This is a genomic window from Streptomyces sp. NBC_01176, from assembly GCF_045039825.1.
Classification (GTDB): domain Bacteria; phylum Actinomycetota; class Actinomycetes; order Streptomycetales; family Streptomycetaceae; genus Streptomyces.
The window spans coordinates 1,659,667-1,717,337 of sequence record NZ_CP108600.1 but is presented as its reverse complement, the minus strand read 5'-3'; the positions used below and the strand labels follow the sequence as shown (position 1 = coordinate 1,717,337).

The 57,671-nt window shown below is 71.5% G+C and carries 45 protein-coding genes (1 of these 45 running past the window's edge); 33 read left to right on the top strand and 12 right to left on the bottom strand.

All coding sequences use genetic code 11. The features are described 5' to 3' along the window. The 4 genes in view from OG199_RS07180 to OG199_RS07165 are tightly spaced (at most 31 nt apart) and all read left to right on the top strand, a layout consistent with a single transcriptional unit that may run on beyond the window. A protein-coding gene (locus OG199_RS07180; RefSeq protein WP_401808025.1) for a hypothetical protein crosses the window boundary here: on the top strand, positions 1-22 show its 3' end. 791 nt of this gene lie to the left of the window's left edge; only the last 22 of its 813 coding nucleotides appear in the window; its start codon lies off the left edge, out of view; it ends in the stop codon at positions 20-22. A 31-nt stretch (positions 23-53) separates the two neighbouring features. Further along, positions 54-686: a bifunctional 4-hydroxy-2-oxoglutarate aldolase/2-dehydro-3-deoxy-phosphogluconate aldolase gene (locus OG199_RS07175; protein WP_401808022.1), complete on the top strand. Its 633-nt coding sequence runs from the start codon at positions 54-56 to the stop codon at positions 684-686. Further along, positions 683-1,582, top strand: a complete 900-nt coding sequence (locus tag OG199_RS07170) for an SMP-30/gluconolactonase/LRE family protein (RefSeq protein ID WP_401808019.1) — start codon at positions 683-685, stop codon at positions 1,580-1,582. The genes OG199_RS07175 and OG199_RS07170 overlap by 4 nt, the downstream gene beginning before the upstream one ends. Beyond that, the gene (locus tag OG199_RS07165; protein WP_401808017.1) at positions 1,579-2,601 is read left to right on the top strand and encodes a sugar kinase; all 1,023 of its coding nucleotides are present in this window, start codon (positions 1,579-1,581) and stop codon (positions 2,599-2,601) included. The genes OG199_RS07170 and OG199_RS07165 overlap by 4 nt, the downstream gene beginning before the upstream one ends. 183 nt (positions 2,602-2,784) lie before the next feature. On the opposite strand, the gene OG199_RS07160 is transcribed toward OG199_RS07165, so the two are convergent. Next, positions 2,785-4,185, bottom strand: coding sequence for a pyridoxal phosphate-dependent decarboxylase family protein (locus tag OG199_RS07160; RefSeq protein ID WP_401808015.1), 1,401 nt, complete (start codon positions 4,183-4,185; stop codon positions 2,785-2,787). Positions 4,186-4,539: 354 nt separating this feature from the next. Between OG199_RS07160 and OG199_RS07155 the strand changes: the two genes are divergently transcribed. The 12 genes from OG199_RS07155 (at position 4,540) to OG199_RS07100 (ending at position 21,352) form a co-directional block, all read left to right on the top strand. Beyond that, entirely contained in the window at positions 4,540-5,244 is a 705-nt protein-coding gene (locus tag OG199_RS07155; RefSeq protein ID WP_405828635.1) for a DUF2470 domain-containing protein, read from the top strand. 209 nt (positions 5,245-5,453) lie between these two features. Beyond that, positions 5,454-6,719: an MFS transporter gene (locus OG199_RS07150; protein ID WP_356803671.1), complete on the top strand. Its 1,266-nt coding sequence runs from the start codon at positions 5,454-5,456 to the stop codon at positions 6,717-6,719. Between the two features lie 265 nt (positions 6,720-6,984). Then, positions 6,985-7,260: a hypothetical protein gene (locus tag OG199_RS07145; RefSeq protein ID WP_356803673.1), complete on the top strand. Its 276-nt coding sequence runs from the start codon at positions 6,985-6,987 to the stop codon at positions 7,258-7,260. Positions 7,261-7,611: 351 nt separating this feature from the next. Further along, positions 7,612-8,193 (top strand): TMEM165/GDT1 family protein, encoded by a 582-nt coding sequence (locus OG199_RS07140; RefSeq protein ID WP_356803674.1) that lies wholly within the window; start codon positions 7,612-7,614, stop codon positions 8,191-8,193. Positions 8,194-8,597: 404 nt separating this feature from the next. After that, on the top strand, positions 8,598-9,605 hold the full coding sequence (locus tag OG199_RS07135; RefSeq protein WP_356803676.1) for a LacI family DNA-binding transcriptional regulator: 1,008 nt from the start codon (positions 8,598-8,600) through the stop codon (positions 9,603-9,605). Between the two features lie 274 nt (positions 9,606-9,879). Beyond that, positions 9,880-11,214, top strand: a complete 1,335-nt coding sequence (locus tag OG199_RS07130; RefSeq protein ID WP_356803677.1) for an ABC transporter substrate-binding protein — start codon at positions 9,880-9,882, stop codon at positions 11,212-11,214. Positions 11,215-11,221: 7 nt separating this feature from the next. Further along, positions 11,222-12,169 (top strand): carbohydrate ABC transporter permease, encoded by a 948-nt coding sequence (locus OG199_RS07125; RefSeq protein WP_401808007.1) that lies wholly within the window; start codon positions 11,222-11,224, stop codon positions 12,167-12,169. Between the two features lie 47 nt (positions 12,170-12,216). Continuing rightward, positions 12,217-13,023, top strand: a complete 807-nt coding sequence (locus tag OG199_RS07120) for a carbohydrate ABC transporter permease (RefSeq protein ID WP_405834457.1) — start codon at positions 12,217-12,219, stop codon at positions 13,021-13,023. 60 nt (positions 13,024-13,083) lie between these two features. Further along, positions 13,084-15,822, top strand: coding sequence for an alpha-mannosidase (locus tag OG199_RS07115; protein WP_356808834.1), 2,739 nt, complete (start codon positions 13,084-13,086; stop codon positions 15,820-15,822). 110 nt (positions 15,823-15,932) lie between these two features. Beyond that, a complete protein-coding gene (locus OG199_RS07110) occupies positions 15,933-18,914 on the top strand; it encodes a glycoside hydrolase family 2 TIM barrel-domain containing protein (protein WP_405828631.1) in 2,982 nt (993 codons plus the stop codon). Positions 18,915-19,095: 181 nt separating this feature from the next. Next, entirely contained in the window at positions 19,096-19,794 is a 699-nt protein-coding gene (locus OG199_RS07105) for an SDR family NAD(P)-dependent oxidoreductase (RefSeq protein ID WP_405828629.1), read from the top strand. Positions 19,795-19,945: 151 nt separating this feature from the next. Further along, positions 19,946-21,352, top strand: coding sequence for an FG-GAP-like repeat-containing protein (locus tag OG199_RS07100; protein ID WP_401807998.1), 1,407 nt, complete (start codon positions 19,946-19,948; stop codon positions 21,350-21,352). 153 nt (positions 21,353-21,505) lie between these two features. Here OG199_RS07100 and OG199_RS07095 read toward each other — a convergent pair whose 3' ends face one another. Further along, positions 21,506-22,663: an alpha/beta hydrolase gene (locus OG199_RS07095; RefSeq protein WP_356805735.1), complete on the bottom strand. Its 1,158-nt coding sequence runs from the start codon at positions 22,661-22,663 to the stop codon at positions 21,506-21,508. 508 nt (positions 22,664-23,171) lie between these two features. Between OG199_RS07095 and OG199_RS07090 the strand changes: the two genes are divergently transcribed. From OG199_RS07090 to OG199_RS07070, 5 genes are all read left to right on the top strand, one after another. Continuing rightward, a complete protein-coding gene (locus OG199_RS07090) occupies positions 23,172-23,858 on the top strand; it encodes an FCD domain-containing protein (protein WP_356805733.1) in 687 nt (228 codons plus the stop codon). Further along, positions 23,855-25,237, top strand: a complete 1,383-nt coding sequence (locus tag OG199_RS07085; protein WP_405828626.1) for a hypothetical protein — start codon at positions 23,855-23,857, stop codon at positions 25,235-25,237. Before OG199_RS07090 ends, OG199_RS07085 begins: the two co-directional genes overlap by 4 nt. Then, positions 25,234-27,069 carry a GMC family oxidoreductase N-terminal domain-containing protein gene (locus tag OG199_RS07080; RefSeq protein ID WP_405828625.1) on the top strand — a complete coding sequence of 612 codons (1,836 nt, stop codon included), beginning with the start codon at positions 25,234-25,236 and terminating at the stop codon, positions 27,067-27,069. The genes OG199_RS07085 and OG199_RS07080 overlap by 4 nt, the downstream gene beginning before the upstream one ends. Before the next feature lie 204 nt (positions 27,070-27,273). Further along, positions 27,274-29,631: a GH92 family glycosyl hydrolase gene (locus OG199_RS07075; protein WP_405828623.1), complete on the top strand. Its 2,358-nt coding sequence runs from the start codon at positions 27,274-27,276 to the stop codon at positions 29,629-29,631. 324 nt (positions 29,632-29,955) lie between these two features. Beyond that, positions 29,956-31,587: a CehA/McbA family metallohydrolase gene (locus OG199_RS07070; protein WP_405828621.1), complete on the top strand. Its 1,632-nt coding sequence runs from the start codon at positions 29,956-29,958 to the stop codon at positions 31,585-31,587. Positions 31,588-31,771: 184 nt separating this feature from the next. Here OG199_RS07070 and OG199_RS07065 read toward each other — a convergent pair whose 3' ends face one another. Continuing rightward, entirely contained in the window at positions 31,772-32,944 is a 1,173-nt protein-coding gene (locus OG199_RS07065; protein ID WP_405828620.1) for a DUF3103 family protein, read from the bottom strand. Positions 32,945-33,499: 555 nt separating this feature from the next. On the opposite strand from OG199_RS07065, the gene OG199_RS07060 reads away from it, so the two are divergent. The 4 genes from OG199_RS07060 to OG199_RS07045 all read left to right on the top strand — a co-directional run bounded on the left by OG199_RS07060 (position 33,500) and on the right by OG199_RS07045 (position 38,312). Continuing rightward, positions 33,500-35,419 (top strand): glycoside hydrolase family 5 protein, encoded by a 1,920-nt coding sequence (locus OG199_RS07060; RefSeq protein WP_405828619.1) that lies wholly within the window; start codon positions 33,500-33,502, stop codon positions 35,417-35,419. Positions 35,420-35,582: 163 nt separating this feature from the next. Next, the gene (locus OG199_RS07055; RefSeq protein ID WP_356805721.1) at positions 35,583-36,134 is read left to right on the top strand and encodes a YciI family protein; all 552 of its coding nucleotides are present in this window, start codon (positions 35,583-35,585) and stop codon (positions 36,132-36,134) included. A 329-nt stretch (positions 36,135-36,463) separates the two neighbouring features. Then, a complete protein-coding gene (locus tag OG199_RS07050) occupies positions 36,464-37,039 on the top strand; it encodes a hypothetical protein (RefSeq protein ID WP_401807982.1) in 576 nt (191 codons plus the stop codon). A 460-nt stretch (positions 37,040-37,499) separates the two neighbouring features. After that, on the top strand, positions 37,500-38,312 hold the full coding sequence (locus OG199_RS07045) for a hypothetical protein (RefSeq protein ID WP_356808524.1): 813 nt from the start codon (positions 37,500-37,502) through the stop codon (positions 38,310-38,312). Between the two features lie 223 nt (positions 38,313-38,535). Here OG199_RS07045 and OG199_RS07040 read toward each other — a convergent pair whose 3' ends face one another. Continuing rightward, entirely contained in the window at positions 38,536-39,207 is a 672-nt protein-coding gene (locus OG199_RS07040; RefSeq protein WP_356808526.1) for a hypothetical protein, read from the bottom strand. 173 nt (positions 39,208-39,380) lie between these two features. On the opposite strand from OG199_RS07040, the gene OG199_RS07035 reads away from it, so the two are divergent. From OG199_RS07035 to OG199_RS07025, 3 genes are all read left to right on the top strand, one after another. Continuing rightward, on the top strand, positions 39,381-40,589 hold the full coding sequence (locus OG199_RS07035) for a HupE/UreJ family protein (RefSeq protein WP_405828616.1): 1,209 nt from the start codon (positions 39,381-39,383) through the stop codon (positions 40,587-40,589). A gap of 127 nt (positions 40,590-40,716) precedes the next feature. Continuing rightward, positions 40,717-42,696: a fibronectin type III domain-containing protein gene (locus OG199_RS07030; protein ID WP_405828615.1), complete on the top strand. Its 1,980-nt coding sequence runs from the start codon at positions 40,717-40,719 to the stop codon at positions 42,694-42,696. A 74-nt stretch (positions 42,697-42,770) separates the two neighbouring features. Next, positions 42,771-43,850 (top strand): WxL protein peptidoglycan domain-containing protein, encoded by a 1,080-nt coding sequence (locus OG199_RS07025; RefSeq protein WP_405828613.1) that lies wholly within the window; start codon positions 42,771-42,773, stop codon positions 43,848-43,850. A gap of 106 nt (positions 43,851-43,956) precedes the next feature. Here the strand turns inward: OG199_RS07025 and OG199_RS07020 are convergent, their stop codons facing one another. Further along, a complete protein-coding gene (locus OG199_RS07020) occupies positions 43,957-45,201 on the bottom strand; it encodes a glycoside hydrolase family 3 N-terminal domain-containing protein (RefSeq protein WP_405828612.1) in 1,245 nt (414 codons plus the stop codon). A 627-nt stretch (positions 45,202-45,828) separates the two neighbouring features. On the opposite strand from OG199_RS07020, the gene OG199_RS07015 reads away from it, so the two are divergent. Both OG199_RS07015 and OG199_RS07010 read left to right on the top strand, forming a co-directional pair. Beyond that, positions 45,829-46,320, top strand: coding sequence for a hypothetical protein (locus tag OG199_RS07015; protein ID WP_405828610.1), 492 nt, complete (start codon positions 45,829-45,831; stop codon positions 46,318-46,320). Between the two features lie 427 nt (positions 46,321-46,747). Continuing rightward, entirely contained in the window at positions 46,748-47,533 is a 786-nt protein-coding gene (locus tag OG199_RS07010; RefSeq protein ID WP_356809126.1) for a polysaccharide lyase family 7 protein, read from the top strand. Positions 47,534-47,718: 185 nt separating this feature from the next. On the opposite strand, the gene OG199_RS07005 is transcribed toward OG199_RS07010, so the two are convergent. Then, the gene (locus OG199_RS07005) at positions 47,719-48,288 is read right to left on the bottom strand and encodes a universal stress protein (protein ID WP_405828608.1); all 570 of its coding nucleotides are present in this window, start codon (positions 48,286-48,288) and stop codon (positions 47,719-47,721) included. Between the two features lie 326 nt (positions 48,289-48,614). Here OG199_RS07005 and OG199_RS07000 point away from each other — a divergent pair, with 326 nt between their 5' ends. Both OG199_RS07000 and lysA read left to right on the top strand, forming a co-directional pair. Then, positions 48,615-49,079 carry an SAV_915 family protein gene (locus tag OG199_RS07000; protein WP_401807963.1) on the top strand — a complete coding sequence of 155 codons (465 nt, stop codon included), beginning with the start codon at positions 48,615-48,617 and terminating at the stop codon, positions 49,077-49,079. 13 nt (positions 49,080-49,092) lie between these two features. Further along, complete coding sequence (gene lysA / locus OG199_RS06995) at positions 49,093-50,427, top strand: diaminopimelate decarboxylase (protein WP_356809129.1); 1,335 nt, start codon at positions 49,093-49,095, stop codon at positions 50,425-50,427. Positions 50,428-50,596: 169 nt separating this feature from the next. Here the strand turns inward: lysA and OG199_RS06990 are convergent, their stop codons facing one another. Both OG199_RS06990 and OG199_RS06985 read right to left on the bottom strand, forming a co-directional pair. After that, a complete protein-coding gene (locus OG199_RS06990; RefSeq protein WP_356809130.1) occupies positions 50,597-50,761 on the bottom strand; it encodes a hypothetical protein in 165 nt (54 codons plus the stop codon). 211 nt (positions 50,762-50,972) lie between these two features. Continuing rightward, positions 50,973-51,737, bottom strand: coding sequence for an SDR family NAD(P)-dependent oxidoreductase (locus tag OG199_RS06985; RefSeq protein ID WP_401807960.1), 765 nt, complete (start codon positions 51,735-51,737; stop codon positions 50,973-50,975). Between the two features lie 495 nt (positions 51,738-52,232). Here OG199_RS06985 and OG199_RS06980 point away from each other — a divergent pair, with 495 nt between their 5' ends. Further along, positions 52,233-53,423: an MFS transporter gene (locus tag OG199_RS06980; protein ID WP_405828605.1), complete on the top strand. Its 1,191-nt coding sequence runs from the start codon at positions 52,233-52,235 to the stop codon at positions 53,421-53,423. A gap of 182 nt (positions 53,424-53,605) precedes the next feature. Here OG199_RS06980 and OG199_RS06975 read toward each other — a convergent pair whose 3' ends face one another. From OG199_RS06975 to OG199_RS06960, 4 genes are all read right to left on the bottom strand, one after another. Then, positions 53,606-54,280: a response regulator gene (locus OG199_RS06975; RefSeq protein WP_401807955.1), complete on the bottom strand. Its 675-nt coding sequence runs from the start codon at positions 54,278-54,280 to the stop codon at positions 53,606-53,608. Then, positions 54,277-55,569: a sensor histidine kinase gene (locus tag OG199_RS06970; protein ID WP_405828604.1), complete on the bottom strand. Its 1,293-nt coding sequence runs from the start codon at positions 55,567-55,569 to the stop codon at positions 54,277-54,279. The genes OG199_RS06975 and OG199_RS06970 overlap by 4 nt, the downstream gene beginning before the upstream one ends. 90 nt (positions 55,570-55,659) lie before the next feature. Next, complete coding sequence (locus tag OG199_RS06965; protein WP_405828602.1) at positions 55,660-56,508, bottom strand: ABC transporter permease; 849 nt, start codon at positions 56,506-56,508, stop codon at positions 55,660-55,662. Next, on the bottom strand, positions 56,505-57,455 hold the full coding sequence (locus OG199_RS06960; RefSeq protein ID WP_401807948.1) for an ATP-binding cassette domain-containing protein: 951 nt from the start codon (positions 57,453-57,455) through the stop codon (positions 56,505-56,507). Before OG199_RS06960 ends, OG199_RS06965 begins: the two co-directional genes overlap by 4 nt. Between the last annotated feature and the right edge of the window lie 216 nt (positions 57,456-57,671).

Here is a 57,671-nt window from a genome sequence, read left to right as displayed (position 1 = left end):
CACCGCCTGCCGCTGCCCCTGAACACCGCCGTCGAGAACTGGAGTTCCCTGCCGTGGATCTGCAAGCCGCCCTGGCCGCCCGCCGATTGCTGGCCATCGTGCGCGGAGGCGACGCGGACGCCGCGCTGCGCACGGTGCTGGCCCTCGCCGAGGAGGGCGTCGACCTCATCGAGGTGTCCCTGAGCGGAACGGACGCCCTCACCGTCATCGAGCGGGCCCGGCACGCCCTCGGGCCCGACGCGCTCCTGGGCGCCGGGACGGTCCTGAGCGCCGACGACGCCCACGCCGCACACCGTGCGGGAGCCGCCTTCGTGGTGACACCCGGACTCGGCGACGGCGTCCGCGCGGCCCGCGACCTGGGCCTGCCGGTCCTCGCCGGGGTGCTGACCCCGACCGACGTCATCGCCGCCCGCGCGCTCGGAGCCGAGGCCCTGAAACTCTTCCCCGCCGGAGTGTTCGGCGGAGCGGACTACCTCAAGGCCCTGCGCGGCCCCTTCCCCGACGCGCCGTTCGTTCCCGTCGGCGGGATCGACGAGGCCGCCGCCCACGCCTGTCTGACAGCCGGCGCGACAGCGGTCGGTGTCGGCTCGCCCCTGGTCGGCGACGCCGCCGACGGAGGCAGCCTCGCCGCGCTCCGCGACCGGGCCCGCGCCTTCCGTGCCGTCGCGGAGGAGTCCGGACGATGAGCACCTCCGCGCGCGTCACCCGCCCCGACCGCCTCGAACTCGGCGAGGGCATCCGCTGGACGGGCGAGGAGGTGGTCCTCGTCGACCTCCTCGCGGGCCGCCTCCTCAAGGCGCCGGCGGACCCGGCGGCCCGCCTGGAACCGCTGGCCCGACTCCCCTTCCCGATCGGTGCGGTGGCCCCGGTGGCCGGGCGCCCCGGCACGTGGATCGCCGCCGCGGACACCGGCGTCTGCCTGCTGACGAGCGACGGCGCGACCACCTGGCTCGCCCGGCCCGAGGACGGCGCGGCGGTCCGTACGCGCATGAACGACGCGGTCGCCGACCCCTCCGGCCGCTTCTGGGCGGGCAGCATGGGCTACGACGCCGACGAGAACGCCGGTTCGCTGTACCGGGTCGACCACGACGGCACCGTGGCCCGGGTCCTGGACGGCATCACCGTCCCGAACGGACCCGCCTTCACCCCCGACGGCAAGGCCATGTACCTGGCCGACAGCGCCCGAGGAGTGATCCGGCGCCATCCGGTGGACCCGGACACCGGCGCCCTCGGCACGCCCGAGGTCTTCGCCACGGTGGACGACGGCAGCCCCGACGGCATGACCGTCGACGTCGAGGGCGCCCTGTGGGTCGCCGTGTGGGGGACCGGCACCGTACGCCGCTACCTCGCGGACGGCACCCCCGACCGCGTCCTGCCCCTGCCCGCGAGCCGGCCCGCCGGAGTGTGTCTGGAGCACGACGTCCTGCACATCACCACGGCCCGGGTGGGACTCGCCGATCCGCGTCCCGAGGACGGCGCCGTGTTCTCCGTCCGCGTGGACGTGCCCGGCCCGCCGACGCCCGCGTTCCGTCTCCAAGACGCCTTCCCCGTACCGCCGTTCCCGGCCGGGGGGTCCGCGTGACCGCGTCGTGGCGGCCCGCGCCCGGACCCGTCGTGTGCGTCGGGGAGACGATGGCGGCCCTGGCTCCCGACCCGGTCGGCCCGCTGGAGGAGGCCGAGCACCTGCGCCTGACGGTGGCCGGGGCCGAGTCCAACGTCGCGATGTACCTGGCCGATCACGGCATACCGGTGGCCTGGCTCTCGGCCGTCGGCGACGACGCGCCGGGCCGGCGCGTGCGGGCCGCCGTCGCCGCCGCGGGCGTCGATGTCACCCATGTCCGCACCGACCCCGACCGCCCCACCGGTCTGCTCCTCAAGTCCCCCCACCGGGACGGGACCCGCGTCCAGTACTACCGATCCGGGTCCGCCGCCTCCGCCCTCGGACCCCGCCTGCTGGACACCGGACCCGTACGCGCCGCCTCCCTTCTGCACGTCAGCGGGATCACCCCGGCGCTGTCCCCGTCCTGCCGGGAACTGGTGAGCCGGGCGCTCGGCACCGCGCGCGCCGACCGGCCGTACGCCGTCAGCTTCGACGTCAACCACCGTCCCGCCCTGTGGCACGACGACTCGGCGGCCACCGTCCTGCGGGACCTGGCCGACCGCGCGGACGTCGTCTTCGTCGGCCTGGACGAGGCGCAGAACCTGTGGGGCCGTGACCTCACGGCCGGCGGCGTACGGGAGTTGCTGCCGCACCCGCGGATCGTCGTCGTCAAGGACGGCGCCGACTCGGCCACCGCCGCCGTACGGGACGGGGACGTCGTCGTGGTCCCGGCGCTGCGCACTCTCGTGGTCGAACCCGTCGGCGCGGGCGACGCCTTCGCCGCGGGGTTCCTGGCCGGTCTGCTCCGCGGCGAGAGCCTGACACGCGCCCTGCGCCTCGGCCACATCACGGCCGTCTCCGCCCTCAAGGTGACGGGCGACCACGGGTCACTGCCCGAGCCAGGGACCGTACGACGGCTTCTCGCGCTGTCGGCCGAGGAGTGGACGCGGGTGGCACGGGTGGAGGACGCCCACCGAGAGGAGCGATCGCCGGGCCGGTGAGGCGAAGGGGGTAGATCCCGGCCGTGTGCGGCGGCGCGAGTGACGTGGTGTCAGACAGTCGGTGGGAGCGCACAGTTGGGCGAACTGTCAGCGAGCCGGCCGGAGACTCTTGAGCATGGCGCGGCAGGGCCCGTCGGAGTGGCCGGTGGCCGTGAGGACTCTCGCGCGGCTCCGGAACGTCGGCTATGAGACCGGTGCCGTCGCGTCGGTGATCGCCGCGAGGGCGCGTTCCATGTCCGGCTCCGTGGTGCGCCAGTTGCTGAACGCCGCGCGCAGGGCGGGCACGTGACCGTAGACGGTCGGGGTGACGAAGACTTCACCCGTGGCGGCGATGGCACGGGCGGCGGCCTGGACACGGTCGGGTGTGGCGTCGTCGGCGAGAGTGAAGCAGACGGTGTTGAGCCGCACGGGTGCCAGGAGCCGCAGGTGCGGGACGCCGACGACGGCATCGCCGAGACGCCGGGCGAGACCGGTGTTGCGGGCGACGATCTCGCGATGCCCGTCCCGGCCGTAGGCGACCAGGGAGAACCAGGCGGTCAGGGCGCGCAGCCGCCGGGAGTTCTCCGGAGTGAGGTGCAGGAAGTCGGGGTCGGGAAGGGAGGGTGTGCCGAGGTAGGGCGAGGAGTTGTGGAAGACCCGGACCTGGAGGTCCTGTCGCCGGGTGAACGCCACCGCGCTGTCGTAGGGGACGTTGAACCACTTGTGGAGGTCCAGGCAGACGGAGTCCGCGGCGTCCAGGCCGTCGGTCAGGTGGGAGTGCGAGGGGAGCAGCGCGGCGAAGGCCCCGAAGGCGCCGTCGACGTGCAGCCAGAAGCTGTGACGCTCCTTGAGTGCCGCGATGGCGCGCAGGTCGTCGAAGTCGACGGTGTCGACGGTTCCGGCGTTGGCGACGACGATGGCCGGACGGCCCTCCATCGTCTCCAGCGCGTCCGACAGCGCCGCCACGTCGACCGCCTCACGGTTCCCGGGCAGGAGCGGGACCCGCCGTACGCTCGCGCGGCCGAGGCCCAGGACGGACGCGGCCTTGCCGATACTGGAGTGCGGTGCCCCGGACAGCACCGTGACCGGGCCGAGCGCGGCCGCACCGTCCTGGGAGACGGACACGTTCCGCTGTTCCCCCAGCCACTCCCGCCCGATGGCCAGGCCCACCGTGTTCGACATGGTCGCGCCGGTGACGAACGCCCCGCTGTGGGCCTCGCTCAGCCCGAACAACTCGCGCAGCCAGGCCAACGTCTCCCGTTCGAGTGCGGCGGCGGACGACCCGGTGCTCCCGCTGACGTTCTGGTCGTACACGCTGGTGAGCCAGTCGGCGGTGAGGGCGGCGGGCGTCGCGCCACCGGTCACGAAACCGAGGTAGCGGGGCCCCGCGCTGCCGGAGAAGCCCGGTGACCACCGCTCGGCGAAACGGGCCAGCGCGCCATCGGTGCCCTCGCCCTCGGCGGGCAGGGGCTGCGGCTTCGGGGCGGCGCCGAGCCGCGCGGCGGGGCGGGCATCGACCGCCTCCAGCTCCCGACCCGCCAACTCGCTCACGGACCGGAGCAGTTCCGTGAGGCGCGCGCGGTCTTCGGCGAGTACGGGATGCATGACGGTCCTCCGGGGGTGTACGGCGCCTTGAGCCGGCCACCGCGTCGACTCCGCGCGCACCTCCGCCACCCGCATCGTCGGCACGACCGAGGGGACGGCTGCGCACGTCGGCTCGGGTGGCGCGATTCCCTGTTGGGGCACAGTAACCGCAAAGTGGCGGCGTGCCTCCGACCGCTGCTCGGTGGGGTGGGCCATGTGGAGGGGGCGGGCGTCCCCGGTACGGAGAGTGCGCGCGGGCGGTTCCCCTACTCTCCGACTCCGTCAGTCAATGAGGTTAGGCTAACCTAAGTTGCTGTCTGACCTCTTCAACCTCTTCAACCTCTTCAGCCGCTTCCATCGCCTTGGAGAACTCGCATGCGTCCCCACACCGCCCGCGTCACGCGACCGACCCCCGCCGAGCGCGTGCAGTCGATCCTGTACGCGGCCCAGTCCATGACCGTGGTGAGCGACGGGAGCCATGCCGAGGTCCACCGTCTCGACGGCACCAGTGCGACGGGCCGCATCCACCTTCACGCCCCGGCGGAGAGCGCCCCCGCCGGAGCCGGTCCGCGCGTTCCGGTCCGGCTCGAGTTCACCGACATCGCGCCCACGGCCGTCCGCGACAGGTTGCGTGCCCGCGTCACCCTTACCGGGCTGCTCGCGGCCCGGTACAGCAATGAGTCACCCCGAAGCGCCTGTATGGAGTTCGGGCAGGCGGTCATCGAGGACGGTGAGGGCCGTCGGTTCGTCACGTGGGACGAACTCCAGGCGGCCGGACCGGATCCGCTGGCCGTGAGCGAGGCGAGCATGCTGACCCACCTCCTGGACAGTCACGAGGAACTCGTCCCTCTCCTCGTACGCCTCGTGCGGCCACAGCCCCTGAGGGGAATGATCCGCGCGGTTCCCCTGGCCATGGACCGCTACGGCGTGACCCTGCGACTGGAGTACCCCACCGCACATCGCGACGTCCGGCTGCCGTTCGCCACGCCCGTCGGTGACATCGACCAGGCAGGCCCCCGGATCCGCGCCCTCCTGGCCACGGCCCGTCGCGCCTCCCACCGCGGCCGTCTGTTCGCCTGACGCCTCGAGCGTGACGCAGGTCATGGCGTGACCTGCCCGATCCTGGAATGTGCGGGTCCCCGCCGCTGTTCCCGCGTTGAGGGCCCTGCCCTGTTCCGAGGGGGTGACGGGCAAGGGTGCCCGCCAGGTGACGGGAGCTGGACACGATCCGGCCTTTCCTGCTGCTCCCTGGTTCCTGGATCGCTGTCTTCGAAGGGTTCTTCTGCGCCATGCCACTTGCCTTGCTGGCCCTGGCTGTCGTCGCGTTCGGTATCGGCACGACCGAGTTCGCCACGATGGGGCTGCTGCCCCAGATCGCCGACGGCGTCGGCGTGTCGGTGCCGCACGCCGGCAACCTCGTGTCGGCCTACGCGCTCGGTGTCGTCGTGGGTGCGCCCGTACTGACGGGCATCGGTGCGCGCGTCCCCCACAAGCGACTGCTCCTGCTTCTGTCCGGCCTGTTCGTGGTCGGCAATCTCGCCTCCGCGTTCGCTCCCGGCTTCGGTCTCCTGTTCGCCGCGCGCTTCCTGGCGGGTCTGCCGCACGGCGCACTGTTCGGCGTGGGTGCCGTCGTGGCCTCACGGCTGGTCGCGCCCGAACGGGCCGCGCGCGCGGTCTCCAAGATGTTCCTCGGCCTCACCGTCGCGAACATCGTCGGTGTCCCGGCCGGAACGATCCTCGGGCAGCAGTTGGGCTGGCGGTGGGCCTACGGTGCTGTCGCCGTCATCGGCCTCGTCGCGCTCGCTTCGCTGGCCCTGTTCGTGCCCCATCAGCCGCGCGGCCGGCAGGCGGGCATCGGACACGAGCTGCGGGCCATGGGGAACAGGCAGGTGGCGATCGGCCTGGCCACGGCGGTGGTCGGGTTCGGCGGATTCTTCGCCGTCTACAGCTATCTGGTGCCCATGCTGACGAATCTGACGGGCATCTCCGACTCCTCCACCACCTTGGTCCTCGCGCTCTACGGCGTCGGTATGACGCTGGGCACGCTGGTCGCGGGCCCCCTCACGGACCGGGCCCTGCGTCCGACGCTGTACGCGGGGCTCACTCTGCTCGCCGCGGCACTGGTGGCGTTCTACTTCACCGTCCACAGCACCGTGCCCGCCCTGCTGACGATCGCCTTCATCGGCGCGGTGGGAGCCCTCATCACCACACCCGTCCAGATGCTGCTCATGGCCAAGGCGAAGGATGCTCCCACCATGGCCGCGGCCTCCAACCACTCCGCCTTCAACCTGGCCAACGCGGGCGGCGCCTGGCTCGGCGGCCTGGCCATCTCCGCCGGCTGGGGGTGGGCCTCGCCCAGTCTGGTCGGTGCTGCTCTCGCGGTGGCGGGCCTCGGCCTGGCCTTCACCGGCGGACTCATGGACCGGGGCAGTTCTGGCTCCGTGGTGGTCACCTCGTCCGGCGGGGAGGAATCGAAGGCGGCCGGACAGGACGTGGCCCGGGGCGTGCCGTCTCTCTCGCCTCGGGCGGCGGAGGCTCCCCGGAACCTGGACTGAGGACCGTTCCGAGAACCTGGACCGAGGACCGTCCCGAGAACCTGGACCGAGGACCGTCCCGTATTCCCTGGTGGATCACCATTCCGCTTCCCCGGTGGATCACCATTCCGCGGTGGATCGGCGCGCCGCGTCGTGGACGCCCCGCCCACGGAGGCGGGCGGAGTCCGCAGTGTCCGCGGAGGCATCCGCTGACCGCGGTGACCGGAGCCCGTCGAGCACCTCGGGCGGCCCGGCGTTGTCAGTGGCGACTGGAATCCTGGGGCGTATGGACAGGGACGAGGAGTTGCTGCGCGGCCGGGTCTACGGCGTGGACCACGACGATCCCCGGCGGGGACCACAACCGGGACACGTCTACGGCCAGTTGGTCGGCGGTCCGCTGGACGGCCTGCTGCTGGACATCACCGGGTGGACACCGGAGGAGACCGGCACCGGCGTCGCCCTCGAAACGGAGCTGGGGCGGTTCGGTGCCGGCGGCCGGGCGATATACGACCCGCGCCCGGGCGACGGGGCCCGCTGGGACTGGTCGGGCGACACCCCCTGACGGCGGTCGCGCGGACTTCACCCGAGCCGCTCAGGTGGCCGGCCGGGTCGGCGGACTCCCTGGCGGCAGGCAAGCAGGCGCGCGGGACGGGCGCCGGAGACCGCCTGTTAGGCTGCATGGCAGCGAAGGGGAGTAGTCCCGAGAACCGCTGGTCGACACACTGGGCACCCGAGGGAGCCCCGGCCACCGGGCCACCGCACGCAGTGCGGGGCGGACGAGACCTTCGGCCAGGCATGACCAGGCTCACACTTCCGTGTGGGCCACTCCGTCGTGCCGGGCCGAGTGGTTCCTCCCGTCGCCCTGTGGGTGCCGCACGAGCCGACGGCCCGGCCCCCAGCAGAAAGCAAGGGAATGACCTTCGACCCCCTGGCGATCCTCACCGCCTTCGGGCTGATCTTCCTCGCGGAGCTCCCTGACAAGACCATGTTCGCCTCACTGGCCATGGGTACCAGGATGCGGCCGCTGTACGTGTGGTTCGGCACCTCCACCGCCTTCATCGTGCACGTCGCCATCGCCGTCGGCGCCGGCAGTCTGCTCGGCATGCTCCCGGGCATGGCCGTCAAGCTCGTCTCCGCGGCCCTGTTCGCGTTCGGCGCCTTCGTCCTGCTGCGCGGGGGAGACGATGACGACGAGGACGGCACCGCGAAGACGGTGACCGGCTTCTGGCCCGTCTACACCACGGCCTTCATGGCCGTCTTCATCAGCGAATGGGGCGACCTCACCCAGATCACCACGGCCAACCTGGCCGCCACCAACGGCTGGCTGCCCACCGCCATCGGCTCGGCCCTCGCCCTGATGTCGGTCTCCGCGCTCGCCCTGCTGGTGGGCCGTTTCATCGCCCAGCGCGTTCCCCTGAAGAACGTCCAGCGCATCGGCGCCCTGTGCATGGCCGGCCTCGCCGTCTGGACCCTGGTCGAAGCCTTCACCGCCTGAGGCTCCCGCCCCGCCGACGATGCCACGGGACACCGGCCGAGGATCAGGCGGCCGGTTGTTCTGAGCGGTTTTCCAGGAGGGGGGTGCTGTCGGGACCTTGTTGTCCGGGCCCCCCCGCCGGCGTCGCCGCAACGGATAGCCGATCAGTCGACGAGTCGATGAGTCGGTGAATCGACGTGCGGTGGTCAGCACGCGGTCCGTGCGCACGTGACCGGCCACGGTTCGGGCCCTCTCCGCCGCTTCGCCGTCCGGGACGTGACGAAGCGTGCTGAGCGGTGCCCGGACCCGGCGAGGCCTCGGTCGCCAGGCCGGGAGAAGACCTGACCTCGCGCGTTCCCGTCAGGCACAGGCATACTCGGGGCCCTGCGGGCGCATCGGCGTCCGCTGGCAGCAGGAGGTGGGCGATGGTGTCGTCGTCGGTGTCGGGGGAGCCCCGCAAAGTCACGATCCATGACGTCGCCCGGTCCGCCGGGGTGTCCCGGCAGACCGTGTCGAGGGCACTGAACGACAAGGACGAGATCGACGGCTCCACGAAACAGCGCGTCCTCGACGCCGCCCGCGCGCTCGGATACCGGCCGAGCCGGTTCGCCCGCGGTCTGGTCCGGCAGGACACCACCACCATCGGGCTGGTCATACCCGATCTCCTCAACCCCTTCTTCACCGAGGTCGCGGCGGCCGCGCTGGAGGCGGCCCGGGCGCGCGGCTGGCACGTGGTCGTGTACGACACGGCGGACAGGGCCGAAGAGGAACGCGGCACACTCCAGGTGATCAGCTCGCAGGTGGACGCGGTCGTCGGATACTTCAGCTGCCCCGAGGACGAACTCCAGCTGTTCACCCGTGGCATGCCGGTGGTGCTCATCGGCCGTGAGCACCACACCGCGCGCTTCAGCTCGATCCGGATCGACGGCGAGGAGGGCGTCCACGCCGCGGTCGCGCACCTGGTCGCGGCGGGGCACACCCGGATCGGCATGCTCGACCACCACGGTCGCGTCGACCCCAGCATCCGGCGCGAGTGGTTCACGGCGGCCGCCGTGTCGCACGGCATCGACGCCGATGTGGTGGTCGGCGCCGACCAGTCGGCCGACGGCGGCGGAGCGGCGCTCAGGGCCCTGCTCCACGCCCATCCCGACGTCACCGCGGTCTTCACCTTCAACGACATCATCGCGATCGGCGTCCTGCGCGAGGCGCGCCGGCTCGGCAGGAGCGTCCCGCAGGATCTGGCCGTGATCGGCTTCGACGGCCTGCAACTGGGCGCGCTCGTCGAGCCCCCGCTCGCCAGCGTCGCCCTGGACACGCGCAAGCTCGGCGCGCTCGCCATCGAGCAGGTCGCACGGCTGCTGACCGGCGCGAACCCGCTCACGGACGACGACCTCGTGGTCCGCGCCGAGCTGCGGCTGGGCGGGTCCGCTTAACCTGCCGGACTCGTGCACGACTCGAAAGTCTTGACACTCGAACACGCCGGAGCGCAGACTTCCGAACACTTCACCACGCTCCCGTGAGCGCTCCCGTGAACGTTCACGGGAACGCTCACGGGACGCGCTGGAAGGTTGCTGAGTTCCACCACGGCGCCCGGCGCTCGAGCCGACACCGTGATGTCCCGCCCATTCCAACCAGAAGGCTTCACGCCTGAGGTGTCAACGTCGACCCGCCTAGCGCCGTCGCTAGTCGTTCTCTGGAACGGAAGATATGAGCAACACAGTCACGCGCATCCGCCTCGCCGTCGTCGCTGCGGCAGCCGGTGTCGCCGTACTCGCCGGGTGCTCGTCGCCCGCTCCGTCGAGTGATGCATCCGCGGCCTCCTGCGAGCCCGCGAAGGGCAAGGTCACCCTCCAGTACTGGAACACCGTTCCGGGCATGGACAAGGTCGTCGCCCTCTGGAACAAGAAGAACCCGGACATCCAGGTTCAGATGAAGAACATCTCCAACGACCAGTACGGCACCATCGGCAACGCCCTCAAGGCGGGCAAGGCGCCGGAGCTCGCCCAGGTCGGTTACGACGAACTTCCCTTCCTGCGCACCCAGAACGCCTTCGTGGACGCTTCGGCCTGCTCGGCGGCCACCGCGGCCAAGTCGAAGTTCGTGCCCTGGACCTGGTCCCAGTCCAGCTTCGGCGGCACCGGCGTGTTCGCCTTCCCGCAGGACACCGGCCCGATGGCGCTCTACGTGCGCAGCGACCTCTTCAAGCAGCACGGTCTGGCGATCCCCAAGACGTGGGACGAGTACGCGGCGGACGCGCAGAAGCTGCACAAGGCGGACCCCGGACTCAGCATCACCTTCTTCGATCCGAACAACGCCGAGGCGTTCAACGGACTGCTCTGGCAGAACAGCGCCGAGATGTACAAGTACTCCGGCGACAAGTGGCACGTCTCGGTCGCGTCCGACCAGAGCAAGCAGGTCGCCGACTACTGGCAGAAGCTGATCGACGCCAAGCTCGTGCGCACCGACCTCGCCCACGGCTCGACCCAGATGTACACCGCGTACCAGAAGAACCAGATCGCCAGCTACGTCGGTGCCGCCTGGGGCTACAGCATGTTCCGCGACAACCTGCCCGACCAGGCCGGCAAGTGGTCCATCGTCCCGATGCCGACCTGGGGTTCGAGCGCCTCGTCCGGTGACTGGGGCGGTTCCACCGTCGCGTTCATGAAGGGCAACAAGCACCTGTACGAGTCGGTCAAGTTCAACTCCTGGCTGAACACCGACCCGGAGGCCCTCGCGCTGGAGAACAAGCTGGGCGGCCTCTACCCGGCGGCCACCGCCGGTTCGAAGCTTCCCGCGCTCTCGCAGGGCGTCCCGTACTACAACAACGAGAAGATCTTCGACGTCTTCGCCGACTCGTCCAAGAACATCGACACCGACTTCTCCTGGGGCCCCACCCAGAAGACGGTGAACCTGTCGCTTCAGGACGCCATGGCCAAGGCGACGGCGGGCAGCGGCACGCTCAGCGACGCGCTCTCGGCCGCGCAGGCGACCGCACTGAAGTCGATGAAGGATCAGGCGATCCCGGCGACCGCGGGCAAGTGACCAGGGAATGACTGACATCGCACCCCGCGCGACCCGCGTGGTGGCGTCTACGGGGGGCCGCCGCCGTCACCGCGGCGGCGGCCCCCGGGGCCGCACCATCGCCGCGTTCCTGACCCCCTTCTTCCTCCCGTTCGTGCTCTTCTACCTGGTCCCCGTCGGCTACGCGATCTGGCAGAGCTTCCTCGTCGTGCGCCGCACCGGCGGCCAGTACGGCACGTCGTACACCACCTTCGGCGGCTTCGAGCAGTACACGAAGGTGTTCCAGAACGACGAGTTCTGGTCCAGCATCGGACGCATCGGCCTGTTCGGCGTCGTACAGGTGCCGGTCATGCTGTTCGTCGCGCTGATCATGGCGCTGCTGCTCGACACCCCGTTGCTGAAGCTCAAGTCGTTCTTCCGCATCACGGCGTTCATGCCGTACGCCGTACCCGGTGTCATCGCCGCGATCATGTGGTCCTACCTGTACTCGCCGCAGATCAGCCCACTGGTCGACGGGCTGAAGAGCGTCGGGCTCCACCCCGACTTCCTCGGTCCGGGAGCCGTGCTGTGGTCGGCGGCGAACGTCTCCACCTGGCTCTGGACCGGCTACAACATGCTGATCATGTTCTCGGCACTGCAGTCGATCCCGCAGGAGCTCTACGAAGCCGCCAAGCTCGACGGCGCGAGCAACTGGACGATCGCCTGGCAGATCAAGGTCCCGATCATCGCCCCGTCGATCGTCCTCACCACGGTGTTCTCGATCATCGGCACCCTGCAGCTCTACGCCGAGCCGGCCGTCCTCCGGCAGATCTCCTCGAACATCTCCAGCACGTACACACCGAACATGCTCGCGTACGCGGTGGCCTCCGGAAACAACTACCAGCAGGCAGCAGCGATCTCCGTGGTCATCGCCGTCATCACCTTCGTCCTGAGCTTCGGTTTCATGCGACTGACCTCGAAGAAGGCCGGACTGTGAGCAACCCGAACACGATCCGCGAAAGCCGCGCCAGCCGCACCGCCGTCATGGCGCTGATGTTCCTGCTGGCGATCTACTTCCTGCTGCCGGTCTACTTCCTGATCGTCGCGGCGACGAAGCCGCAGAGCGACCTCGCCTCCACCAACGGTCTGGCGTTCTCGCACTTCGACCTGTTCAGCAACCTGAGCACCCTGTTCAGCCGCAGCGACGGCATCTTCGTCAAGTGGGCCCTGAACAGCGTGATCTACGCGGTGCTGGGCGCCGCCGTCGGCACCCTGATCTCCGCGCTGTGCGGCTACGCGCTCGCCAAGTTCACCTTCCGGGGCCGCGAGTTCCTGTTCTCGGTCATCCTCGGCGGCGTCCTCGTCCCCACCACCGCGCTCGCGCTCCCGCTCTTCCTGCTGTTCTCCGCGACCGGGATCGTCAACACCTACCTCGCGGTGTTCCTGCCCAGCATCGTCAGCCCGTTCGGCGTGTATCTCGCCCGCATCTTCGCCTCCGCGTCCGTCCCCGAGGAGATCCTCGAATCGGCGCGGCTGGACGGCGCCGGTGAGTTCCGCACCTTCTTCTCGGTGGCGATCAGGCTGATGGGGCCCTCCCTGGTGACCATCTTCCTGTTCCAGTTCGTCGCGATCTGGAACAACTTCTTCCTCCCGATGGTGATGCTGCAGAAGGAGTCGCTCTTCCCGATCACGCTCGGCCTCTTCGAGTGGAACGGTCAGACCGCCCGCGCCCCGCTCCTGCAGGAATCCGTGATCACCGGCTCACTGGTCTCGATCGTGCCCGTGATCATCCTCTTCCTGCTCCTCCAGCGGTTCTGGCGCACCGGACTCGCCTCCGGCGCCCTCAAGTAACCCCGCACCCCGTTCGCCTCCCCCCTCCGCGTCACCCGCAAAGAGAAGGTCGCTCGCGCTATGCAGAACTCCGCCGACTCTGCCGTTTTCGTGCCCCATTTCCACTGGGACCGGGAATGGTACGAGCCTTTCCAGGTGTTCCGGCACCGCCTCGTCACCGCTCTCGACACCGTGCTGGAGACAGCCGAGGCGAACCCGGACTTCCGGTTCACCGTCGACGGGCAGATGGCCGCGATCGAGGACTACCTGGAGATGCGCCCGGAGAACCGCGACCGCGTCGTGGCCCTGGTCGCCGGCGGTCAACTCGCCATCGGGCCCTGGCTCATCCTGCTCGACGAGTTCCTCTGCTCCGGCGAGACCATCGTGCGCAACCTGCGGATGGGCTGGGCGGCCGCGGCGGACCTCGGCGGCTCGATGCCCATCGGCTATCTGCCCGACATGTTCGGCCACGTCGCGCAGATGCCACAGATCCTGGCCCGCGCCGGGATCGAGCACGCGGCACTGTGGCGCGGTGTACCGGGCTCCGTCGACGGCCACGCCTTCCGCTGGCGCGCCCCCGACGGCTCCGAGGTGCGCACCGAGTTCCTCTTCGACGGCTACGACAACGGCCTCGACGTCCTGCTGGTGCCCGACCAGATCGGGCGCGCGCTCGGCGAGTACGCGGAGATGACGGCCGAGCGATGGGGCGGCGACCCGCTGCTCGCGATGGCCGGCACCGACCACAACGCGCCCGACCCGCAGCTCGCGACCTGGCTGCGGCGCGCGTCGAGCGAGGAGCGTGCCATCACCATCGCGACCCTCGACGAGTACATCCGCGAGCACGTACGCGACGAGGTCTCCGCCGTCGTCACCGGTGAGCTGCGCAGCCATGTGCGCGGCAACATCCTCCCGGGCGTGCTCTCCGTGCGCCTCGCGCTCAAGCAGCGGATGGCCGCCGCCGAGCGCACCGTCGACCACGCCGAGCGGATGAACGCCCTGTGGTCCGGACGGGACGACTCGCCCTTCCTCTCGCTCGCCTGGCACAAGATCATCGAGTCGTCCGCGCACGACTCGGTCGTCGGCTCCGGCACCGACGAGACCTCGGACCAGGTCGAGGCCCGTCTCGCCGAGGCCGCGCAGACCGCCCGCGCGGTCCGGGACGCCGCCCTCGCCGAGCCCGCCGCCCGGGTGCCGAGCGACGGCTACCTGGTCGCCAACCCCCTGCCCTTCGCGCGTACGGCCCTGGCCGAGGTGGACGTCGTCGCCCCGCCCGAGGGGACCGTCCTCGTCGCGACCGCCGACGACGGCTCGGCCCACCCCGTGCAACTCGTCTCCCAGGCCCCGACCGTGCTCGCCGACGAGCGCATGGACGCCTCGCAGCTCGAACGCGTGCTGCGCCGCATCCACCGCCGCGAGCTCTTCGGCCGGCTGATCGACCACTACGAACTCACCGCCGGGTCGCTCGTCTTCCACCTCGCCGAGGTGCCGAGCAGCGGACCCTTCGACCTGCTGATCCTGCGCCGCGAGGTCGCCGCCGCGGCCGCCGCGCATCCGGGGGAGTGGCGGGTGCTGACCCTGGAGGAGGCACGGGCGACCGCGCTGGTGCCCGTGGAGGTCCCCGCCGCCGGGCTCACGAGCTTCCGGGTCGCACCGAGCGACAGCACCCCCGCACACCCGACCGGGTTCGCACCCGCGACGGCGACGGACCGCACGCTGTCGAACGGACTGGTCGAGGTCACGATCACCGCCGACGGCACCCTGGACGTGACCGGCACCGACGGCACGGTGCTGCACGGGGTGGGCCGCCTCGTCGACGGCGGTGACCGCGGCGACAGCTACAACTACGCCCCTCCGGCCCGGGACGTGCTCGTGTCGGAGCCGACGGAGGTCGCCACCGAACTCCTGGAGGACGGCCCGCTGCGCTCCAGGATCCGGGTCACCCGGATCTACGAGTGGCCCGCGGCCCTCTCCTCCGAGCGCGACGTCCGCGGCGCCCGCACCGTGGCGACCCCGGTGGAGACGCTCGTGGAGGTACGCGCGGGCGAACCGTTCGTGCGCGTCTCGACATCGTTCCTGAACCAGTCCGCCGACCACCGGCTGCGCTTCCACGTGCCGCTGCCCGAGCCGGCGGCCGGGTCCGCGTCCGCCGGACAGTTCGCCGTCACCGAGCGCGGACTCACCGCCGAGGGCGGCTGGGGCGAGTACCCGATCCCGACCTTCCCCGCGAGTGCGTTCGTGTCGGCCGGCGCCGCCAACGTCCTGCTCGACCACGCCACCGAGTACGAACTCGTCGGCGACGGCTCCGAACTCGCCATCACCCTGCTGCGCGCGATCGGCTCGATCAGCGTCAACATCCATCCCCTGCGGGACGAGCCCGCGGCGAGCGAGATTCCCGCACCGGGCGCGCAGGATCTCGGCGTGCGCGTCGAGAACCGCTTCGCGGTCGTGCCCTCGGCGACCGGCTGGCAGGGCGCGAACGCGGTCGCCCTCGCCGAGGACTTCCGCAACGACGTGCTGGTCACCCGCGGGACCGCACCCGCCGAAGGCCACCTGCCGCCCGCCGCCACCGGCGTGCGGGTCGACGGCAGGGACGTCCTCGTGTCGAGCATCCGCCGCGTCGCCGACGACGACCGCGGAGCCGGCACCGAGATGCGGTTGGTGGCCATGAGCGACGCGGGGTCGGCCGTCCGCGTGACCGGCGCGTTCACCGAAGCCACCACGGTCGACCTGCTCGGCCGCCCCCTGTCCACGGCACCGGTCGAGGACGGACTCGAACTCGCCCTCGGCCCCTGGGAGATCCGAACAGTCGTGGTCCGGTAACCCGCGGCGACCGCGCGCGAAGAGGGCGACGAAGCCCCGATCGGTCGAGCCGGCGGACACAGCCGGCGTTCGGATCCCCGTTCTTTTCAGCAAGAAAGAGTTGTGACCCAGTGCCCTCCCAGAACTCCGCATACGTTTCGGACACCGCCCCAGGGCATGGCGCCCTGCGTGCGGCGCGCTCGTGGCTGCACTCCGACGCCCCCAGTCGTTCGCTGAACGGGGACTGGCGGTTCCGGCTGTCTGCGACGGTGCCGCCGGCGGCGGACTTCGCGGCCGAACGCTTCGACGACGGCGACTGGGACAGCATCCCGGTGCCGTCCCACTGGGTGCTCCAGGGCGACGGAGCCTACGGTCGGCCGATCTACACGAACGTGCAGTTCCCGTTCCCGATCGACCCGCCCCATGTCCCGGACGAGAACCCCACGGGCGACTACCGCCGCCACTTCGACATGCCCACCGACTGGGCGGGGGCCGAACGCGTCGTGCTGCGGTTCGACGGTGTCGAGTCGCTCTTCAGGCTGTGGGTCAACGGCGAGGAGATAGGCGGCGCGAGCGGCAGCCGGCTCGCCCACGAGTTCGACGTGACATCGTCCGTGCGTCCGGGCGACAACGTCGTCGCCGTACGCGTGCACCAGTGGTCCGCGGCCAGCTACCTCGAGGACCAGGACCAGTGGTGGCTGCCGGGCATCTTCCGCGACGTCACCCTGATCGCACGGCCGGCCGGAGGCATCGAGGACGTCTGGCTGCGCGCCGGGTACGAGAGGGGGCGCGGCCGGGTCGAGGCGGAGATCACCGCCGACGCGGCGGCGTTCCCGGTCACCGTCCGTATCCCCGAACTCGGCGTCGAGCAGGTCTGGGCCGCCCCGGCCGACGTGGTCCCGTTCGACGTCGACGCGGTGGAGCCCTGGTCGGCCGAGCAGCCGCGGCTGTACGACGTCACCGTGTCGGGCGCCGCGGAGAGCATCGCCCTGCGGGTGGGGTTCCGTACGGTCGAGATCCGCGGCGACCGGTTCCTGGTCAACGGCCGCCGCGTCGTGTTCCACGGGATGAACCGCCACGAGACCCACCCCGAGCGCGGCCGCGTCTTCGACGAGGACCACGCCCGCGAGGACCTGGCCCGCATGAAGCGGTTCAACGTGAACGCGATCCGCACCAGCCACTACCCCCCGCATCCCCGGCTGCTCGACCTCGCCGACGAACTCGGCTTCTGGGTCGTCCTCGAATGCGACCTCGAGACGCACGGCTTCGACACGGTCGACTGGGCCGGCAATCCGAGCGACGACCCGGCCTGGCGCGAGGCGTACCTCGACCGCGTCCAGCGCACCCTCGAACGGGACAAGAACCACCCCAGCGTCGTGATCTGGTCCCTCGGCAACGAAGCGGGCACCGGCGGCAACCTCGCCGCGATGGCGGCCTGGGTCCACGCCCGCGACACCGGGCGACCCGTGCACTACGAGGGCGACCACACGGGTGAGTACACCGATCTCTACTCCCGGATGTACGCGTCGGTGCCGGAGACCGAGCGCATCGGAAGCGACGACTCACGGTCGCAGCTGATGAACTGCACTCCCGCACAGAGCGCTCGGCAGCGCACCAAGCCGTTCCTGCTCTGCGAGTACGCCCACGCGATGGGCAACGGGCCGGGAGCGCTCGACCAGTACGAGGCGCTGGTGCACGCGTATCCCCGGCTGCACGGCGGCTTCGTCTGGGAATGGCGCGACCACGGCATTTTGACGACCACCGCGGACGGCACGCCCTACTACGCGTACGGCGGCGACTTCGGAGAAGCCGTGCACGACGGCAACTTCGTGATGGACGGAATGCTGCTGAGCGACGACGTCCCGACACCAAGTCTCCATGAGTACAAGGCAGTTGTGCAGCCGGTCCGCTTCACCTTCGACAGCGACGCCGACGAGGTCGCGATCACCAACCTGCGGCACTCGGCCGACACCTCCGACCTGCGCTTCGTCTGGCGCGTCGAGCACGACGGGACACTCGTGGACTCCGGGGACCTGGAGGTCCCCGTCGTCGCGGCGGGCGAGTCGGGGCGGGTGAAGCTTCCATCGGCCACGGTGGCGCGGGACGCGGAGACATGGCTCACCGTCGACGCCGTCCTGGCGTCCGACACCGCCTGGGCGAGCGCCGGGCATGTGATCGCCACCGCCCAGCTGGACCGTTCGGCCCGTCGTCCCGCGCCGGGCGTCAGTTCCCGGACCGACTGGCGGCACAGCGACGGAACGCTGACCCTCGGAATCGCCGACTTCGTCGACGGGTCCCTCGTACGGCTCGCCGGCCGGCCGGTGACGGGCCCGCGCCTGGAACTGTTCCGTGCCCCGACCGACAACGACGAAGCCGCGTCCGACGAGGTCGAGGAGAGCGACGCCGCCGTCGCCGGGGTCTCCCAGGCCGCACTGTGGCGCGCCGACGGCCTCGACCGGCTGACCGTGCGGCGGGTGTCCGTGGAGCGCACCGCCGAGGCCCTGCGCACGATCTCCAAGGTCTCCGCCGCGAACTCCGGATCGTCGGTGACGGTGGAGACCGTCTGGTCGATCGAGGGCGACGAGCTCGAACTGCGGGTGGAGATCGAGCCCTCGCGCGGTTGGCGGACGGTGTGGCCGCGGATCGGGATCCGCTTCGACCTGCCCGACGGCACGGCCCCCGTCGACGGCGCCGAGTGGTTCGGTCTCGGACCGCTGGAGTCCTACCCCGACAGCCTGCGCGCCGCACGCACCGGCCGCTTCTCCTCCACCGTCGGCGACCTCTCCGTCGACTACGCGCGCCCCCAGGAGACCGGGCACCGCTCCGAGGTGCGGCAGCTGACGCTGACGAGTACCGGCACCGAGGTACTGCGTCTCACGACCGTGCCGGACACCCGGGGACGCCGTCCCGGGTTCACGCTCAGCCGCCACACCCCGCAGCAGATCGCCCGAGCCGAACACCCCTTCGAGCTGCCGGGTTCGACCACGAGTCACCTGATCGTCGACGCGGCCCAGCACGGACTCGGCTCACGCGCCTGCGGACCGGATGTGTGGCCCGAGTTCGCGCTCCGCCCCGAATCCCGCACGATCAGGCTGCGCGTCTCGGCGGGCTGACGAAGGGGCGCTCGAACGGCGCCCCAGACACCGCCGTCGCGGGTCCGCGGTGGGGCGGGAAGGGCACGGTCCCGCCCCACCGCGGACCACGACGGGGGCGCGCGAATCCGATCCTGGTACTGCCGGTCCCGGGGTCGGAGCGTCACTGGCGGGGCGCCGGCGCGTTGACGACGATCGACGCATGACCACCACGTTCATCACCGGAGCCAACAAGGGACTCGGCTACGAGACCTCCCGCCGCCTCATCGCACTCGGTCACACGGTGATCATGGGAGCCCGCGATCCCGAACGGGGCAGGGCGGCCGCCACCGCGCTGGGCGCGCGATTCGTCCGTATCGACGTCACCGACGACGCCTCGGTGGCAGCCGCGGCGGCCGACGTCGCCGCACACGAAGGCGTGCTCGACGTACTCGTCAACAACGCGGGTGTCCACGGTCCGCACGGTGACCCGAGCGACCTGACCGGCCGGGACGCTCTCGGCGTCTTCGACGTCAACCTCTTCGGTGTCGTCCGGACGACCAACGCCTTCCTCCCGCTGCTGCGCCGGTCGCCCGACCCGGTCGTCGTCAACGTCAGCAGCGGTATGGGATCGCTGGCCATCACCCACGACCCGTCGCGTGTCGAGTCCTCCGTCGTCGCGCCCCTCTACACCGCCTCGAAGGCGGCCCTCACGATGCTGACCACCCAGTACGCCAAGGCACTGAAGGACATCCGGGTCAACGCCGCGGACCCCGGCTACACGGCGACCGATCTCAACGGCCACAGCGGCCCCCAGACCGTCACCGAAGGTACCGACGCGATCGTCCGCCTCGCCACCGAAGGGCCCGGCGCGGGCTCGGGACGCTTCATCGACCGCACCGGACCGATCGAGCTGACCTGACCCGACCCGACCTGGCTCCGGCAGCGCGGGTCGGGCAGGTGAACCCGAGGTGAAGGGACGGCGTACAACCCTTCACGCCCCTTGCGGGTCAAGGTGGTTGCCGAGCGTGCGCGAAGCGCGGCCCACCGCTTTCCAGCCCAAGGGGTGCATCTTGTCCTCTCGAAGACTCCACCGGTCCGCCGTCGCCGTGGCCGCCGCCGTCGTCGCCATGACCGGGGCGACGCCCGCGGTGTCCCATGGCGAAGACGCCTCCACCGGTGCCCTCGCCGCCGGTGCCGCGGGCTCCGTGCGGGCCGACTTCGACGGTGACGGATACCCCGACGTCGCGATCGGCGCTCCGGGCGGCACCGTGAACGGCAGGGCCCAGGCCGGGTACTTCTCCGTCGTCTACGGCATGGCCGAAGGCCCCAACGGCGTCAAGCGCCAGGTGATCAGCCAGGACCGCTACGGCGTACCCGGCACGGCGGAGACGGGTGACCGCTTCGGCAGCGACCTCACGGCGGCCGACCTGGACGGCGACGGCTTCACCGATCTCGTCGTCGGATCCCCGGGCGAGGACATCGGCAGCGCGCGGGACGCCGGGCGGCACACCGTCCTGTGGGGAAGCGTGGGCGGACTCATCGCCGCCTCCGTCCTCGGCGAGGGCCGGTCGGAGACCAGGGCCGGTGACTTCGACGGGGACGGGCACCTCGATCTGGCGACGGCCGACCGTATGCGCTACGGGCCCTTCAGCCGCACCGGAGCCGCGGCTCGCACCGGGCCGCTCGTCGACCTGGACGTCCGTCTCTACGCGATGGAGGCCGGCGATGTGGACGGCGACGGCAGGACGGACCTGGTCGTCAGCAGCGGTTCGTGGGACTCGGACGACGGAGGCAAGCTTCCGCCGCCGCATCTGCAACTCTTCAGGGGTACCGGGAAGGGTCTGGTGGCGGGACCGTCGATCGCCTCCCCCGACACCGTGTCCGCGGACAGCGTCGCCCTCGGCGACGTCAACGGCGACGGCCGCCAGGACGTCGTCTTCGGCCGCAGTACGGCGGCGGGCGGCGGCCTCGTGGGTGTGGTGCGGGGCACGGCGGGCGGATTCGCCTCGCGGGCCACGCTGATCGGCCAGAACACCGCCGGTGTCCCTGGGACGGGAGAGAGCGGCGACGGTTTCGGCACCGGTGTGTCGGTCGGCGACGTCACCGGTGACGGGTACGCCGACGTCGTCGCCGGGATCCCCGGCGAGGATCTCGCCGGGCGGACCGACGGGGGCACCTTCGCCGTCCTCAAGGGGAGCGCGTCGGGTCTCACCGGGACCGGCGCCCAGGTCTTCAGCCAGAACACGGCCGGGGTGCCCGGTACCGTCGAGAACGGCGACCGGTTCGGCAGCCGCACCGCCGTCGTCGGGCGGTACGTCGCCGTCTCGGCGCCGCAGGAGAACACCGGTTCCGGCGCGGTGTGGGTCTTCGCCACCAACGCGGCCGGCGTCACCGCGACCGGCTCGGTGAGCTTCGGGCCCGGCACACTCGCCGCCCCCGTGCCCGGCGCGCTCCTCGGTTCCGCCTTCCACCACTGACGGACGCGACGGACGAGAGGGAGTCTGCGACGTCGGCGGCGCACTCGCCGGGGAGACCAGCGAGTGCGCCGGACCCGCTCGCGGGACGAGGGGGACGCGGGGGACGCGGGGGACGAGAGGGCCGACGGGACGAAGGGGACGACGGAGGTCCGGCTACTTGCCGGCGCCGGTGTCGGCCGACGCGTGCAGCGCGTCGCGCAGTGTCGCGGTGGCCTGGGCGACGGCCTCCTTGGCCGCCGCGGTGTCCGCCAGCGCGTTGAGCATCATGAAGTCGTGGGTGACACCGGCGTGGTGGGACGAGGTGACCGGCACCCCGGCCGAGCGCAGCTTGGCGGCGTAGGCGTTGGCCGCGTCGAGCAGCACGTCGGAGTCGGTGATCATCAGCGCGGGCGGCAGTCCGCGCAGCTGGTCGACGGTGGCCCGCAGCGGGGAGGCCAGGGGGTTGTCACGATCGGCCGCGCGAGGCGCGTAGGCGTCCCAGAACCACTTCATCGCCGGCCGGGTGAGCCAGCAGTTCTCGGCGAAGCGGTGGTAGGAGGCCGTGTCGAAATCGGCGTCCGTGACGGGGTAGAGCATGACCTGCTGCCGGAAGTGCGGGCCGCCGCGCTGCTTGGCCATCAGGGTGACGGCCGCGGTCATGTCGCCGCCCACCGAGTCGCCGGCCACCGCCAGCCGGCTGCTGTCGACGCCGATCTCCCGGCCGTGGCCGGCCACCCACTGGGCGACGGCGTAGGCCTGCTCGACCGGTACCGGGAACTGGGCCTCGGGGGAGGGGGTGTAATCGACGAAGACGACGGCGGCGCGGGCACCGTCGGCCAACTGCCGGACCAGGCGTTCGTGGGTCGTGAAGTTGCCCAGGACCCATCCGCCACCGTGGATGTAGACGATGCCGGGCAGGTCGCCCTTGACGCCGTCGGGGCGGACGACGTGAACGGACACCGGGCCGGTCGGGCCGCCGGGCACGGTCCGCTCGCTGATCTGCGCGGGCAGCATGTCCACCGGCCCCGCCTGCAGCTTGTTCAGCACCTCGCGGGCAGCGTTGTACGACATCTCGTACAGCGGCGGGCCACCGGCCGCCGCGAGCCCGTCGAGGAAGTCCTGGTCGGTCTTCTCGAGCTTCACCGGCGGCGTGCCGCAGGCGACGTACTTCGCCTTCGCCTGGTCGCCCACGGCGACCGTCACCGCCGTGCTCTTGTCGGAGGCGCGGTCGCCGCCACAGGCGCTCAGCGTCGCGCTGGTGGTGGCCAGGAGCGCGACCAGGACGCAGTAGCGGGCCCTGCGGGATATCGGCCGTCGTTGCGAGGCTGTCATGTGTGCGGATTCCCAACGTGATCGTAGGTTTCCCCCAGGTCAGCCTGTTCGCATCGCGGGCCACCGACCAGCCGGGTTAGGCCGCAGGAGTGTCCCGCGGCGGTGGACGTCGGCGGGTGCGTCAGCCGGGCGACCGGCGATGACGCCGCCGGCCTGCCCGGACACGCCCCCTGCGACCAGAAGCGGCGGGGCCCGCCGGGACGGCCTTGCCCGGACGCACGGCGCCGTCGAGGAGGGGACCCCGCACGGTGCGGTGAGAGGCGGGCCCGGGATCCGCGGAGACCGGGGCCGCAGCGCGTGGCGGTGTCGGCCGGGTCCGGTCCGCGTCGGGCGGTAGCCTGCCGGCCTACCGAACCCGCCAACTCCACGGCACCGGCACCCACATGAGGCGAAGCTCCGAGGGGTGCGGGCCAACGACACCGTGGCGTGCGGGGGGTTGACCCGGAGCGCCCCCACTGGTTCAGTGGCTGAGCCACTGAACGATCGAGCACTCACCGGAGGAGGAACCGTGGAGGCGCTGCCCCGCGAGACCATCGTGGACGTCCTGGAGGGGCGACTGCGCACGGACATACTCGACGGCCGTCACCCGGCCGGGAGTTACCTGCCACCGGAGCGCCAACTGGCCGACGGCTACGGAGTCACCCGCACCACGCTCAAGCACGCCTTCGGCCGGCTCGTCCAGGCCGGTCTGCTCGAAACCCGGCACGGCGTCGGGACCCGGGTGCGCGACTACGCCCGACTGGGCGGAGCGGATCTGCTGCCCATGCTGGTCCGGCACGACGCGAAGTGGGTCCGTGAGATCTTCGAAGTGCGGCGCAGCATCGGCGCGTTGATCGCCGAGCGGGCGGCCACGCGCGCCACGCGCGCCCAGCGGGCGGAGCTTCGCACCCTGCTGGAAGCCGTACGGGAGCACGACGACGCCGACGCGGTGCAGCTCGCCGACCTCGAAGTGCACCGGGCCCTCGCCAGGGCGACCGGAAACCGCGTCTACGTCCTGCTGACGAACACACTGTTCAACGCCTACCTGCCCATCCGTTCCCTGCTCCGGGCCCCCTTCACCGACCCCGCGGCGGCCCACGAACGGCTGTCCCCCGTCGTGGAGGCGGTGCTGGCGGCCGACGCCCCGGGGGCCCACGCGGCAGCCGACGCCTACCTCGGGGCCACTGAGCGCATCATGCTGGACGACCTCGCATGAGGGGCACCGTGTTCAGCGAGACGATGCTCGGCACGGTCCGGCTCGACGCCGACGGCCGGGAGCGCCGCATACGCCTCGACCTGCGCGCCGAGACCGACGAGGTGCTGCGCCCGCACCGCACGACCCGGGCGCGCCTGACCGGCCGGGTGCGGATCGCCGGTATCGCCGACACGCCCTGCGACGAGGGCGAGTTGGAGATCTCACCACTCGCCAGGAGGCGCATCCGCTACCGCCTCACCTTCACCGCCGACGGCCGCACCCTCGTACTGGACGGCTGGAAGTCCGTCACGGCACGCCACCCGGTCGCGTCGATGACCGTCCTGCCGGTCACGCTGTACGAAGACGGCACGCGGGCCGGCGAAGGCGTCCTGCGGTTCCCCCTCACGACCGGTCTGGCGCCGTTCCTCCTCAGCTTCCGCTTTCCCCGCCGCGAGGACCACGCCGAGCACTTCGCACCGCGCTGGAACGGCACACCGGGCCGCACCGAGGTCTGGTACACCACGCTGACCGACCCGGCGAGCGGCACCGGGGTATGGCTGCACCACGAGGTGACCGCGCCCGCCGACGGCTCCGAGGCGTTCGCCCACGGATGGGTCGCGGCGTTCCCCCGCGAGGGGGAGGTGCGGCACGCCCGTTTCGGGCCCGTCCCATGGACCCGCCCGACGGACGGATTCGAGAGCGACACCGTCACCGCCGCCCCCGGGCAACTGGCGGGCAGCGCCGACGACTTCCACTGGAAGATCAGCGAACGCCCGCAGGGAAAGAGTCTGTTCACCTTCCCCCGCTGGTCCTGGCGCCGGTCGCTGCTTCCCGCCGCCCAGATGCTGCCGGCCGCGCGGGCCACCTACGACGGCGTGTTCTCGTACGGACAGGACACCTTGACCCTGCGCGGCGCGCCCGGCGCCTCGGCCCGCATCTACGGGCACGGCAACGCGCACCGGTGGACCTGGCTCCACGCGGATCTGGGCGGCGGCGACGTCCTGGAGATCGTCGCGGCGGTGTCCACCAGGCCCGGTCTGCGGCGGCTTCCTCCGCTGGTCTTCCTGCGCCTGCGCCGGGGAGAGCGGACCTGGCCACGGCGGGCGGAGCGGTCCGCGATCGGCTGGCTGGGCCTCGGACGGTTCCGCGCCGGATTCGGGCTGCCACGATGGACGGTCACCGGCCGCACCGCGCTGCGCCGCATCCGCGTCGAGGTCGAACAGCCCCCCGAGCGGACCCTCACCCTCGAGTACCGCGACCCGGACGGGGCCCGCGCGGTGTGCCGCAACAGCGAGTCCGCCGACGCCCGTGTCGTACTGGAACGCTGGTGGGGCCGGTGGCGTCCGGAGCGGTCCTGGGTGCTGGACGGCACCGCGCACGCCGAGGCGGGCGAGCGATGACCGCCGAGGGACTCGTCGCCGCGCTGCTCGCCGACGACGGCGAGCAGGCCTGGCCCGCCCGCGTGCCCCGCCGCCTCGACACGGTGCTCTCGGCGCTGCCCCGCCCGGCCAGGGCCGGGGTGCACACCGCCGTCGCGGCCGTGGAGGCGTACACCCTGGTGCGCACCGGCAGGCGGCTGGCCGCACTCGGTCCCGACGAACGCGAGCGCGTGCTGCGCTCGCTCGCCGCACACCCGCGTCTCGTCCCCCTGCTCGACGTCCTCAAGGTGCCGGTGTTGCTGGCGGCGGGCACCGAACGCATACCGGCCGTACCGGCTCCCGTGTCCGCTCCGCAGGATCCGCCCCTCGACTGCACTCCGGCGCACGCGTGGCCGGCACGCTCCACCGCCGACGTGGTGGTCATCGGGTCCGGAGCGGGCGGCGCCGTGGCCGCGCGGACGTTCGCGCGCGCCGGGATGAGCGTCGTCGTCCTGGAGGAGGGCGAGCACCACTCGACGGCCTCGTTCGGGCGCCGGGCGCCGCTCGACCGTTTCGCCGACCTGTACCGGGACGGCGGTGCCACCATGGCGCTGGGCGACCCACCGCTCCTGCTGCCGGTCGGCCGCGCGGTCGGCGGCACCACCGTGGTCAACTCCGGTACCTGCTACCGGACTCCGGAGGACGTGCTGGCCCGGTGGAGCCGGGTGTACGGATTCGGCCTCGCGGAGGACCTCGGAGTCCGTCTCGACGAGGTCGAGCGCACCCTCCGCGTCGCCACCCAACCCCTCGACGTCCTGGGGAACAACGGCCTGCTGGCGCTCTCCGGCGCCGAACGGCTCGGCTGGCGGGCCGGTCCGCTGCGGCGCAACGCCCCCGGCTGCAAGGGCTCGTGCCAGTGCGTGGTCGGTTGTCCCACCGGCGCCAAACAGAGCGTGCAGCTCTCCGTCCTGCCCGCCGCGTGCGCCGCGGGAGCCCGGATCGTCACGGGCGCACGGGTCCGGCGCATCCTCCTCGACCCCGACGGGCCGGGAGCCCCGCGCGCGGCCGGCGTACGGGCGCGGCGGCCGGACGGCAGCGAACTGGAGATCCTCAGCCCGCTCGTCGTGACGGCGGCCGGCACCCTGGGGACCCCGCCTCTGCTGCGCCGCTCCGGACTCGGCGGACACCCGCGGCTCGGCCGCAACCTCAGCGTGCACCCGGCCACCAGCGTCGCGGGACGCTTCGCCGAGCCGGTCACCGCCTGGCGGGGCGTCCTGCAGAGTGCCGGGATCGAGGAACTGCACGACCGCGGCATCCTCATCGAGGCGACCGCGAGCCCGCCCGGCATGGGAAGTTTCGTCCTCCCCGGTCTCGGACGCGAGCTGCGGCGCGAACTGGAGGACACGGAGCGCCTCGCGACCCTCGGCGCCATGATCGCGGACCGCCCGTCCGGACGGGTCCAGGGCCGGGACCGTACCCTCGTCCGCTACGACCTGGACCCCCGTGACGGGGCACGGCTGACGACGGCCGTACGGGCCATGGGCCGCCTGCTCCTCGCGGCCGGGGCCGAGGAGGTCCTCACGGGCATCCCCTCCGCCCCGCGCGCCCGCTCGCTGGCCGAACTCGACGACCTGCTCACCCGGGTCACCGCGCGGAACCTGCACCTCTCGGCGTTCCACCCGACCGGCACGGCCGCCGCGGGCGGCGATCCGCAGCGCGCTCCCGTCGACCCCGAGGGCCGGCTGCGCGGCGCCCACGGGATCCTCGTCGTGGACGGCTCCGTCCTGCCCGGCTGCCCCGAGGTCAATCCGCAACTGAGCGTCATGGCGGTGGCCCTGGCGATCTCGGAGACCTGGCTGGAGGCTACGGGCTGAACGCTCCGGCGTCGTGACCGGCCGACGTGGTGCGTGGACGACGGATCCGGCGGGCAACGGCGCCGGGGGTAACCCCGGTTGCCGGCCCGGGACACGAACTGCCCGCCTGTCCGGAGTACTTGACGATTACGTGTACACGACGAAGAATGATCGCGCTCCACGCTTTGACAACGTTGTCCAGGCCTTGAGGAGGCGTTCCCGCCCATGAGATGGACTCAACGGCTGCGCGGTGCGGGGATGGCGGTGGCGACCGCCATGCTCCTCGGCAGCTCCCTGGCGGTTCCGGCGGCCCGGGCTGCCGTCCCGCCGAGCACCCCGCTCACCGATCTGGTCAATCCGTTCATCGGAACGGAGAACGAGGGCAATACCTACCCCGGCGCCGCCGTGCCCTTCGGCATGGTGCAGTTCTCGCCGGACACCGGCCACAACACCGGTTACGACTATTCCCAGAACCACATCAGGGGCTTCTCCCTCGTCCACCTCTCGGGCGTCGGCTGCGGCCTGGGCGGCGATCTTCCCGTGCTGCCGACCACGGGTGACGTCACGGAGACGGACTACGCCAAGTACGAGGCCGAGTTCAGCCATGACAGCGAGCAGGCCGCCCCCGGTTCCTACAAGGTCGGTCTGAAGACCGGTATCGAGGCCGAGCTCACCGCGACCGCCCGGACCGGTGTGCAGCGCTACACCTTCCCGGCCACGGACAAGGCCAACGTCCTGCTCAACGCGGGGCAGTCACTGCACAGGACGATCTCCACCAAGGTCGAGATCCTCGACAACCGCACGGTGCGGACCGCCATCACCGGCAGCGGCTTCTGCCAGGACACCAAGCCGTACACCGTCTACACGGTCACCCGCTTCGACCGCCCGTTCACCACCTCGGGAACCTGGAACGGCGACACCGTCACCGAGGGTTCCAAGGAGTCCGTGAGCACGGGACGAGGCGGCGCCTTCGTCCGCTTCGACACGACCAGGGACCGGACGGTCGAGGCGACCACCGCGCTGTCGTACGTGGACGCCCGCGGCGCCGCCCTCAACCTCCGTTCCGAGGGGGGCCGTTCCTTCGACTCCGTCCGGCGCGCGGCGCACCGCGCGTGGGAGGACCGGCTCGGCGCCGTACGGGCCCGAGGCGGCAGTGACACCCTGCGCCGCACGTTCTACTCGTCGCTCTACCGGTCCTTCCTCGCACCCAATATCGGCAGTGACGCCGACGGCCGCTACACCGGCTGGGACCAGCGCATCCACCGCGCACAGGGCTTCACCTACTACCAGAACTGGTCGCTGTGGGACACCTATCGCACCCAGTCGCAGCTCCTCGCCCTGCTCGCGCCGCGTGAGGCCCGGGACATGGCGATCTCCGTCATCAAGATCGACGAGGACAGCGGCTGGCTGCCCAAGTGGGGCTACGGCACGGTGGAGACGAACATCATGACCGGCGACCCGGTCACCCCGTTCCTGACCAACGCCTACCAACAGGGCCTGCTCAAGGGGCCCGGCGGATACGCCGAGCGGGCCTACCGTGCCCTGAAGAAGAACGCCGACGGAGTGCCGCCCGCCGACTCTCCCGCGGTGGGCCGCGAGGCCAACAAGGAGTACATCGCGAACGGCTTCGCGCCCTACGTCAAGGACCGCCCGCACGCGAAGCCCGGCGACTCGGACTACGACCACGGAGCCTCCGCGACCCTGGAGTACGCGCTGTCCGACGCCATGCTCGGCGCGATGGCACGGGATCTGGGTCATGACGCGGACGCGGCGCGCTATGCCGCACGGTCCAGGAACTACCGGAAGATCTTCGACGGTTCGACCGGCTTCTTCCGCGCACGGGACGCCTCCGGCGCCTTCACCGGACCGGCGGACCCGGCCCTGAGCGAGGGCTTCCACGAGGGTACGGCCTGGCAGTACCAGTGGCTCGTGCCGCAGGACCTGCCCGGCATGGTCGACCTGATCGGCGGCACGCAGGCGGCCAACGACCGTCTCGACTCGTTCTTCGCGTACGAGCAGTTGCTGAAGGACCCGGCGAAGACGGCCCGCGAGGTGTGGGTCAACGGCCCGTACGACTACTACAACGCGGACAAGTACAACCCGCAGAACGAGCCCGACCTCATCGCCCCGTACACCTATCTGTCGACCGGACAGCCCTGGAAGACGACCGACGTGGTGCACGCCGCGCTGACGCTCTTCACGGACGCGCCGACCGGCATGACCGGCAACGACGACCTCGGCACGATGTCCGCGTGGAACGTGCTCTCGTCCATCGGGATCTTCCCGGTGCAGCCCGGCTACGACACCTGGGGCCTGTCGACGCCCGTGTTCGAGCGGGTCGACCTGAGGCTCGACCGGCGGTACTACCCGCGCGGCGCCCTGACCGTGACGGCGCCGGGCAGCTCGGACCAGGACCGCTACATCCAGTCGGCGCGGCTGGACGGCTCCGCCTACGGCCGTACGTATCTGACGACCGAGTCGCTCCGGCACGTGCGGTCGCTCTCCTTCACGGTCGGTGCCGAACCGTCCGCGTGGGGGACGTCCGCCGACGCGGCCCCGCCCGCCCTGCAGCCGGCGGGGTGAGTAGGCGCCCGGCCCACGTCCGGGAGTGACGGTCGCGGCACCCGCCCACGCGCTGGTCGAAGGACGCGCGGGGCGGGTGCCGCGGCCGTGTTCCCGGGCCGGACGGCGGACCGCGCCGGGACAGGGCGTTGAGCCGGATACGCCGGATGTCCCTCGTCCCGGTCCGCGGAACCTTCCGCCATTGGTCCTGACCTGCGGCGACGCGGGGGAGTACGCCACGGGCAGTTGCCAACGGGGCCATACGGGACTCATGCGTCGTTCACCGAGGCGTATGAGAGTCCAGGGCATCCCATGTACCCATCACGAAGACATTGCTGAGGACACATGTGCCTTGACGGACACTGCGAGAGCCACGTGAACATCTTCGAGCCCGAGGCGGGAGGCGACGGCGAGGCGAGTGGCACGCTGGGCCGTCGTCGGCTGCTGGCCGCGGGTGTCGCGGGCGCCGCGGCCATCACCCTCGCCCCGGTCTCGTTCGCGGAGGCGGCGGACGGCACGACCGCGGGCACGCCGCCGAAGACCGGTGAGGAGACCCGTGTCATCACCGGGTTGCTGCCCACCGGCGTCGCCGACTTCGTGTACCTCCCGGTCGAGGTCCCGCGCGGCGTGCAGAAGATCGCCGTGTCGTACTCCTACGACAAGCCGGCCGTCCCGTCCGGCACGCCCGGCAACTCCTGCGACATCGGCGTCTTCGACGAGCGCGGCATCGAGCTGGGCGGCCGCGGTTTCCGCGGCTGGTCCGGCGGCTTCCGCACCTCGTTCGAGATCAGCGACAGCGACGCCACCCCGGGTTACCTGCCCGGCCCCGTGGGCCGCGGCACCTGGCACATAGTCCTCGGCCCCTACCAGGTCGCGCCCCAGGGCCTGAACTACCGGGTGCAGGTGACCCTGACCTACGGCGAGCCCGGCCCGGCCGCCGTCAGGAACTTCCCGCCGCGGCGTGCCAAGGGCCGTGGCCGCGCCTGGTACCGGGGCGACTGCCACCTGCACACCGTGCACTCGGACGGTAAGCGCCAGCCCGCCGAGGTGGCCGCCGGCGCGCGCGCCGCGGGGCTCGACTTCATGGTCTCCACCGACCACAACACCTCGTCCTCGCACGGTGTCTGGGGCCAGTACGCCGACTCCGAGCTGCTCATCATCACCGGTGAGGAGGTCACCACCCGCAACGGCCACTGGCTGGCGCTCGGTCTGGAGCCCGGCGAGTGGATCGACTGGCGTTACCGCAACCGCGACGACGCGTTCCCGCGCTTCGCCCGTCAGGTGCGTCGCAGCGGCGGCATCGTGGTGCCCGCGCACATGTACTGCGCGTATGTCGCGAGCCAGTGGAAGTTCGGCTTCGAGGACACCGACGCCACCGAGGTGTGGACGGGCCCGTGGACGTACGACGACGAGCACGCCATCAGCACCTGGGACCAGAAGATCGGTGAGGCGGTCCGCAGCGGTGGACGCTGGGTCCCGGCGATGGGCAACAGCGACGCGCACAGCGAGCCGCAGGTCATCGGTATGCCGCACAACGTCGTCCTCGCCGACGACCTGGCCACCGACTCGATCATGGACGGCATCCGCGCCGGCCGCAGCTACATCGCGGAGACCTCCGCCGTGCAGCTGACCTTCACCGCCTCCGGTGACGCCCGGCAGGCCGGCATCGGCGAGACCCTCAAGGCGTCCGCCGACGCGCCCGTGGACATCCGTCTCGACGTGAAGGGCGTACCCAACGGCACGGTCCGTTTCATCACCGACGAGGGTCAGATGCACCAGGAGTCGGTGGGTGCCTCCGGCGAGGGCACCGTCACCTGGCGGACGACCGCGTCGCTCGCCGCGTACGTCCGCGCCGAGGTCCGCCACCCCATGGCGGACGGCACGCCCGGTCAGGGCAACACCATGGGCGCCGCGCTCATGTTCGGCCCGATGGCCGCCCTCACCAACCCCATCTTCCTGAAGAAGACCGGCCGGTGATCCCCGCCGCGGTCCGCCGTCCGGTCACCGCGCGGTGAGGGACGGCGTATCGCGGCCGAGCCGTGCCCGGGGCGTCCCCCGGGCACGGCTCCTTGCGTTCGTGGCCCGCTTCAGGCCTGTCCCGGACCGGTCCCACCGCCGCACGCCGTGCGGGGGAGCGTGGTGACCGGGGGAGCGTGCCGCCTCAGACCTCCTGCACGAAGTACGGCTCCACGGTCATCCAGCCGTTGCCGCGCGCGCCGTAGCGGGTGCCGTTGTCACTCTGGGCGAGGGTGTACCAGGAGTCGACGTAGTCGGGGTCGTCGGTCCACCAGTCGTCCGGGATGGCGTCCAGCACGGCGTTCACCAGCGGGACGTAGGTGCCCTGGTCCGTGATGGTCAGCAGGGCCGTGGCGATGGCCTTGGCGAGGTCGCGGTAGTTGGTGCTGCCGTCCTCCTCCATCATCACGGCGTCGGCCAGGTCGTACTTGTAGTGGGACCAGTTGACGAGGATCTGGTTGGGCCGGTAGACGGTGCCGTCGTTGTCGAGGTACGGCATGTCGACGGGGTCGACCCGCACCTGGCCGTCCTGTCCGAAGCCGGTGACGAGCGTGTAGATCTCGGCGTCGCCCTTCACCCAGGGTTCCTCGTCGTCCGAGAGCTCCACCGCGGTGATCCGGCTGGTCCAGAAGCCCGCGCCAGCCGCCTGCGCCCGCTCGGTCGCGTCCGCCCGCGGGGTCGCGGCCGGGGCGGCGGAGTCGAGGCCGTACCGGCGGAACTGCTCGTCGAGGACGTCCAGTCCGGCGGCCAGGGCCTTGGAGCCGTCGATGTCGACGACGTACACGGGGTGGGACGGCGTGTGACGGGCGTCGAGGGTGTGCGTCCGGCCGTGGCTGTCATAGGCGACGACGGTGGTGGCGTCGTCGTCGGAGGTGGCCGGGACGACCCACGGTGCGGTGCCGGAGGTCAGCGCGCCGCGCATGCTGTCGGACCCGAGGCGCAGCCGGAGCAGCGGCCCGACCTTCGCGTCCAGCCCCTTGGCGGTGGCGATCCGTCGGTCGGCCGCGGCCAGCGTGGCCTTCAGACCACCGCCCGCCCGCCCCGCGAGGGCGGTGACGGGGACCTCGTCGGAGGTGAGGGCGGCGCGCTGGACGCGGGCGCGCCAGGCGGAGTCGGCGAGGGAGCGGGCGATCGCGCGGGCGGCCTGGTCCTGCGTCGCGTCGACCGAGGCGGCGGTGCGGGGAGCGGGGGTGGCCGCGGTCGCCTGGAGGGCGCCGGCGGTCTGGCCCGCGGACAGGGCCAGCAGGGATCCCACGAGGGCGGCGACGGTGCCGCGCCGACGGGACCGGCGGGACTGACGGGATTGACGGGGTCTCACTGGGGCGATCCTCCTGGTAGCGGGGGACGGATGGTCGCTGTCAGTGGAGCTGGTGGAACTGCTGAAGCCGGCGAAGCGGGAGGAAGTGTAAGGAAGGGGGAGAAGCAGGGTTTCTATGCGAGTAGATTCCCGGCGGCAATGATGGCGTGAGCATGCCTAACCAGGCAAGGGTGCGGGAGCCCCCCACCACATGAACAACTGGCAGCCACGGGTGGGGTGTTCTCGCTGCGGGGCCTCGTACGGTGTCCCGGCCGATGGCCCCGCGGTGCTTCCGGACGCCGTCGGCGATCTCCCTCGGGACGGGGCCCGCGCCCGTGGGGTGCGCCCCTCCGCGCATCCCGTCACGGGTGACCCGAACCGTCCCCTCGGACACCGCCCTCCCGCTAGGCTCGGGCCCGTGCCCGCGATCACCGGGAAGAGTGAAGTCCCCCCAGTGCAACGGGTGTTCCGGCCTCGTCCCCGGTCCGGGATCACGTCACCGCGAGCCGTACCTCCTGGGTGACATCCGGCGCACTCTCCACCGTCCGTGCACCAACACCCACTCGCGGAGGTCTCATGACGACGCGCAGACTTGGCAAGTACCTGACAGTCGCGGCCGCGGCCCTCCTGCTCCTGGCCACGGCGCCCGGGGCCGTCGCCGCCACGGTGGAGGCGCCGGGCGGGCCGACGATCCCCGCCGTCGCCCCCGCGGCCGAGACATGGCAACCGCCGTTGTCCACCCGCGGGCGGTACATCGTCGACGCCGCGGGCAACCGCTTCCGGCTCAAGTCGGCCAACTGGGACGGCGCGCAGGGCTCGTGGACCGGCAGCGGCAGCGCCGCCGACCCGGCCGATCACCATGCGGGCCAGAACTCCTACGGCATCCCCCTCGGCCTGGACCGGGTACCCCTGCCCCAGCTTCTCGGCGACTTCCACCGTCTCGGCATCAACAGCATCCGGCTGCCGTTCTCCAACGAGATGATCCACGGGACGACTCCCGTGCCGGACGCCGCCGTCACGGCCAACCCGCAACTGCGCGGCAGGACACCGCTCCAGGTCTACGACGCCGTCGTCGCCGCCCTCACCCGGGACGGCTTCGCGGTCATCCTCAACAACCACACCAACACGTCCCGTTGGTGCTGCGGCATCGACGGCAACGAACGGTGGAACAGCGGTCAGTCCACCCAGCAGTGGGCGGACGACTGGGTTTTCATGGCCCGCCGTTACGCCGGCGACCCCGGCGTGGTGGGCGCCGACCTCTACAACGAGGTACGCCGCGACGTGCTGGACGACCCCAACTGGGGCCAGGGCGACGCCCACGACTGGTACGCGGCGGCGCAACTCGCCGCGGACCGCATCCTGACCGAGGCCGACCCCGACCTCCTCATCGTCATCGAGGGGATCAACTGGACCGGCCTGCCCGTCGACGGACTGCCGCACGGCCGCCCCACCCTCACCCCGGCGCGCACGCTCTCGCACACCCTCGTCGCCGCTCACAAGCTGGTGTACTCGGCCCACTTCTACGGATACACCGGCCCCTGGCACAGCGGTGCCACCGGGATCGGCGAGACCCATGACGCCCGCTACCAGGACCTCACCCGGGACCAGCTGTACCAGACCCTCGACGACGAGGCGCTCTTCGTCGCGGAGGAGGGGAACCAGCACTTCACCGCACCTGTCTGGATCAGTGAGTTCGGCATCGGGGCGGGGGAGACCGGCACCGCCGCCCGTACCTGGTTCGGCAACATCACCGACTACTTCGCCGACCACGACGCCGACTTCGCCTACTGGCCGCTCGTCGGGTGGGAGGGCCACGACGACTGGTCCCTGCTGCGCTACGACACCGCGGGCAACCGGTACGGCATCCTCGACCAGGCCGACTGGCGGGGCACCGCGTGGAACCGGCTCATGACCGCCCCGACGCGCACCGGACCCGTCGCCGCGGTCCCCAGTTGGCGCATGCTCGCCACCGACCACGGCGACCACGTGCAGTCGCTGCGGGTGCGTGCCGGCGGTGACTGGGACCCGGGCGCCTACAAGGCCGCCTGCCCCGACGGACAGCGGCTGACGGGGCTCGGCCACAGTGACGGTCGCGGGCTGTGCACCGATGTCACCACCGGCGACCTGCGCGCCCCGGGCGACGCCCAGACGGTCGTCACCGACGAGCGCCATGTTCCCGCCGGCGGGGACTGGGCCTCCGGATACACCAAGTTCCAGTGTCCCCAGGGGAGTTTCCTCATCGGCTACAGCCGTCGCGGCGGCCGGACCTCGGCGGCCCTGTGCGTGCCCGCCCGCATCTCGCTGGGAGGCGCCGGGCGAACCGTGTGGTTCGACCGGTCCGACAACCGGCCCGCCGACGCCGCCGGAGGTGACTTCGCCCAGGGCGACTACAAGGGCCAGTGCGCCGACGACGAGTACGCCGCCGGGATCGCCTTCACCACCAGGCCGGCCGCCGGCGCGGGCCCCGCGGCCCTGCTGTGCCGCTCACTGAACTGAACCGACTCAGCCGCGCCGCACCGCCGCACCTGTGCGTCCCCCGTTTCCGGCGCCCGCACGGGGGCGAGGGAAGCGCGACCTCCCCGACGACGGCGCCACGCGGCCGGAAGGCGTCCCCGAATCCCGTTGAGGTGCGGCCGCCGAGTAGGGAGAGTCTGTGGGCATGGAGTTCCTCTGCTACCACCAGGACCGGCCCGGCTCCCTCGCGTTGCGCGCCCAACTACTGGAAGAGCACTGGTCCTACATGGACCGCTACGCGAAGGAGATGATCGCCCGGGGCCCGACCTTCGCCGGCGACGACGAGACCCCCACGGGCAGTGTGCACATCGTCGATCTGCCGGATCCCGCCGCCGCCCGTGCGTTCGCCTTCGACGAACCCGGATACCGGGCCGGTGTGTACCGGGACGTGCTGCTGCGCCGGTGGCGCAACACACTCGGGCGCACCATGTGGGACTTTCCCGGTGGCCGTACCGGCGGCAACAGGTATCTGGTGCTCGGCCTCGGCACGGGGCAGGCCGTCGATCTCGCCCTGCCGCCCGGCCGGGACGAGCTCATCGCGTACGGGCCGCTGCTGTCCGACGACGGCGCCGACTGGCTGGGCACTGCGGCACTGGTCCGGGCACCGGGCCCGGAGGCGGCACGCGCCGTGCTGACGGCGGACCGGTACGCCTGTGTCGAGGTCCATGCCTGGCGGTTCGGCGGCCGGCCCACATGAGCGGACGACACACGGTGGCGGCGGCCCTGGGTAGCCCGATCGGGTGAAGGGGGTCACGGGCCGGGCCGCCACCCGGCCCGTGGCGCGGCGTTCCACGTGCCGTCGACCCACCGCAGTGAAGCGTCAAACAGCCACGGGAGAAGGCTATTTGGGCGCTTGCCCGGTGCGTTCTCCGAGCGTCGGCCGACCGGGGTCCATGGGGCTGTGCGTCCATTCGGGTGTCTGTTGGCGGACCTCTGCGTGTCCGATATTGAAGATAAAGGGATTATCGGTACGTTCACTCACAGATCGGCCGGTGCGGCCGACGTCTCAGAGATAGGGAAAGCGACATGACCACGCGCAACATTGCGGTGACTGCCACCGTTGCGGCCGCTGCGGCCCTCGTCGCCACGGGCGTCACCTACGCCTCGGCCTCCGCGGCTCCTGAGGCCGCGCCCGCCGTTCAGCAGGTTGCTCCCATGGGTGGCGACAGCGGCCAGTCGAAGGGCAACGAAGGAGGAGGCGGCGGCCGTGACCGTGGTGGCCGTCGCCACTACGAGGGCCACATCGACTTCAACGAGCGTACGTACTCCGCCCGCTCCTGGGGCTGCATCACCGTGGTCAGCGGTCTCGGTTCCCGTAGCTTCAACGTGCGCAACGACAGCCACAAGACCGTCGAGGTCTTCCGTGGCGCGACCTGCGACAACGGTTCGCCGCTCGCCACGGTCGGCCCGTGGAGCACCAGCAACGGCGTGGTGCCCTTCCGGGTCCACGGTGGCGTGAAGGTCAGGGACGGTGTCGTGGGCAGCTTCCGCGTCGTCGAGGACCACCACGGTGGTGGCTACGGCGGCGGCTTCGGCGGCGGCGACCGCGGCGGCGACGGTGGCGGCTTCGGCGGCGGCGACGGTGGTGGCTTCCGCGACTAGTCCTCACGGGCAAGGTCCGCACCACATGGAGACTCCGGCCCGCTGCAATCGGGCCGGAGTCTCCGGCATGTGGTGCGGCTCCCGGGGGTGTCCCCGGAACGGAGGCCTGAGCCGTGGGACGCCTGCGTCCGGTAAAACCTGTTACGCCATACTAAGTGTTCTTCGGCCGTTCCGCGTGTCGCTCCGCCCGAACCGGGGCATCCCATTCTCCGGACTGCTTGTACGGTCATCGCCACCGATGTCCTGCCGTGTGCTCCCGCGCGCTGCCGTGCGGGCGCGGTCCGCGCGCGTCCGCGCGGGATGCCGGTCCGGGCCGGGAAGTCGAACGGCGTCCGACCTCTGTCGGCATCGCCCGCGTCCGCATCCGACGGCACGGAATCGCCAAATAGGATGATTGTTTAGCAGACCATATGCGCGTCGATGTCGCGGGTCACGATCTGGTGCTAACACTGTCGACCCAGTGTCCATCAATCGTGAGAGCGCTATGAAACTACTGTCCAAGGTATTCAGGCAGCCGAAGAACTCGGCTGACGAAGTGATGCTGCGCCTCCTTGAGGAAAGTGCCGAGGACGCGGGTTACTGGGCCGGCCGCATGCCGCGGGAAGCCGCCAGGCTGGTGCGGAAAGTTCGGATGTACACCGTTGCCTCGGCGGGGCTCAGCCTCACCGCGGGACTGCTCGTCTGGCCCGCGATCGCCGAATCCTCGCAGTTCGGCGCCCAGGTCGTCGTCTCCGCGCTGTCGGGATTCGCCGCACTCGTGATCGTCGCCCCCCATGCCAGCGGGCTGAGCGATCGCGCTGACGAATCCATCAAACTGTGCAGTGCCTACAGTGCCGTGTACGGCGACCTTCTGGCCGCGAAAAGCCGTCTCGATTCGGGATCCACGGCCGACTTCTCGCACGCTGCGGAAATCTTCCGCCGGTTCCAGCACATCCAGGAACGCAAGGACGCCCTCGCGCTTCCGGCCGGGAACGGACGTGTGGCGGGTGCGATCGCCCGGGTCAAGGAGAACGGGCGACCGGCACGGATCATCACCGGCATGCCGCGGAGGGCCGAACTGCCTGTGATGCCGTACGCCCTGGAGAACCGCTCGGCGACGGACCGGGAGGACAAGGTGATTCCCGCCGAGCTCGCGCCCCCGTCGACGAGCCGGCACCCGGCAGCTCAGGAGCTGCCCGGTCCCGACTCCTCGACACCCAACCCCAACATCCCCTCCCCACACCAGATCCGGGGCCGCGGGGCGGCAGTGGTGGCGAACCTGCACAAAAGATGACGCGTGGTGCGAGCGCCGCTTCCACCGTGACAGAAAGCGGGAGCGGCGGTCGCGGACCGGCGCACCTGGCCTTTCCCCGGGTACGGGAGCCGTGGCCGCGCCGAACGCACACACGACCGAGCATGGAATCGCTCGCAGGGCCCCCGTTCTGGAGACGGGGGCCCTGGTCATGGGACCACCTCGTACCCCGCTCCGCCGCAGGGGCGGGCCCGGGGCTCGGCCGCTACAACCGGTCGAGCCAGAGCACGATGCCCGTCAAGCCGTGGAGCACGGCCGCCACACCGGCCCTGACGGCGGCCGAGCAGCGCCGGTCCGTGAACGAACGCGCGTCGTAGGTCGACGACATGCCGAGGCCCTCGCCCCGGAAGGACGCGCCCGACCAGTCGACGGCGGTCACGTTCGCGGTGGGCTCGGCCAACTCCGCGCCCACGACGAGGAACTGCTGCGCGAGATGGTTCGGGGTGACCATCGCGAGGGGGTCGATCAGATCGTTGCCCGCGCTGATGACGAGGTCCGGTCGCATGGCGAGGGCCCTGGTGACGCTCGGGACGAGGTCGGAGGGGCCCGAGGCGGTGACGGTGCGCAGGGAGACGTGTTCGGCTCCGGCCCAGGACTTGACCGCGCTGACGAGAGTCCTGGTGGGGCGGTCGTGACCGGAGGTGAGCAGCACGACCCGGTAGTCCTTCGGCGGGTGGACGCCGTTCCAGGAGCCGGGCCGTGGCGTGGTGGTCGCCTCGGGCTGGGGCCGTCGGGCGGGGTCGACGAATCCGGCGCCCAGGGCACCCGCGGCGGTGGGCCTGGGGTGGGGACGTGACCAGTCGTCGCCGGCACCGCATCCGGTGACCAGCGCGGCGACCGCGGCCAGTGCGGCCAGGGCGCTGAGCGGGGGGCGCAAGGTGATCGTCCTTCGGGTGGTGGCGGGCGGTACGCCCCCATACTGCTCTCCCGGGTGCTGGAGTTCCGCCCCCGGAAGGCCCTTCCGCATGCTTGTTCTTGTGGGGTTCGCCGACGCGGCGGCACGAGTTCACCGATGACATGGACCGTGCACGGGCAACCCGAAGGAGCACCATGTCACGACCGTTCCGCCGCGCCCTCCTCGCCCTTGCCGCAGCGGTGATCACCCTCCTGTGCGTCGGCGGGCCGGCCCTCGCGCACGGATTCAGCTCGACCGTGTACGTCCATGTCACCGAAGGGGACGGAGGCCGGCTGCGGACAGCCGTGGACGTCGAGTACGACCTCTTCGTCGTGTCCGCCGCCGACTTCGAGCACGACGATCCGCTGTTCCGTTCCGGCACCGCCGCGTTCGACGCGGGAGACGCCGCCGAGCAGGCCGCGGCGCTGCGTGCTCACACGCGTTCGGCCGTGAAGTACGTGACGGACCGGTTCTCGGTCACCTCGGGCGGGACGGCCTGCCGGGCCACGCGCACGGGTGACTTCACCATCGGCCGTCGTGAGGGCGTGCCGTACGCGGGACTGGTGCTCGACTGGTCCTGCCCGGCGGAGAGCGCCGACCACACCGTACGCAGCGGACTGTTCCCGGACGGGGAGCACTACGTCCGGGACGCCAAGACGATCGTGACCTACGAGGTCGGCGGCCGTTCGGGCAGCGCGGCGCTCGACGGACGACATCCCTCCTTCTCGATCGGGCAGGCGTGGTACGAGCGGTTCTGGGAGTTCTTCCGCCTGGGCGCCGAGCACCTGTTGACCGGCATCGACCACATCCTCTTCCTGCTGGCGCTGATCGCGGGATCACGGCGCCCCCGTGAGGTCGTCCTCGCCGCCACGAGCTTCACGCTGGCGCACTCGGTGACGTTCCTGCTCGCCGCCCTCGGAGTGGTGGACGTGCCTCCGGCGGTGGTGGAGCCGGTCATCGCCCTGTCCATCGCGGTGGTCGCGGGCTGGTACCTGTGGCGGGTGTGGCGGCGTGGTGACGCGGCGGCCGACCTCGGGACAGCGGGAGAAGGTCACTTCGGCCTGGACCGCGCGGGCTGGACCCGGTTGGGCGTCGTGTTCTGCTTCGGTCTCGTGCACGGGCTGGGATTCGCGGGTGCCCTGGGCATCCACGACGCGTGGTCGTGGACCCTGCTGTGGTCGCTGCTGGTGTTCAACGTCGGCATCGAGGCGGTGCAGTTGGCCATCATTGGGCTCGCCTTCCCGCTGCTGATCCTGATCCGCCGGCAGGCGCCACGGGCCGGTCTGTGGACCACCGGGACGGTCTCCGCGGGCGTCGCGGCGATGGGCCTGGTGTGGTTCGTGCAACGCGTGTCCGCGGTGTGAGGCCAGCCCAGACATCCCGCGCTGTTCAGTCAACCCGGAGATTGCATTTAACTTTTCTTTACCCGGGCCCGCGAGCTTGACGATCTCCACATCATGCACATCTCCCGTGCACAGAAGGAACACAGCAATGAGATCGAACCACTCCGCGCGGGCTTCCGAGCCCTCGCAGCGCCGTATGGCCCGAGGGGCCGCCGCGGCGTTCCTGGGCCTGACCGTGGCCCTCGGCTCCGGCCTCGCGGCCTCCCCGGCCGAGGCCGCCGGCACCGACGCGGTCACCGGCATCGTCCTGGGCGTCGGCGCCAACGAGTCGCAGCGCACGGTCACCTGGTACACCTCCGCCGACACCGCGCAGAAGGTCCAGATGGTCCCGACCGCGCAGCTCACCGGCGGCGAGTTCCCGGCCGACGCGGCGACCTTCGACGCGACCGGCGGCGCGAACATCGCGACGAGCGGCGGCTTCAACCGTCACGCGACGATCACGGGCCTCAAGGAGAACACCGCCTACTCCTACCGGGTCGGCACCGAGGGCAACTGGTCCTCGGCGTACTCCTTCAAGACGCAGGACTTCGAGGGCGACTACGACTTCCTGTTCTACGGCGACCCGCAGATCGGCTCGTCCGGAGACCTCGCCAAGGACCAGGCCGGCTGGCAGGACACCCTGGACGTCTCGCTGGCCGCCAACCCGAACGCCGAGCTCCTGGTGTCCGGCGGCGACCAGGTCGAGACCGCGAACACCGAGTCCAACTGGAACTCGTTCCTCGCTCCCGACAAGCTGCGCCAGTACCCGTGGGCCGCCACCATCGGCAACCACGACGTCGGGGGCAAGGCGTACGAGCAGCACTTCACCACGCCGAACACCGACCGCTCGGGGTCGTACTACTCCAACGGCAACCCGGCGTCGAACACTTCGGGCGGTGACTACTGGTACATCTACAAGGATGTGCTGTTCATCGACCTCAACAGCAACAGCTACAACCCCGCCACCGGCGGCGGCGGCGACGCGGCGCACGTCAACTACGTCTCCGACGTCATCAACAAGCACGGCTCCGAGGCCAAGTGGAAGGTGCTCGTCTACCACCACTCGATCTACTCGCCGGCGTCCCACGCCAAGGACGGCGACAACAAGACGCGTCGGGTGGACTTCCCGACCACCTTCTCCAAGCTCGGCGTCGACCTGGTGCTCCAGGGTCACGACCACAGCTACTCCCGCAGCTACCTGATCAAGAACGGTGAGAAGGCGAACCCGGCCGAGCAGCCCGGTGCCGCCGACGTGTACCCCGGCCCCGGCGGCGTCCTCTACGTGACGGCCAACTCCTCCTCGGGCTCGAAGTACTACGACATCACCGCTCCGGACAACAGCGGCACCAGCGGTGCGGGCAACGGCGCCGACCCGCTGAACCCGAAGAACTACTGGTACAACTCGGTCCAGAACCAGGAGCACGTCCGCTCCTACGTCAAGGTCCAGGTGCGCAACGACAAGCTCGTCGTCGAGGACCTGCGCAGCGGTACGTGCGCGGCCCCGAACTCCGAGGTCGAGCACGGCCTGTCGTGCAGCAACACCACCGCCGACCAGCCGGTCGGCTCGACGGTCGACAAGGTCACCGTGCACCCGTTCCACGGCGACAAGCAGGACCTCCAGGTCAACGTGCCCAACCCGGCGCCCGGCGAGTTCGGCTGGACGATCGACGGCTACAACGGCCTGGTCGACCTCGGCACCGCCAAGGAGCAGGACGGCGACCACTTCACGGCGACGGGCAAGATCAACCCGCTGCTCGTCTCCGACAGCCGCCGTTCGCTCGCGCCCTGGTCCATCTCGGCCAACGTGAGCGACTTCCGGGACGCCGACAAGACGTTCTCGGGCTCCAACCTCGGCTGGACGCCGTTCGTCCTCGACGGCGGCGCGGGCGCCAAGGCCGGTGACCCGGTGGCCTCCGGCTACGACGACCACGGTCAGGGCCTGGCCCTCTCGCGTGGGCTCGGTTCGGCCGAGCAGGGTCACCCGCGCGGCGAGGCCCGCCTCGGTGCCGACCTGGATCTGAAGATCCCGGACAGCGTCGAGAAGGGCGGCTACCGCGCCACCCTGACGATCACCGCGCTCAGCAGCTGATCCGACCCGTTCCACCGGGCGGGGTGGGCACCTTCCGGGTGTCCGCCCCGCCCCCCTCCCAGGAGATCCCCGACATGCACCCGCCCGTATCGCGCCGTACGACCACGGCCACGGCACTCGTCCGCGCCGTCACCCTGACCCTGCTCCTGGCCTGCGCACTCGTCGGCCTGCGGGCCGTCCCCGCCGCGGCGGCCGACGGCGACGTCACCTGGACGGTCAGGACGGCCGCGAACGGGTACGGCGACGACCGCTCCAGCTTCAGCTACGGGGTCAACCCCGGCGGCCGGATCAAGGACGCCATGGTCGTCGCCAACCACGGCAAGGCGCCGCTCACCCTCGCCGTCTACGCCGCCGACGGATTCACCACCGACACGGGTCAACTCGACCTGGTCACCAAGGACAAGAAGTCGGTCGCCGTCGGCAGCTGGGTCCACGCCGACCACTCCACCGTGGTGGTCCGCCCCGGCAAGTCCGCCGAAGTACCGTTCCAGATCACCGTGCCCGGCAACGCCTCTCCCGGTGACTACGTGGGCGGCGTCCTCACCTCGCTGCGGCAGTCCGACGACGCGCAGGGCATCAACGTGGACCGGCGGCTCGGCATCCGGGTCAAGCTTCGGGTCAGTGGGGAACTGAAGCCGCGTCTCGCCGTCGAGGACCTCCACGTGGACTACACCGGGTCGGCCAACCCCTTCGGCACCGGCGACGCCACCGTCACGTACACGATCCACAACGCCGGCAACGCCATCCTGTCGGCCCGTCAGACCGTCTTCACCACGGGGCCGTTCGGATGGTGGCGGACCGAGGCGGGCACCGTCCCCGCACCCCCGGAGCTGCTGCCGGGCGAGCACTGGAAGGTCAAGGTGCCCGTGCACGGGGTGACGCCCGGCGTCCGGCTTACGGCGACCGTGAACCTCGTCCCGCTGCTCACCGACGCCTCGGGCTCCACCACGTCGCTCAAGCCGGTCCTGGCCACGGCGGCCACCTGGACCTTCCCCTGGTCGCTGCTGCTGCTCGTCGTGTTGCTGGCCGCCGCCGGGGTCGGTGCCTTCCTCCTCGTGCGCCGCGGCCGCGCGCGGCGCAAGCGGCGCGAGGACGCCCGTGTCCGCGACGCCGTCGCGCAGGCACTGAACTCGACGAAGGAAGAGGTCGGGTGAACGCGTCCAGGTCCACTCCCGCCGCGTCAGCGGGGGAATGGACCTGGACGAGGCCTCATCTGCGGTGCACTCGGCGGGGGTTGGGACAGCCGCCGCGGTCGGGCGATCAACTGCAGGTCAGCAGACCCACCTTCTGCTTGGCGGTCAGGACGCGGTGGACGCTCTGGTCCACCTGGGTGCGGAAGGCCGAACTCTGCGCCATCCGGGCCGTCACCGCCTTGGTCATGGCGGGGAGCTGGTTCGGTTCGCCGGCCAGCACCAGGTCTCCGCCGGCGGACAGGAAGTTCAGGGCACGGTCGGCGGGGGGTACGGCCTTCACCGCCACCGCGTTACCGAGGTCGTCCGAGACGACCACGCCCTTGAAGCCCATGGTCTTGCGCAACAGCCCCTGGATCACCGTGGGGGAGAAGACGGCCTGGTGCTTGGGGTCGATCTTGTTGTACGTGGCCAGAGAGATCATGACGAACGGCGCGCCCGCCTTGATCCCCGAGCTGAACGGGGTGAGGCTCGAACTCTTGCTCGTCGTCACCGTGTCCACCACGTTGGCCGTGGTGTCGGTGTTCCCGCGCACGTTGCCGAGTCCCGGGAAGTGCTTCAGCGTGGCCAGCACGTTGGACTGGGCGAAGCCCGCGGCGAACGCGTTGCTGTGCGGCGTCACCGCCGCCGCCGTATGGCCGTACTCACGGTCGTACCTGCCGATCGGCGCGTTGTTCCTGCCCAGGCTCAGCGGGACGACGTCGGCGACGGGCGCGAGGTTCAGGTTCACACCGGCCGCCTTGAGCTGCTTCGCCCACGTGGCGGCCTCGGCGCGCAGCTTCGAGGTCGACCAGCTTCCCTGCACCAGCCCGCTCGGCATGGTCGAGAACCCGGGGCCGGACAGCACCTGCACCTGGCCGCCCTCCTGGTCCGTGGAGACCAGCAGGCCCACACGATGCTTCGACACCGTGTCGGCCTTCGCCTGCAGGCTGTCGACCAGGGACTTGGTCGCCTTCGCGCCGGCCTTGCTGCGCCCCGCCAGGAAGACCGAACCGACGTGGTACTGCTGCAGGACCTGGATCCGCTTCTGATCCGGTTTCGCGGCGGTGACGCTGGCCATGAACAGCTGGCCGACTCGTTGCGGCCCGGTCATCGCCGAGTAGACCTTGTCGACGCAGCTCGCGGCGGCCTGGCTGCCGACCGACGCGCCGGGCGCCAGCGATGCGGCCGAGGGGTGCGAAGGGTAGGTCGCGCCCAGGCTCGCGGTCGCCAGTGACAGCGCCAGCAGCGGGACGGGCCACAGTGCCTTCCCGCCCCTCGGGGCGCGGGACCGCGCTCGCCGTGATCCATGGGTCGGCGCCTGCTGCGATGTCATGCGGAGCCCCTTCCGGTACGCCGGACCGCGGACACGGGCACGCCATTGCCCGGCCGTCGACGGCGGTCACGCGGCCGGCACAACTGAACCAGCACCACCAAACGTACAACGATCCGATCGCGTGCGCCTCTGCGGTGGTGTATCGGACGGATGAGGTGCGGGGACGTCGTGAGCCACGGGGGGTGCGGAGGGTCGGTATGGGGGGTTTTGGCCGACTCGGCGTCGAGCAAGCGGAATTGAACCGGCGCGCGCCTCACGGGTGACCGTGGCGGCCGTGGTCGCCGTCGGGCGCCCAGGGGTCCGCCCCGCTGTGGCCGGGGGTGTTGGCCTCAAGTGCTCGTTACGGACCGGCGCACCCGGTGACTCGGGTTCCGTATGTGCCGACGTTCCGTCCTGCTCGACTCGCCGCTCTCGGCCGGGTTGCCGCGAGGCGTGAACTACCCGTGAGCCAAAGCGTTTTGGCTGAGTGTCAGGTGCGCGACCCGAGGGGGCGGCCGGGGTGTGTGCGCCCAAACGGGTGTCTGCCACGGGACTTCTGCGTGTCCGATATTCCGGATAAAGGGATTATCGGTACGTTCTCTCGCAGATCGGCTGCTTGGCCGACGTCTCAGAGATTGGGAAAGTGACATGACCACGCGCAACATTGCCGTGACTGCCGCTGTCGCGGCTGCTACGGCCCTCGTCGCCACGGGCGTCACCTACGCCTCGGCCTCCGCGGCCCCTGAGTCCGCGCCCGCCGTTCAGCAGGTTGCTCCCATGGGTGGCGACAGCGGCCAGTCCAAGGGTAACGAGGGAGGTGGCGGTGACCGTGGTGGCCGGGGCCACTACGAGGGCCGCATCGACTTCAACGAGCGTACGTACTCCGCCCAGAGCTGGGGCTGCATCACCGTGGTGAGCGGCCTCGGTTCGCGCAGCTTCAACGTCCGCAACGACAGCCACAAGACCGTCGAGGTCTTCCGCGGCGCCACCTGTGACAACGGTTCGCCCGTCGCCACGGTCGGCCCGTGGAGCACCAGCAACGGTGTCATGCCCTTCCTTCACGTCCGCGGTGGCGTGAAGGTCAAGAACGGCGTCGTGGGCAGCTTCCGCGTCGTCGAGGACCACCACCGCGAATGGTAGTGAAGGCGTCACCGCGCCATCCGCACCGCATGGAGAACCCGGCCCGCTGCAATCGGGCCGGGTTCTCCGGCTTCAGGCCGATTGTGACCGACCCAGGAGATCGAAGGCGTCGCCGGAGACGGGGTCGACACCGCGTGCAAGCGGTTCGCCGTCCGGCCTCCGCACGAACCGACCGTGGCCCGTCCTCCCCGGGGAGGACGGGCCACGGTGCGTCGCTCCGGACATCCTCGGGCGCCCTCGGCACTCCGTCGACGGGATCCGGGGGTGCCCGGCCGGCGCGCGGAGGGCGAACTCCGCGTGGACCGGGGCCCGTTGACGGCCGAGCCGGGTCGTGTTACTCAAGTGTGACGCCCTATTGGACTAGACCTAGTTCGACCGCTTCGCCGCTTCACCCCTTCATCGCTTCGATCGTCGAAGGACCCCCCACATGATCCGTTCCAAGCTTCTCGCGATAGCCGCCGCCGCGGGCATGGCCGGCACACTCGCCCTGCTCGGCACCGGCAACGCCACCGCCGGAGTCCTCGCGGACCCGTCCGTGGCACCCGGCGGCAATTTCGACCTGTCCGTCTGGCAGCTCCAGGAGCCGGTGGGTTCGCCCGGCTCACCCACCACGATCCCGTCGTCCCGGCTCCAGGGGGCCAACGGGTTCCAGGACTCGTACTTCTACACCGACACCCGTGACGGTGCCATGACGTTCTGGGCGCCGGAGAAGGGCGTCACCACGCCGAACTCCAACTACGCCCGCTCCGAGCTGCGCGAGATGAACCGCAGCGGCAGTGCGGCGAACTGGTCGCTGAGCGGTACCCACCGGATGAGCGCGACCCTGCGGGTGGTGTCGGTGACGCAGAACGTCTGCGTCGGGCAGATCCACCTCGGCACCGGCGGCAGCTCCACCAAGCCGCTGCTGGAGCTGTACTACCACTCGAACGGGGACATCGTCCTCGGCACGGAGAACTCGCCGTCCGGCGGCCAGACGACGCACACGGTCGGCCATGTGTCGATCGGCAAGACATGGAGCTACACGATCGGCGTCTCCGGCGGTCACACGATCGACCTGACGGTCAACGGCACCACCACGCACTACTCCATTCCGTCGTCCTTCGACCCGTACAAGCAGTACTTCAAGGCCGGCTCGTACAACCAGTCCTCCTCCGACAGCACCACGAAGGGCGCGCGCGTCGCCTTCTACGGGCTGACCGTCTCCCACGGCTGAGCGGTCCGGGACGCTGCCCGAAGGTGAGGCGCGCCCGGTGCACACCGGTGCTCGGCCGGGGACTCCCGGCCGAGCGTCCCGCGCGTACGGCTGTCGAGTGACCGGACCGTACGCGCTCACCCGATCAGCCAGTTCAGCCGGAGAGCGGGCGGTCCACGGCGGGCCGACCCGTGAGTCCGCGGCCGTCAGGCGTCGGGCGGTACGGTCTCCTCGGCCGCCTCCGCCAGGCGCCGGGTGTCCAGACGCAGGCGCCACAGGTTGCGCCGGTGCGCGGAGGTCAGTTCGGCCTCCAGCGGGGACGGCGGCACCGCGAGGACCGGGCAGACGGCGTGGGCGAGGCAGTAGCGGCTCACCGAGCACGAACAGAGCCGGTGCCAGCTGCTTCGCCGGCCGGCGCCGACGACCAGGAGATCGTTCTCGCGGTCGGCGCTCTCCACCAGCGCCCGGCCCGCGGTGCCGCGCGCGACGAGGGCGCGCATCGGCACCCCGGGGCCGGCCTCCCCGAAGGCTCCGTCGAGCGCCGTGAGCAGGTTGCGGCGCGCCAGCCGCTGCCACTCGTCGACCAGCACGTACGAGGCCGGCGTACGACGGGCGGCGAGTTCACCACCGGGTGGCTCCCAGGCCAGCACGGGCCACAGCTCGGCACCCCGCCGCCGGGCCTCGTCGGCGGCCCGGCACAGGGCGGTGAGGCTGCCGAGGGAGCCGCTGACTCCCACCACGACACGAGCGGCTGCGGGGGCGCCGGAATCAGACATGACTCGACCGTTCTTCGCACGCGCCCACGGGTCCCTCCCGCGGGCGGTCCGCGAGGGACCGCTCCCCATTGCACTCCTGGCCGGGGGCGCTCCGACACCCCGTACGCCCCATTTTGGCGCGCTCCTGACGGGCGTCCCCCGGGCCGGCCGAGCCGCGCGTCAGTATCCCGTCAGCGTCGGCACGATCACCGTCAGCGTCGCGTCATGAGGTGTCGGAGAACCGGAGGGCACGGGAATAGCTTCTGCGGTGAGCCCCGGCCCGCCCGCTCACGTCCGAGGCGCCGGGTCGCTCACCGAACCGTCCCGGATCCTCCAGGAGGCATCCCATGCAACAACTCACGTGCGGTGAAGACCCCGAGCCCTGCGAACGATTCCCGGCCGGAGTGCTGTTCGTTCCGGTCCGGCCGGGGTCGGCAGGGTGCGCCGCCCGGCTCTTCCGTACGCCGCTCGGCGAGCGTACGGCCGTCGGCTTCACCTCGGAGCGCAGACTGACCACGACGCTCGGCCCCGAGCAGGCGTGGATCAGGCTCGCCGAGCCCGCCCTGCGCGCGCTGGCCGAGCCACTGGGCGTCACCACGGTCACGGTGGATCCCTCCTTCTCGGCGCCGGCGCCGACCCCGGCCGAGACCGCGCCGGCCACCCCCGAGCCGTTCAGGGCCGTCGCCCCCGCCGCGCAGGAGCCGTCCGCACCCCGTACCCGCACGAGCACTTGGGATCCGCAGGCCGTCGGCATGCTGCGGGTGACCGGCGCCGCCGCACTCGTCTCGGCGCTGGCGCTGTGGATCGGTTGAGAGGGAACGCACGATGACCACTGTTCACGAATCCGCTGTCAGCACCACCGGCGGCGACCTGTCGGTGTGGCCCGCCTCGGCCACCGAGCCCCGCCAGGGAGACCTGGCCGTGGGCGGCGTCCCGCTCGCCGAGATCGCCGACCGCTTCGGCACCCCCGCCTACGTACTCGACGAGGGCGAGGTGCGCGAGCGCTGCCGTACCTACCGGCACGCCTTCCCCGACGCCGACGTCCTCTACGCGGCCAAGGCCTTCCTGTGCAGGGGCATGGCGCACTGGGTGGAGGAGGAGGGCCTCGGCCTCGACGTCTGCTCAGCCGGTGAACTGGAGCTCGCGGTCACCACGGGGTTCCCGCCCGAGCGGATCGTGCTGCACGGCAACGCGAAGTCCCCGCACGACCTGGAATCCGCGCTGCGGCTGGGGGTCGGGCGCATCGTCATCGACAGCCCCTCCGAGATCGCCCGGCTGGCCGCCGCCGTCGGGCCCGGCGGGCACCAGAAGGTCATGGTGCGGGTGGTGCCGGCCATCAGCGCGGGCGGCCACGAGAAGATCCGGACCGGCACCGACGACCAGAAGTTCGGCCTGTCCATGGCCGACGGCTACGCCCAGCACGCCATCACCCGCATCCTCGACCAGCCGCAGCTCGAACTCACCGGCCTGCACTGCCACTTGGGGTCGCAGATCACCAGCGTCAAGCCGTATCTCGTCGCCGTGCGGCGCATGGTGGGGCTGATGGCCCGCCTGCGTGAGCAGCACGGCGTCGTCCTGCGCGAACTCGACCTCGGCGGCGGCCACGGTGTCGCCTACCGGCCGGGTGAACAGGCGCTGGACCTCACGGCCCTGGCGCGCCGGGTCCGCGGCGAACTCACCGAGGCGTGCGCCGCCGCCGGGCTCACCGTGCCCCGTCTGCTGATCGAGCCGGGCCGCGCCGTCGTGGGACCGGCGGGGATCGCCCTCTATCACGTCCTCGCCGTCAAACGGACCGGTGACCACATCTTCGTCGCCGTCGACGGCGGCATGAGCGACAACCCGCGGCCCGCGCTGTACGGCGTGCGCTACGCACCGCGTCTGATAGGCCGTCACAGCGCCGCGAGCCAGGCCGCGGTGACCGTCGTGGGCCGCCACTGCGAGGCCGGTGACGTGCTCGCCACCGACGTCGAACTCCCCGCCGACGTACGCCCGGGCGATCTGCTGGCCGTCCCGGTCGCGGGTGCCTACCACCTCTCCATGGCGTCCGGCTACAACATGGTCGGCCGCCCACCGGTGATCGCCGTGCGCGGCGGCCACGCCCGCCTCCTCGTCCGCCGCGAGTCCCTGGACGACATCCGCAGCCGCGACGTGGGGCTGTAGCGGGCGCCGCCCCCTTGGTACAGCCTCCGGGCGGGTGACGGCCCGACCCTCGCCCGGAGGCTCCCGACATGTGCGGCCCTGCCCCCGCTGTCGGCACCCGCCCGGACGCCGTCCCGCGGGCGCCGCCGTCGCCGACCCGCGCCGGCACCCGCGGCCGTCGGCGTGCCGTTCAGTCGGTCCGGTCGCGTGTGGTGGCCCGCCACTCCTGGTACACGCGCCAGAGCCGCTCGGCGCGCGGGCAGCGGCCCGACTCCCGTTTGCAGACACGGCAGTTGCCGACGTGGCTGACGTACACGGCCTCGGGGCTGTGACGCCCCGGCTGCGGATTCGGCATATCCCCCGGCACCCTTCGGCGTGATCCTCACGCGCGCGTTGTCGCTTCTGGTGCCGTACTTCCGGGGTGCGGGCGCCTTCGGATGCGGTGCACAGGGTGCCGATTCCCGTGCCCCGCCGGGCTGGGCGGGGCGGCGCCCGCGGTAGCGGGAGTGTGCGGGTCGCCGTGCTGCCGCCCGATCCTGGTGGACGCCTGCCGGACCCGGGGTGTGTCAGCCGGCGATGACGGCGGCGGTGGTGCGGCCGCCGTCGACGTCGAGCACGATGCCGTGCACGAACGAGGACTCGTCGCCGGCCAGGTACACGGCGGCGTTCGCGATGGCGTCGGGGGTGCCCATCCGGCCCGCGGGGGTGCCCTTCATCATGATCTCGGCGGGGTGCTCCTCGCCCGGTGCGGGCGTCAGCACCACACCCGGGGAGATCGCGTTCACGCGTACGCCCTGCGGCCCGAACTCCGCCGCCCAGGCCCGGGTCAGCGTCTCCACGGCTCCCTTGGTGGAGCTGTAGAGGGCGCCGACCGGAATGCCCAGGCGTGCGATCCAGGAGCCCAGGTTGATGATCACCCCGCCGCCGGCCTCCACCATCGCGGGGGCGACGGCCGCGGTCAGGAAGAACGGGGCCTTCACGTTCACGGCGTAGACCTGGTCGAAGGTCTTCTCGTCGGTGGCCGTCGTGATGTCGGCCGGGTAGATGCCGGCGTTGTTGACCAGGATGTCCATGCGGCCGCCGAGGACCCGCGTCGCCTCCTCGGCCAGTGCCTGCGAGGCGGCGGCGCTGCCGTCCAGGTCGGCCCGTACGAAGTCGGCCCGGCCGCCGCGTGCGCGGATCCCGTCGACGACCTCCTGGCCCCGCTCGGCGCTGCGGCCGGAGACGGCGACGTACGCCCCCTCGACGGCGAAGGCCTCCGCGATCGCCCGCCCGATGTTGCTGGTCGCCCCGGTCACCAGGGCGGTCCTGCCCTCAAGACGCATCGACATGATCCACTCCGTTGCTCGGCTTACTTGCTTACTTGGTTTTGCGGCGTGCACCCGTTCGGCCGAACCGCACACTGCCCACGGCCGGACGGGGCCCTGGACGACCAGGGCGCGAGGTCCACTGTGCGAGGGAAAAATTGGACTCGCAAGTCCAAAGTTTGAGGTGCGGAATCCCGCCCGCCCGAGGCCTCTCATCGCGGCACAACCGGTGGGCGACGAAGGACGCCCTGCCACGAGGCCGATGCGCGCGCCCCCTCTCGAAGCGTCTCGTACGGCCCGCGCAACTGCCCGGATTCCTGCCCGGAACCTGCCTGCCCCATGGGTGATCCCCCCGTCGTCGCCACACGAGCACTGCGGCCGAGTACGGCGGTCGGCGAATCAGGAGCCACTGCTCGACCGGCCCGCGACTCCCCTCCTGCGCGCGGCCCCCGGGACACGTCCGGCACGCCGGGCAAGCCGCACCCGTCCGGGGCGGATCGCGGGGTTACTGTCGGCGGCATGGACGGTGTTCGCCGAGGGTGGAGCCAGTGTCTTCTCGGCGGGGCGGTGTTCGCGGTGTGCATGGCCGGCACCACGCTGCCGACCCCCCTCTACAACCTCTACCAGCAGAAGTTCGACTTCTCCGAGCTGATGGTCACGGTCGTGTACGCCGTGTACGCCTTCGGAGTCATCGGCATGCTGCTGCTGGCGGGCAACGCCTCGGACGCCGTGGGCAGGCGACCGGTACTGCTGTGCGGCCTGGGCTTCGCGGCGGTCAGCGCCGTCCTCTTCCTGTGCGCCACCGGGCTGGGCTGGCTCTACGCGGGACGGCTGCTGTCCGGACTGTCCGCCGGCCTGTTCACCGGCGCCGCCACGGCCTACGTGATCGATCTGGCACCGCACGGCAGCGGCTCCCGGGCCACGCTCGTGGCGACGGCCGCCAACATGGGCGGGCTGGGCTGCGGTCCGCTGCTCGCCGGGCTGCTGGCGCAGTACGCGCCCTGGCCGCTGTATCTGCCCTTCGCCGTACATCTCGTCCTGGTGGCCTGTTCGGCCGCCGTTCTGCTCCGGCTGCCGGAGACCGTGGGGGAGCGGCGGTCGTTGCGCACGGTACGGCCGCAACGGCCCGGCCTGCCCGCGCAGGTGCGGCCGGTCTTCGGGCCGGCCGCGATCGCCGCGTTCGTCGGGTTCGCGCTGTTCGGTGTGTTCACGGCCGTCAGCCCCGCGTTCCTCGAACACTCCCTGGACGTGCACAGCCGCGCCCTGAGCGGGCTGGTCGTCGCACTGGCCTTCTTCGCCTCGACCGCGGGACAGCTGGCCGTCGGTGCCATCGGGCTGGGACGCTCACTGACGGTGGGCTGCGCCGCACTCCTCGGCGGACTGGCACTGCTCGCCGGTGCGCTGCGGTGGGACCTGCTGGTGCTGGTGGTGCTGAGCGCGATCGTCGGCGGGGCCGGGCAGGGGATCTCGTTTCGCGGGGCGCTGTCCGCGGTGACCCGGGCGTCTCCCGACCACCAGCGCGCGGCGGTCATCTCCATGCTGTTCGTGGTGGCGTACGTGGGCATCTCGGTACCGGTGATCGGCACGGGGGTACTGGCGGACCGGATCGGCCTGGAGGGCGCCGGGCTGGTGTTCATCGCGTGCATGGCCGTCCTGGTCCTCGGCGCGGTCCTCTACCTGCTCCGGCGGCCGGCACCGGCCAGGACGTAGGCACGCGGGAACACGGCGACGTCCTTGCGTGTCCCGGGATGCCGTGCGGGTGGCCCGGACTCCGGCCCGTCACGATGCGCGGGCGCACCGGGCGCACCGGACGCACCGGGCGGCCCGGCGTGGTGAAGGCCCCGCGTGCACCACGGCCCGCGCTCGGAAGGCGGCCCCGCCGGCCGGCCCGGTCAGGCGGTGCTGTTGGGGCGGGCGAGGCCCAGGTCGTAGGCGAAGATGACCGCTTGGACCCGGTCGCGCGCGCCGATCTTCGCGAGGACCCGGCCGACATGGGTCTTGACGGTGGACTCCGACAGGACGAGACGCGCGGCGATCTCCCCGTTGCTCCAGCCCCTGCCGATGGCCACCAGGATCTCCCGCTCGCGGTCGGTGAGGGAGCTCAGCCTCGGGTCGGCGTCCGCGTCCGGTGCGCCCTGACGCGGCAGGTGCTGGGCGTACGCGTCGAGGAGACGCCGGGTCAGGGCGGGGGCGATGACAGCGTCCCCCGCGGCGACGGCGCGGATGCCCGCCAGGAGCTCCTCCGGACGGGCGTCCTTGAGGAGGAAGCCGCTCGCCCCGGCCCGCAGGGCGGCGTGGGCGTACTCGTCCAGGTCGAAGGTCGTCAGGACGAGGACCCTGGAGCGGCCGCCCGTGGCGATGATCCGGCGGGTGGCCTCGATGCCGTCCATGCCCGGCATCCGGACGTCCATGAGGACCACGTCGGGCCGCAGTTCCGCCGCCTGGCGCACGGCCTCGGCACCGTGCGCGGCCTCGCCCGCGACCTCGGTGTCGGGGACCGACTCCAGCAGCATGCGGAAGCCGAAGCGCTGCAGGGGCTGGTCGTCCACGATGAGCACGGTGGTCAAGGGGTACCGCCTTCGGAGCCGGGGAGCGGGGTGAGGTCGAGGGTGGCCTGTACGGTCCATCCGCGGCCGGGGCGGGGCACCGGCCCCGCGTCGACCGTGCCGCCGTACAGGGCCGCCCGTTCGCGCATGCCGACCAGCCCGTGCCCTTCCTCGTTCGGGGGACCGGCCGGCCGCGCACCGCCCGGCGGCCCGGTGTCCTGGACGCGGACGCGCACCCGCGCGCCCTCCACACCGATCGCGAGGTGGACCTGCGTGTCGGCTCCGGCGTGCTTGAGGCTGTTGGTCAGCGCTTCCTGGACGATCCGGTAGACCGTCAGCTGCACGCCGCCGTTCAGTGCGTCCGTGTCACCGGTCGTCCGGTAGGAGATCAGGGGGCCGGCGGAGCGGATGCGCGCGCAGAGCGCGTCGATGTCGGCGATGCCCGGCTGAGGACTGAGCGCGGGAGCCTCGGCCTCCTCGCGCAGCACGCCGAGCATACGGCGCAGCTCGCCCAGGGCCTGGCGGCCGGTGTCGCCGATGAGCCGCAGCGCCTGCTTGCCCCGTTCGGGGGCGACGTCGGAGGCGTACACACCGGCGTCGGCGAGGGTGATCATGACAGCGAGGTTGTGGCCGACGATGTCGTGCATCTCGCGGGCCACCCGGGTGCGTTCGGTGGCCGCCGCCAGCCTGCTGCGCTGGTCGCGCTCGATCTCCAGCCGGGCCGCGCGCTCCCGCAGTCCGGCGAGCTGGGCCCGTCGGATACGCACCGCCATTCCCACGGCGACGGCCGCGATCGCGGCACTGAACAGGAAGAACAGCGCGTCCCAGACGGACACCACGACGGAGGCGCGCACGGCGACCAGGATCAGGCCGACGGCCGTGACGGCGCAGGCCCACGCCAGATGCCGCGGCGTTCCGTGCAGCGTCAGGCTGTACAGGGCGATGAGCAGGGCGACGTCGGCACGCAGCACCACACCGAGCGACCACTGCAGGAGAAAGACGCCCGTGATGACGGCGAAGGCCGCGGACGGATTCCTGCGCCGCCACAGCAGCGGCAGCACCAGTCCCGCCTGGAGTGCCAGCATCCCGGCGAGCGGCGGCCGGGTGAACCTGGCGGCGAGCTCGCGCCGGCCGTCGTGTCCGTGCACCAGGTCCGGCACACAGAACATCAGGAAGACCAGGACGACCACGGCCGTGTCCAGCACCCACGGACGCGCTCGGTCCGCCTGCCGCAGCCACTGTCCGCCGCGGGTCAGCCGGGCGAACAGGGGGCTCATACCGGCGGTGTCGTCGGCGGTCACGGGTGTCACCTGTCCATCGTGGGCGAGGCACGTGGGCGCGGCACCCGGATGAGCCGGGCACCGCACCGACAGCGGACGATACGCGTGGTGTGCGGGCCGTCAGGCGTCGCTGCGCACCAGCCGGCAGGCGGCCCCCGCCAGTGACAGCACGGTCCAGCCGAGGAAGACGACGAGCCCGGCGGTGGGCGACAGGGTGGTGCTGTCGTGGGTGAGGGCGAACATCGACTCGCCCGCGTTGCTGGGCAGATACGGGCTGATGTCGTCCTGCCAGGAACTCGGCAGGAGCGAGATCAGGCCGGGGACCAGCATCAGAGCGCCGACCAGCACCGAGATACCACCCGCGACCGAGCGCAGCAGCGCGCCGAGGGCGGCGCCGATCACACCGACCAGACCGAGGTAGAGGCCCGCGCCCAGCAGACTGCGCACCACGCCCGGGTGCGAGAACGTCATGGCCGCGTTCGTACCCGACACGATGCCGCTGGCGAACAGGAAGGCGACGAACGCGCCGACCGTGCCCACGGCGAGGGAGACCAGGCCGAACACGGCCGACTTGGACCAGAGCACCGGCAGTCGGCGCGGGACCGCGGCCAGTGTGGAGCGGATCATGCCGGTGGAGTACTCGCCCGCCGTGACGAGCACGCCGAGGACACCCAGTGCCAGCTGCGCGAAGTTCGTACCGAACAGCGACAGGCTGACGGCGGTGGAGCGGGCGAAGTCCGGGTCCATGTGGTGGCCGGAGTCGATTCTCGACTTGTACTGGGCCGCGGCGATCAGACCGAAGGCCACCAGGAAGACCAGGCCGAGGCCGAGCGTGATCCAGGTCGAGCGCAGGGACCACAGTTTGGCCCACTCCGAGCGCAGCACCCGGCGTCCGGTCACCCGGTAGTCGGGGCGCTCAGCGGGCGCGGGGAGCGGAGCGGAGGTCTCGGTCGCGGTGATGGTGGTCATGCGGCCCTCCCGGGGGTCTCGACGCCGGCGCCGGTCGCGGTGGTGGAGCCGTGGTACTCGACGGCGTCCCTGGTCAGGTCCATGAACGCCTCCTCCAGTGACACGGACTTCGCGCTCAGTTCGAAGAGCGCGATGCCGTGCTCGGCCGCCTTCAGTCCGATCTGGCGTGCCGTCACACCCGTGACGTGCAGTTCCTCGGAGCCCGCGCTGCCGGTGATGTCGACGCCGGGGCCGGCCAGCACCTCCCGCAGCCGGGCCGGATCGGCGGTGGCCACCTTCACGGTGTCGCCGCCCACCTCGCGGATCAGGTCGTGCACGGTGGTGTCGGCCAGCAGCCGGCCCCGTCCCACGATGATCAGGTGGTCCGCCACCAGCGCGACCTCGGTCATGAGGTGCGAGGACACGAAGACGGTGCGGCCCTCGGCGGCGAGCTCGGTCAGGAGGTTGCGGATCCAGAGCACGCCCTCGGGGTCGAGCCCGTTGACCGGCTCGTCCAGCATGACCGTCTGCGGGTCACCCAGCAGCGCCGCCGCGATGCCGAGGCGCTGTCCCATGCCGAGCGAGAACGCGCCCGCCCGCTTCCTGGCCACGCTGCCGAGCCCGGCCAGTTCGATGACCTCGTCGACGCGTCGGCGCGGGATGCCGTGGGTGAGCGCGAGCGCGTGGAGGTGGTTGTACGCCGATCGTCCGGGGTGGATCGACCTGGCCTCCAGGAGCGCGCCGACCTCCTGCAAGGGGGCGGCGTGCTGGGCGTAGCGGCGGCCACCGACCCGTACGGAGCCCGCGCTCGGGGCGTCCAGTCCGACGATCAGGCGCATGGTCGTCGACTTTCCGGCGCCGTTCGGTCCCAGGAAGCCGGTGACGGTGCCGGGCCGGACGACGAAGTCGAGATGGTCGACCGCCGTCTTCTCCCCGTACCGCTTGGTCAGCTGCTGTGCCTCGATCATCGCTCGTCCCTCGCGTCCGGGCGCCACACCGGTTCTGGAGCGCCTCACCTGCGACGTTAATCTCCAGAGACCTCACGAGCCGTGGTACCGGGGGGTGAACTACGGCCATCGGGTGGTACCGCGGTACCACCCGGTGCGCTGCGACCGTGATCGGAGGCGGTGGGCCGGCGTCGGCCGTGGCCGGCCGGCGCCGGTGGACGGGGTCGGCGGAGGGGG

Excerpts from the sequence above, each read along its gene's own strand:
- OG199_RS07055 (WP_356805721.1), top strand. The coding sequence starts at position 35,583 with ATGGAGTTCCTCTGCTACCACCAGGACCGGCCCGGCTCCCTCGCGTTG.
- OG199_RS07145 (WP_356803673.1), top strand. The coding sequence starts at position 6,985 with ATGGACAGGGACGAGGAGTTGCTGCGCGGCCGGGTCTACGGCGTGGAC.
- OG199_RS07135 (WP_356803676.1), top strand. The coding sequence starts at position 8,598 with ATGGTGTCGTCGTCGGTGTCGGGGGAGCCCCGCAAAGTCACGATCCAT.
- OG199_RS07170 (WP_401808019.1), top strand. The coding sequence starts at position 683 with ATGAGCACCTCCGCGCGCGTCACCCGCCCCGACCGCCTCGAACTCGGC.
- OG199_RS07115 (WP_356808834.1), top strand. The coding sequence starts at position 13,084 with ATGCAGAACTCCGCCGACTCTGCCGTTTTCGTGCCCCATTTCCACTGG.
- OG199_RS06980 (WP_405828605.1), top strand. The coding sequence starts at position 52,233 with ATGGACGGTGTTCGCCGAGGGTGGAGCCAGTGTCTTCTCGGCGGGGCG.
- OG199_RS07020 (WP_405828612.1), bottom strand. The coding sequence starts at position 45,201 with ATGACATCGCAGCAGGCGCCGACCCATGGATCACGGCGAGCGCGGTCC.
- OG199_RS07155 (WP_405828635.1), top strand. The coding sequence starts at position 4,540 with ATGCGTCCCCACACCGCCCGCGTCACGCGACCGACCCCCGCCGAGCGC.
- OG199_RS07070 (WP_405828621.1), top strand. The coding sequence starts at position 29,956 with ATGTGCCTTGACGGACACTGCGAGAGCCACGTGAACATCTTCGAGCCC.
- OG199_RS07160 (WP_401808015.1), bottom strand. The coding sequence starts at position 4,185 with ATGCATCCCGTACTCGCCGAAGACCGCGCGCGCCTCACGGAACTGCTC.
- OG199_RS07125 (WP_401808007.1), top strand. The coding sequence starts at position 11,222 with ATGACTGACATCGCACCCCGCGCGACCCGCGTGGTGGCGTCTACGGGG.
- OG199_RS07035 (WP_405828616.1), top strand. The coding sequence starts at position 39,381 with ATGTCACGACCGTTCCGCCGCGCCCTCCTCGCCCTTGCCGCAGCGGTG.
- OG199_RS07095 (WP_356805735.1), bottom strand. The coding sequence starts at position 22,663 with ATGACAGCCTCGCAACGACGGCCGATATCCCGCAGGGCCCGCTACTGC.
- OG199_RS07140 (WP_356803674.1), top strand. The coding sequence starts at position 7,612 with ATGACCTTCGACCCCCTGGCGATCCTCACCGCCTTCGGGCTGATCTTC.
- OG199_RS07030 (WP_405828615.1), top strand. The coding sequence starts at position 40,717 with ATGAGATCGAACCACTCCGCGCGGGCTTCCGAGCCCTCGCAGCGCCGT.
- OG199_RS07085 (WP_405828626.1), top strand. The coding sequence starts at position 23,855 with ATGAGGGGCACCGTGTTCAGCGAGACGATGCTCGGCACGGTCCGGCTC.
- OG199_RS07105 (WP_405828629.1), top strand. The coding sequence starts at position 19,096 with ATGACCACCACGTTCATCACCGGAGCCAACAAGGGACTCGGCTACGAG.
- OG199_RS06965 (WP_405828602.1), bottom strand. The coding sequence starts at position 56,508 with ATGACCACCATCACCGCGACCGAGACCTCCGCTCCGCTCCCCGCGCCC.
- OG199_RS07015 (WP_405828610.1), top strand. The coding sequence starts at position 45,829 with ATGACCACGCGCAACATTGCCGTGACTGCCGCTGTCGCGGCTGCTACG.
- OG199_RS07025 (WP_405828613.1), top strand. The coding sequence starts at position 42,771 with ATGCACCCGCCCGTATCGCGCCGTACGACCACGGCCACGGCACTCGTC.
- OG199_RS07000 (WP_401807963.1), top strand. The coding sequence starts at position 48,615 with ATGCAACAACTCACGTGCGGTGAAGACCCCGAGCCCTGCGAACGATTC.
- OG199_RS07010 (WP_356809126.1), top strand. The coding sequence starts at position 46,748 with ATGATCCGTTCCAAGCTTCTCGCGATAGCCGCCGCCGCGGGCATGGCC.
- OG199_RS07075 (WP_405828623.1), top strand. The coding sequence starts at position 27,274 with ATGAGATGGACTCAACGGCTGCGCGGTGCGGGGATGGCGGTGGCGACC.
- OG199_RS06960 (WP_401807948.1), bottom strand. The coding sequence starts at position 57,455 with ATGATCGAGGCACAGCAGCTGACCAAGCGGTACGGGGAGAAGACGGCG.
- OG199_RS07080 (WP_405828625.1), top strand. The coding sequence starts at position 25,234 with ATGACCGCCGAGGGACTCGTCGCCGCGCTGCTCGCCGACGACGGCGAG.
- OG199_RS07130 (WP_356803677.1), top strand. The coding sequence starts at position 9,880 with ATGAGCAACACAGTCACGCGCATCCGCCTCGCCGTCGTCGCTGCGGCA.
- OG199_RS07150 (WP_356803671.1), top strand. The coding sequence starts at position 5,454 with ATGCCACTTGCCTTGCTGGCCCTGGCTGTCGTCGCGTTCGGTATCGGC.
- OG199_RS06990 (WP_356809130.1), bottom strand. The coding sequence starts at position 50,761 with ATGCCGAATCCGCAGCCGGGGCGTCACAGCCCCGAGGCCGTGTACGTC.
- OG199_RS07050 (WP_401807982.1), top strand. The coding sequence starts at position 36,464 with ATGACCACGCGCAACATTGCGGTGACTGCCACCGTTGCGGCCGCTGCG.
- lysA (WP_356809129.1), top strand. The coding sequence starts at position 49,093 with ATGACCACTGTTCACGAATCCGCTGTCAGCACCACCGGCGGCGACCTG.
- OG199_RS07060 (WP_405828619.1), top strand. The coding sequence starts at position 33,500 with ATGACGACGCGCAGACTTGGCAAGTACCTGACAGTCGCGGCCGCGGCC.
- OG199_RS06985 (WP_401807960.1), bottom strand. The coding sequence starts at position 51,737 with ATGTCGATGCGTCTTGAGGGCAGGACCGCCCTGGTGACCGGGGCGACC.
- OG199_RS07120 (WP_405834457.1), top strand. The coding sequence starts at position 12,217 with ATGGCGCTGATGTTCCTGCTGGCGATCTACTTCCTGCTGCCGGTCTAC.
- OG199_RS07005 (WP_405828608.1), bottom strand. The coding sequence starts at position 48,288 with ATGTCTGATTCCGGCGCCCCCGCAGCCGCTCGTGTCGTGGTGGGAGTC.